Below are 57,671 nucleotides of genomic sequence, written 5' to 3'. Positions count from 1 at the left end.
GTAGCCGTACAACCGGCATCGGTGGTGACTTCCAGCAGGACCTCATACAATCCCGCTTGCTGATAGACATGCCGATAAGGAGCGTCATCTCCAATAACTCCGTCCCCCATTATCCATTTGTAATCATATTCCTGCACCACTTCCTCCGGTAACAGGACCAAGGTATCCTGAATGGCAAGGTCGTTGTCATTTAAGATAAACGAAGCATTGGGAGCGGGATGAGCAAAGAGAGCTTGCTCTGTTTGTTCAGAAAGGCAGTTGCGAAGATTGGTCTCCGCCGAAAAAACGGTAGTAGATGTCAGTTCAGTAACGCCTATAAAACTGCCGACTTCCACGATATTGCCCGTTACATTGTACCAGTAAATATCCGCGGCGGGTGCGCCATCGGCACTGGCGAATAGGAAAACCGATTGCCCTTCACATAAAGTATCAGCAGGAGCCGCCGAAATTACCGGAGCTGGTATTTCCTGTTCCAGATTTTCCACTACCGCCTGCGCTTCACGGCTAAAACCATTGCCTTCTGTGACGGTAAGGGAATAAGTGCCTGCTTCCAGATGGTAGATGCTGTCAACGGTAGCACCTGTGCTCCAGTCAAGGGAATAAGGCGGGTCTCCTCCCGAAATATTAACTTTTGCCCATCCCAGCGTATCCGCCAGGCAAAGGACAGGGCCGGCGCTTATCGCAAGCTGCAGATTAATGGAAGCAATATGGAAAGGATTGCCGAAGCTGCCAATCAGACCGTCTGCTTCAAAGGCCACCTTGGTTTTTGCTGGTAAGACCTTATCCAAACTGGCATCATATACCTGAAATGTCAAAGAATCCGCTGGGGGATGCGGGCTTTCTCCGGAGTAAATAAACATGGAAAGCAGATAGCGGTCAATTCCGGGTACATAAACGGGCTGGGCGACACCGCGTATCCTATTGCTTTGCTCCCAGAATACCGCAACAATATCGTTGGTATCCGTTGACTCTATGCCCTCTATTTCCAGGACGCCCGTCAGAAGCATATCCTGTGGGTAAGCAGCGGGAGTTACCTGCCATGTGCCAGGATCCTGGCGATCGGCTGTATCCTGCGCCGAGAGTGGCAGCAATCCGGCAAAAAAGAGGCCAATAAAAAGCCCGGTAAGTTGTGTAGCCATTTTCATGAGATGGAGCGTTTGGGTTTAGTGGTGCTGATTTTGCTTCAAAACAGGCAGGGTAACGGTATGCCCTGCGCCAGTAATCATCCGAACCAGGTAATAGCCATTCGGGACTTGCAGCGGTAACCTCCACTGCTGTTGCCCCTGTCCCTGCCAGTGCCCCTCCCAAAGCAGCTGCCCCTGATAGTTGCGAATGTCCAAATGATAGGTGTCTGCCTTCGGAGCTTGCAAGGTGATCGTCAACACCTCATCAAATGGGTTAGGCATCACGATGATTTTGGGCATAGGGCCGCTAGGGACCAACTCTTGTGCTGTGGGGGCCTGAACCTCCACCCACTGAGCAGACCGATGCGTACAGTCGAGGGCATCCTGCACCCGGAGCTCGCTTATATAATTGCCCGGCACCGGGTAAGTATGCTGGACCACTGGCCCGGTGGCAGTAGTACCATCTCCAAAGTCCCATTCGTAATGCCAGTCTGCAGCCAGTGTGTCTGCGCTGAACACCACCGGATGACCGGTCAGCGCTACAGAATCAGTAATACGGCTAAAGGTAGCGGAAGGCTGAACCACTTCAATATAAAAGGCAACACTATCTGAAGGACAACCATGCAACATCGCTACCGCAGTACCGGACCAGTGACTATTAAGGCTGTCTTGAGCCCAGGTTACACCGGTTGAAAATCCTTCGGTAGTACTGTTCCAGTGCACCGTAGCGTCCGCCATAGCGTGGTAAGCCTCCACACTTGCCGGTGCCCCCAGGCAAATCGCTGTCCCCTGGGGGTATCCGATTTCCGGAACCGGTACACCTTCCGGCCTGAGTCCTATAGTGACGCTATCGGTTAGCGAAAGCCCCAGGCCATCCGTAAGGGTGATGTGGTAAATACCGGGTGAAACTCCGGTCAACGCTGCTCCCTCCTGCCCGTTGCTCCAGGTAAAAGTCAATGGAGGCTCCAGTCCACTCCACCAGGTGATTTCAGCTCCGGCAGTGGTATCGGCTGCGCAGTAGCCTTCCCGGGTTTCAAACCAGACGCCCGCCGGGGAATTGTAAAGCGACAATGGCTGCCCAAAGCTGCCAGCGATTCCATCCGGAATAAATTCGAAGGTATCGGTGCAGCGATAGACCCGGTCCGCGCTGGCGTCGTAGAGCAAGAGTTCGATTTCTTCATCACCGGCACTGCCGTAGATTAGCATCGCTACCATGAACTGGTCAAGTGCAGTAATTTCTCCCAACTGGGCGGTTCCTCGGCAGACTCCGTTTATAAAGGCCGCCACACGGTCCTGTGGATCAATGGATACTATACTGTCAAAGTGAACAGTAGCCGTCAGCACCATGCTGGAAGGATACTGGCTGGGGTCCACCTTCCAGGTGGAGGGGTCGGCCGGATTGGCTTTGGGTAAGGGTTGAGCTTGGCGCAGCCCTGTTCCACCCTGCAAGCCATCGGTTGCTCCCGGATAATCCAGAAAGGCCATATCATTCGCCTTAAGCTGGTAAGCATAATTGGGCCGTAGGTACTGCATATTGTTTGATGCCAGCCACATTCCCGCGCTGGCATCGTACATGGCAAACTGATTGTTCAATCCAGGGGCTTGAGGCACCGTCTTGATTTCTTCACCGGCATCACTTGGCGTGATCTGAAGGGCTTCATTAATCCCCATCTCCTGCTGCAGCGGAAAGCCGATCAGATTCCAGCCATTATCCAGCTCAATGATAGAATAGGCCGCGTCTCTGCCCGTAACGCGCAGGGTATCATCGGGGCCATTCAGGTAAAGGAGGTAGCCGTCCTCCGGCTGTATGGTATCCAAGCCGTTCAGGCTGAACCAGCCCAGCCCCTCGACGTAGCCGGCCGATTGGTCGCGGGTTTTGAGAATATCGCCATCCTGGGGAGCTTGCAACTCCCGAAGCACAGCGTTGACACTATTGTCCGGCTCTTCGGAATTGAAGGACAGCCAGGTGTAGCCACCGCCGCCATCGCCCGCCCCATTCACCGGGATGTAGCGCGCCCGGTTTTTTGCAGGGTCAATTAGCAATAACTCTGGCTCGGCAAAGGTGCCGATAGTGCTCCCTTCTCCAAATACGGGTTTGGCTTCGTAAATACCGGGGTAAGCATTATACTCTATGCCCGGATCCGCGTCCCATACCCGGAACTGCAGTGGCCGGCCGGCATCTTCTGCATTGCCGTAAACCGCAATCACCGCCGCGTATTCGCCCGGGAGTATCTCTCGTAATTGCCCGATGCCCCGGATTTCGTTATCCATCCAAACGGAAATAAGGTCGAGTGAATCCGTCGATACCTCTTCCGGTCCGCTGAAGCTGTAGTTGGCAATCACCGTTTGCGTGCTGCTATACTGGCTGGGGTCAAGGTTCCAATAGGGCGGCTCCCGGAACACATTAACTTTCAACTTAACATCCTGCGACCCCTGTATGGAAAGCCCGGATTGGGAAGCCACAGTAAGGGTTGCCACGGTATCGCCTACGGGTAGCATTCCCGCATCCACCTCGAATACCAATGGCGTGGCTACCCCGGATGGGGCAGTACCACTTGGTGTAGCTGTGCTCAGCCACGGATAATCGGCTAGCCCCTGTACCTGGAAGTCCACGCTTGCATTCACGGTGGTGAAAAGATTGAAGGCAGCGGCACCCCGCTGGCTTTGGTAAAGGGAGAGCTCCTGCTCCGCCGGCAGCACGAAAACATCCCGGCCAATAACTTCGAAGGACCATTCAAAATCCCCTTCGTAGGTATTGCCAAAGGGGTCGCGCACATTCCTGATCTGAACCTGTAGCTCCTGCCCGTCCAAATCTTGTATGGGAAGGGCAGGGTCAATCAACAAGGTATTGTCGTTATTGAAGCAAATGAGTTCAGCTTCCAGCGTGTCGCCGGTTGTCAGGCTGCGCAAAATCATTTGCAGGGAGTCCAGCTCACCACATCCGATATCCTGATTGAAGCGGATGCTGATTTCATCACCGATCTGCAGGCGCTCATCAGCGGGTTCGGTGACTCCAAATAGCCGGTCCACCTGCCGGGCAATGCGCCCGCGGATGATATTGGAGAAAATCCGGCCATCGGTGCCGCAATTGCTGATGGCTCTGACTTCGTAGATACCGTCAAAGTAGGTGTTGTTTTCGGTAATATCCCAAATGAAATAATAGGCGGCAGGCTCCCCGGGCCCAAAGTTAGCCGCATTATACGCCAGCAGGGTATCTGCCGGGATGGGGTTGATGCCGCCTGCCAAATCCTCCGGGGCTATCCTTTGCCAGCTGGCTCCGGTACCGATCGGCCGGTATTGCAATTCTATGCTTCGCAAGGCTGTATTTTCTACTTCATAATCCTGAATTTTGATTTCCAGCTGTTCCCGGCTGTTCTCATCCAAAGGGTTACGGGCGTTGATGACCCAATCGTTGCCGGGTGAGGTGATGGTGACATCGCTGCAGGGGTGATCGAAGTACGTACTGATGTAGACGGTGTCGCGCAGGGCATCAAGGACGGGGTCTCCATCAATGCAACTGGGGCGGAGGATGATGCCAATACTATCAAATTGATACCGGTCAATGGAGCGTTCCATAACAATGGGAACGATTATGGGATTGTCAGCAGCGAGGGTGTTAAACACCACTCCATCTTCGGAGCTGGTTCCGACTTCATCCCCATTGAGATTAATGATGGCACCATTAGGATTCGAAAGGCCATCTACGTACAGGCTCACATCCCGGGCCTCTCCAAATGGATTGAGGTTGGTCATTTGCAAATAAAATACCGCCCCATCGTCCGGCGCCAGATTGCGTTGCTCAAGGAAATCAAACGTACTCTGAGTTTCCGGATCGTAGAGTGCCAGGTCCACCTGATCGCGCTGAATAGCCCCCTCTTCGGGTGGGCAGGAGGAGCGGCCACCCAGGAGCTGGAAGTAGGGAGAGTGGCCAGGCGTGCGGGCTTTGATGGCAGTTACGCTGAACTGGTCGCCAGGGTCGTCATCAGAAAGCACGTAACCGGTGATGGTTTGTATGGTGGTATCCGTATAGTAAGAGTGCCCCCATCTGAAACGCCCCCCGTTGGCCAAACCGATACGGTTCTCGGTGGTGAGATTTGTTGTACCTACGATAACACCAAACCCGGTACTTAAGGTCAGCTCCCTCGAACCTAAAAAACCACCGGAAATCTGGAAGTACGCTTCCTGTTCGTGCATCTCCTCCGAGCTCGAAAAACGCCTTACCACACTTTGTTTTTCAATTTCAATACCTCCCGAGAAGGTAGTGTTCTCCACTTCTTCAAAAAGGCCTATGCCGGCCTGTACATCAGATATTCTATCCTCGATTTCGTCTACCTCCAGATATAAGGAGTCCAGCCAATAGCCCATTATACTGGAGGCCCTGGTGTAGGCATCCTTGAGGCTATTGTCGAAAATGACCGTTTCATTCGGCACGAAGTCAGCTCCCTGGCCGTTTCCAATCATTGAGCAAAATGACTCCTGCTCTTCTTTGGCATTATTAACCCTTTCCTGAATGTCTGCTTTGTCCAGCCCATCAAAATCATCATCCGCCAGGCAACTGATATCAAACCCAAATATATCTTTTCCGCACTCATTTATTCTGCCCTCCCTTTTCAACTCATCATACATCAGGTCCCCATCAAGTGTCATGGCACACAGTTGATTGTAAGGAACTGACTTGCGCCCGTGGTAGTCCAAAACGTTCTCCCAATTGTTGCGCTCAGTCTCTAAGCGGACAATGGTGCTCTCTGTGCTCAGCTCAACCCCGTCTACTGCGAGTTGCAAAAGACCTGCTTCCACCTCTTGTATCTGCCGTTCCCGCTCTTCAATTAATGCCTCGATCTGCTCAACGGTATACAGCCAATCCGTTCTTATTCCATTAGGAGCAATACTGAGTATTTCTCTCTTCTCCACCGCACAATCCTCCTCTGCCAAAAGAATCTGTTGCCCGATTCCATACTGAGTGGACATACCGACTCCAACGAGTACATCTGCGTCTCTTCCGACAAATCTGGGGTCGGCAGAGGTGGAAATTCTTTCCCGTGTCGTAAACTCCATGGAATATACCGTCTGATCACTATCTGTTACGGTCCCTCCCACCTCTCCGTTGGCAAAGAACCCAAGCCCTAACGCAGTAAATCCCTGATTGGTAAATGCACTTCCTAAGTAAGAGTTGTTATCATAATCTACGTAGGACACAGACACGGTTTCTCCTTCTTCTATGTAGGAGTAACTATGATCACCGGGCGGATCTCTAAGTACCAATACCGGTAATTTGAACTGATCATCGTTCAGCTCAACAATAATATCATTTCCCGGAAGCTGATCGGTTCCGGTAACCAGCACACTCAGGCGCCGTTCTGCCAACAAGTCTCCGGTCGGCGAAAAGTAACTAATACGTACTCCTTTCAGGTGAGGAGCAACTAAATTTGGGAACCCTCCTGTAAAAGCATACGGAAGAAACTGCCCGTTTTCGTCTAGTTCAATCGTTTGTGTTTGTACTTCAGCTGCTGAATTGTTGATCACTAAATAGCCTTCCGTCACCGGGCACTCCTGGCCACGGTGGGTTTGGCTTACCGCAAATTGAACGGTATACTCTTCGCCCTGCATTATGACTCGCGGCCGGTCCGGGTCTCCGCAGGCGAGTGTCCCGAACGGCGTCAGGAGCTGTATCCCCGCCGGCTTGTGATAAACCAATTCTATACGGGCAAGGCTGTCCAAATTAAGCGCCCCTCCAGATGCGTCGTACTGCTGGTGTAAGGCCAGGATATCGGCTGTGGCAGGCCGGGGCCGCAGGTAGTCCCGGACCAGCAAATTGCCGGCGACTTTGGGTTCAACCTCTCGGACACTGATTTGGAGCCCATTAACCGGCGGCAAGGATAAGGTTAATTGGCCATTTGCATTCGTGAGCGCGGTACGGAAAAAACCACCCTGCGGCCGGTTGACTTCTATCTCGTACCGTCCGAAATCGGTGGGAGGCCCACCGCAGACTGTGGTAACTGCGATGTCGAAGTCATAAGTAATCCTGTCCTCAAAATTGAGTTCCGTTACCGTTGGTAAAGCGCTGAGGTTTGCAAATTCTGCCTGTGTGGTTGCCTCAAAATCGTGGCGGATCAGGAGCGTATCTGACCCATCCAAAAACTGACTAGTTTCCGAGATTAGGATTTCAATTCGTTGTAAGCCTTCCAGGTCCGGCTGTACATTGAAACTATACCGGCCATTTTTATCCGTCATGACTTCTTCGAGCTCAAGTTCCGGTGAAACCTGAGTATTGGGTGTAAAATGGTACTTCCGCATTACCGTTGCACCAGGGATAGCGATGTCTGTACCCGCGTACAGTGCCCTTCCTTCGACGACGTAGGCAGTATTGTCGAAAAACGTGATATTATTGAAAGACCAGATTTGAGGTGTAAATTCCACCTCTTTGTTATTATTTATGAATTCATGGTCTTGGTACGAAACGCTGACGGTGTAAGCCGCTGTTTCTTCTCCATAAAAAACCCCTTCAATGCTATACTTGCCATCCGGCCCGGATACCGCTTCGTAGCGATATTCCTCTCCGCCAATTATGCCAACTGCAGTAATCTCAGCCCCCGCCACAGGTGCTCCGCCAATGGCAGTCTGCACCCGACCGGCAATGCGCCCTTCGCTCTGCCGGTGGCCCCGGTCCGCTTTGGATTGGGCTGCTTCTCCGCTGTCTCCGATGGCTTCCACCCGGTATACGTACTCCTGTCCGGGCACGCCTTCGGTATCGTTATAAAAGGTGTTGGTGGGGTTCAATGTAGCCAGTGGTTCATCGTCGCGGTATACCCGGTACCCCTGCAGGGTATCGGTTGAAGCCGCCGACCAGTTGATGAGGGTCCGCGATTTGAAGGTGCCGTCTGAAGCCGTTACCTCCGTGAGCAGATTTTCATTCGCCCCGGTAAGCAAACAGGAGCCATGGTCATTGTTGATCTCGCCGGACCGGAAGATTTGGCCATGCGCCTCCCGGATGGATAATACCGTATACAGAAAAGGCCCTCCGAAATCTCCGTTTATAACGTCCGAAAAAGTACGCTGCCCGGCGGGTAGGGTCGCCACAATATCTGAGCCCCGCAAAATTCGCTGTTTGTCAACGTTCGCCTCAAAGGGGAGCTGCCAGGTGAGCTCCACGCGGTTTTCGAATTCATCGTCACTGGCCTCCAGCGCCGTACCCATGGGGGGATCAGGGTAATAATCCAGGGAACGTACTGTACCTTCGGAAAAAAAGTCCACGCCCTGCCGGGTGGCAAGCGCCCGCAGCTTCACTTCAAATTCTCGCCCCGGCCAGCCATTCGGGAGTTCAACGGTCACGGTATCATGGCCAATTTCCTCATAATTGACACTTAGCGTTTCCTCATAAAGCGTCCCACCTGCGTCCAGGCTCCTGATTTGCAACTCCACAGCATCAATCGCTTCGTAGGCATAGGGCAGCTTCAGCCGGGCCAGCCCCAGGCTTTCATCCGCTTCAAGCTGGGCCTGATCCACCTCGTGCAGTACAGGAAACACCACCTCCACTTCTTCGGGCAATGATGGGTACAGCTGCCCGTTGCGTTCCAGCAAGGCTACCAGTTCGTAGCTCGTGGAAGCCCCGGGAAATCCGCCCTGATCCAGCACCTCGAGGCTGTCCGGTGCGAATTGACCGATGAGCTCACCGCTGCGAAACAGCTGAAAACCGGAAACATGCCTGCCTTCGTAAGACCAGCTGAGCAGCACGCCATTCCGATCCGGATCAGGCACGGCTTCCAGATGGGGCGCAACGACTCCCGGAAACCTGACCTGCACACTGCGCAAAGGAGAGCGGCCCAGCTCGCTGCCATTGACCCTGCGCACCGCTTCCAGCTCGTAGCTGTATAGCTGCCCGGGGATACCGGTACTGTCTACCCACTCCATAGCTGCATGGCCACTGAGCTCTCCTATAACCACGCCATTGCGGATCAATCGGAAAAGGTCGGCTTCTGCCGTGGGGTGGCTCCACTGTAATGAGATCGTATTGAACCCCGTCAGATTAGGTGTAGCAGTGAGGTAGTCTACTGCTGCCAGGCGTGGAAAAACCTTGGGCAGGACTACACTCGCTCCGAGGAGCTTCCGGCCTTCGACAATAGCGTATGGCGTAATGGAATAATCGTAGTCAATCCCTCCAACCCCGGTAGAATCAGCGAGATACAGGGTACTGCCCCGTTTGGGCATCCGGGCCAGCAGCGTGGTATTGCGGTATACCTCAAAACCATCCAAACGCCCGGGGGTAGCCTGCCAGCTTAACAGGACGGCTTCCCCGCGAGGGCCATCTTCCGCTACCGCATTAATCACTCTGGCAATCCGGTTAGGTTGCGGGAAGTCCGGATAGGCGGCCGCTTGAAACTGATCCCGGAAGGTGAGGAATACATCCCCGCTCTCCAATTCGTTTTTATCAAAAGGCAAGGCATCAGCCACCAGGTGGAGGCTGCGCCCTTCTGTTCTGATTCGTACTTCATTATCATTGCCCATCATAGTGGGGGCAATCGCCGGTAAAACAAATGCCCCTGCATCGTTGGTCCAGCCCCGGGCCAGCACCCGCCCGTCACTGATCAGCTCTACCCGCGTACTGTCCAGGGCGAGGCTGGGAAGCGTTTCGGGCAGGATTCTTCCTTTGACCCGGTATCCATGCAACCGCTTGCCCTGATCACCAACCTTTACTGAAGTAGAAATTGCCCCGGATGACTGGTAAATGGCCTGAATAGCGTAAGAGGTCGATTGTCCAGGTATGGCTTCCTGGTCATAGAAGGCTCTCGCAACAGTGGGCAGGGTATCCACCACCTCACCATCCTTATAAATGACAAAATCAGACAGTTTGAAAACCGGGTAGTCCCAGGTCAGTACAACGTGGGAAGCGAGGTGCTCGGAGGCCTGGAAATTGGAAGGGGCTTCGAGATCATCATTATCCACCGGCAGAGCGCCACTGAATACTAACTCATCTAAAGGCCCGCTAACTATGCCTTCCGCCTGTTCTTTAAAGGGCCGCACTCTAACGACGACTCCTGTAAAGTTATTCGCTTCGCCATTGAAATGGTAAACCGACGCTGGCTCACCAATCCGAATGGTATCATGATACTCCAAATTAACACGAAAAATGAAGCCATCTGCATTGGTAAAATCGCTGCTGGAAAAGTCAGGATTGAGGGTGAGGATTGCCTTTCGAGTTGAGGGTGAATAATTAAAATCATAGGCATCTGAGGTAAATACATCGCTTGTCCCTCCAATGGGGCCAGAGGTTACCGCTTCTCCAAGGATTGTTGTATCCGGCCGTTGCAAAAAGGCTGCAATGCGATAGGATACAGATTTGAAAGGCAGCACGGTCAGGTCAGTAAACCGGGTAGTATCTCCCTTCAGAATGGTGCCAATCTCGTAATCGTTTCTAAAAACTTTATACCCTGTAAAAAACTGATCCTCCAGGGGGGGATCGGTTTGGTCATTCCAATCGATATAGGCATATCCGGGTTTATCTTCAACTCCAAGGCTTTGTGGGACTGGTAAGGGAGGGAAATCCATCTCCACGTCCTCCGGTTCCGATTCAGAAAGCCGGCTGCCGGTTTTGCGGTAAGCAGTCACTTCGTACTGATGGGTTTCGCCCGGGAAGCCGTAAAAATCCAGGAAGCTGGTCGCGGTAGATGGCAGCTCCTCAACCAGCTCCATGTCCCGGTATACCCGGAAACCGGTGATGTTGGCGGAAGGGTTGGACCAGTCCAGCCGGACAACGCCCCGCTCTATACCGCCCTGCAGCCCGGCCACCGGCGTCACTTCCGGGAAGGTGTTATTCCCCAGATTGTAGCGTACGACTAAAGCAGAATCGTTGCGGTAAAGGTAGGCCCGAACTTCATACAGGTAATTGTACCGGCCCTGCCCCGTGCGGTCCTTCAATGGGTAGACCGTATCATCTGACAGTGCGTCGAGCTTGCGGCCGAAGTCGACCAGTTGCCCCTCCCGGTACAATTGGAAGTAGACCGTGTCCCGGCTGGAAGCGCATTCGCCTGCCTGGGCAAGTTCATCGAGGCCGGCTTGCAGCCCCGGGTTGATCAGGCGCAGGCTGTCGTCAGCCAGTTCGGGCAATTCTGTGCTAAAGCCGAAATTGACTTTTTCATACCGGTATTTTGCCCGACTCATTCCGACCGGCTCTTCGCCAATCATCTGCCCGTCAGCCACCGCGCGCACGGTGAAGGTGGCGGAATCCCGGAAGTACAGGGCATCAAGCTGGTATAAACCCTGATCGTCAGTGGTGTCTGAATAGGTATAAGCCTGCCCCCGGATAGTAGCCGTGGCTGTAATTTCCACGCCTTTCAGGCCCACTCCGAGCGGCGTTCGTACCGCACCAGCGATATAACCGAAGGGCGGCAGGGTATCTCTGGCTTCTACTTCCACCAATAGCTCGTCTTCCTGATAGGCTTGCAGGCGATAGGTATTGAACTGGCCGAAAACGGGAAAGAAATCGGTGTATTCATTGGCGGGATTATCGGATAAATCCTGTTCGATTACAGCTTGATCATTGCGAAAAAGCGCAATGCGGGTGGCGTAGTCCCGAATATCTGCCCACGACAAAGCGATGAGGGTGTCCTGCGGTTGGCTTAGTGCATTGAACGCTATGGGCACTGTTTCACCATCGTCAACCGCCTCCGGATTGTTGTAGGTTTTATCGAAGCGCTCGCTATAGGCCGTGATGCGGTAAGTATAGATTTCTCCATTTTGTATGCTGTTGCTGTCCTGTGGCACAAAGCTGTCCGTAAATGTGAATACGGTTTCCTGAGCAGCAAAATCTCGGAGTGTCCCTGCCACCACTTCCCGGCCTGCCTCGTCTGTACGGTGAATGATGAACTCATTCGGCAGGTCAGAATGGCTCTCCCAGCTCAGTTTTATTTCGTGCAGGCTTTCCTCATCGGTGGCTTGCAGGGCTTCAATGGCCTGATAGGGTAAAGTCTGCCCTGTGGCTTCCAGGTTGCTGCAGGCCGTAATTTCATGGCCTGGCCCTACTAAATAGGTATTTAATTTGTACACGACGGTATGCCCCGGCCCTACGAAATGCCGCATACTATTCCGGACAACATTCACCACATCCTGTTGAATCAATTCTGCGTAAATCACTTCCGCTCCCTGATCAACGACGGATTCGTCGCCCATCGCTATAACTTCCACATAGACCCCTTCCGGAGCAGGCTGGCCGGGCTGACCGGGGTCAAGGAAACAAGTATTCGGCAGTACCCACCTTACTTCAACATAGGCATCGCTTTCGTTTTGGGCTGCGCTCAGCCCTACAGCCGCCTTGGGCGCGTTAGAGATTTCAGCGGGCACCGGAAGACCCCGGAAGGCGCTGCCGTTATTCCCTGCTAAGGTGCCGGCAGGTTGGTGCCCGCCAATACCAGAGCGAAAAGAACCGACAGCGGGGTTCGTACCTCCGCTGCCGCCAGAGGAAAGCGTACGCTGTGCAGCAGCAAAGGGATGGAACAGAAACAGGGCAACTGCGGCTGCCATGAGGTATTTAATCGTGTGCATATTCGGGGTAGAGTTAGGAGATTCAGAATTCGTTTTCAACGAGGTCGTTTCCCTGGCCTTGCTTTGCAAAAAGGGACGCCCCCCTGCCCTGAACTCTGCAGGATGCTATTTAATATCTGGCCTTGATTATGTAATTCAGCACCTGGAAGGGGGGCATATTGGGGTGGGGCTCGTTGCCGCCGGTCGGATCCGTGGTAAAATTATGCTGGTGAGCACTATTCTGACTATGTATTATTGATCCGGGGTTGTTGTTCTCGTGATCATCGGTCACAAACGAGCCAGTCCCGTCCTCTACCTGTGCTACATTATTTCCTCTGTGTTCGTGTTCACCATCATTATCCGTCTCCCCGGTATGCATATGCTCAGGCATTTCCTCCACGGTAAGGGTATGTTCCACTGTTCCACCGGTGCTGCCGAGCGTACTGAAGGTATCCTGCTGAGCGTGGTAGCCGAAAGGTGCCCTTCCCCGCAAATCGGGCAGATTGAAGGTATTGCCTGAACCACCATAACTGTTACCGATGACGGCGTATAAATCAGGGTACTCGCTTTGCTGCAATGCGCTCCCGTCGCATAGCAGCCAGCCATCGGGGGCAGAAGAGCCGGCAAAGGGGGTAACCATGCCAATAGGCAGCAGCCGGCTTAAGTAGTCAGCCTCAAGGGTGTTGGCTTCCTCCGCTACCATAGCCTGTGCCGAGGTGGATGAAAAGTAGGAAAAAGGGACCGATTTAAGCGGGGTGGTAGCCGATAGCGTATAATTGCCGCTTGAACCCGCCGGGTCAATTTCTTCTTTCAGGCAAAAATCGGCGGCAGACCAGTCTATGGCGCTGAAGTCACCGGCAGTTTGAGCGCCTTCCCCTATGACCACAGTAGCTACGCCGTTTTCATCGGTAGTCGTGGTATGGATTTCCTGATACTCTATATTACTCTCGTTGCACGCTGCAAGGATGTTGAACCGGAGCCCGACCGGGCTATTTGCTAGCAGAGCGCCCTCCGCGTCCCGAATGACCGCCTGATAGGTGAAGCCATCTGGTGCCTGGGCATGCAAGGTGTTTTGGTAGCCCGCCAGAAAGAACAAAATGATAGGTACGTACAGGAGGGAACCTCCCAAACCAAGGTTTAGATTGTGCATATTGTTTATTACTTTTTACTTAAATTACCTAAATGGTGAGTGCATGCCCAATAGGTTTGCCTGCAGGAGCAGCTTAATCGATTATCGGTAAGGGGTATAAAAGAGACAGGTTTATTGCTTTCTTAAAGCCACTAATACGCAACTTTATATCGAATATATATTAAATAGCTTAATTCTCCAAAAGAAACTGAAGTGTTTTTTCTTACCGTCAAAAATAGTGTGCCGGCTTCTACTATTTTTTCACCAAGCCGGCTACCACCGATTTAGGCGACCGGTCCACCCGGAACAGCCCCCAATGCTTTTCCGGCTCATTGGGGTCTGGTGAGCCTTTCCAGGGCTCGTCGAAGGCTTCGAAGACGAAGGTGAGGATTTCTTCGGTATCCGTCCAGTCCATAAGGTCGTCGTAGTAGGTCTTTTGCAGGCCTTCATTGACGTGGCCGGGGTCGATGCCCTGACCGTTGGAACGGGTCGTCCAGCCGGCTTCGGTGATAACGACCGGCGTATCCGGGTAAAGGTCTGCAACACCGTAGTAGTTTTCTTTGGTATATTCCAGGGATTCGTGGATGTGCTTATACTCCCATACCGGATAAGTATGGATAGAGATGAAGTCGACCTCCTGAACCAGCGGGCGCAGCTTGTGCATCCAGGGTACATAGTTTTCACAAAAAGTGACGGGCTGCTGGGTAGCAGCCTTGAGGCGGCGAACAAAAGCAATAACCCGCCCCACCGGAACGTAATGGTCGGTCCAGTCCACACAAGCTTCATTCCCGGCTGAGGTGCAGCAGATGATGTCGGGGTAGGCATTGGCCCATTCGATGAGCTTGTTAATCTGCGCGTCGTTTTTGGCTTTGTTAGCCTCCAGCTGTTCCTCCGCATACACCCCGCCGCCCCAGGGGCAGCCGTAGTTGTTCATTTCGGCTTCGATGTAGGCGCCCTGCATGACTTTGAAGTCCAGCTTTTCCTGTTGGATGACCTGCAATACGGTCTCTCCATGCGGGTCGCAATCGTAAAGCCGCAGGTACTTCCAGTGCCCTTGCAATATCAGTAAGTCTTCCCGGACCTGCTCATAGGTTGGGTATTCACCACCAGGGTGTTGCCCTTCCCGAAAACCAGAGTAGCAAATCGCCCGGCCGTACGGAAAAGGCAAATGGTTGTTGTGCTCCATTAATTTTTAAAATTTCAGCTGTTCATGCTTGTCCCAAAGGCCCCAGTAGGCCCCAACATCCCCTTCTGCGCCTACCTTCCAGGATTCATCGAAAGAGGAGAAGTAGAAGACCTCGATATTGTCCTGCCGGGCCCACTGCTGAATATTGAGGAAGTAGCGCAGCGCATTGTGGTGAGCAGGCTCTGCATCATTGAGTGCGGTGCCCTGACTAGGCCAGCCGGTTTCTGTAATGATCACCTTTTTGCCCTGCCCGGCGTGCAAAGCTTGGTAGTACATTTGCTTAGCATGCATCAGGCTATAGTCAATGTGGCAACCCTCCCAGTAAGGGTAGCAGTTGGCCAGAATGACATCACAGGCAGCGGTAATCTGTGGCCGGGCGCTGAACTCATAATAAGCATCCACATAGCCTACCGGGATATCCCCGGGCAGGGCTTCCCGTACCCGCGCGATGTACTCCAGCAGTTCTCCTTCGGTCAGGTCGCCCCGGTACATCACCTCATTGCCTACAGCAGCAATATCCACGTAGCCGGCTTTTGCCTGACGGATCAGCCCCTCTATTTCCTGCTCATTCAGGTCTTTGTCATCGCCCAGCCAGGCACCGACCAGGGTTTTGATGCCCATCTCGCGGGCTACCTCAGCCACCAGTTCATTGCCCTCCACGCAGGAGAAGCTCCGCACCCATTTGATGTAGGGCGCAATGATCCCCATACGCCTTCTGATCTGCGCTTTGGTCAGAATAGCGCCCGGTTTTTGACCTTCATCGTAGGCACTGTAGCATAAGCCATGCAGGCCACTGCCCAGCACATTTTGAAAAAGCTGCCGGAAATCATCCGCGTCTTTGCCGGAATAATCGAAGCCTTTCAGACCATCCAGTCGTTCTACCCGTAGTGACATATTGTTAGTTGGTTTTTACGTTTTGTGAAGCAAACTTGGGCTGTTCGTGCTTGTCCCAAAGCCCCCAGCGGGTACCCACCTCGCCTTCGTGGACCACTTTCCAGGACTCATCGAAGGAGGAGAAGTAAAACATTTCAATACCGTTGGCTTTTGCCCAGTCCTGGGCATTGATGAAGTACTTCATAGCGTTTTCAGCAGAAGGCTGTGCCGCTTCCACGCTCTGCCCCGCACTCGGCCATCCGGTTTCGGCAACAATCACTTTTTTGCCTCTGCCGGCTTCTGCCGCCAATGTGTACATCTGCTGCAGGAACAACAACGCGTGGCTACTGTCTGCTCCTTCCCAGAATGGGTAGCAGTTGATCGGGAGAATATCACAGGCATTAACCAGTTCAGGGCGCTCCAGGAACTGATAGTAGGCATCCACATAGCCCACCGGTATGCCTTCTGGAAGCTGCGCCTTCACCCGCTCAATGTAACCAATGATTTCCTGCTCCGAAAGCTCATTGCGCAGCAGCACTTCATTACCAACAGCTGCTATATCCACCAGGCCTTCTTTGGCCAGCCTTACCAGGGCGTTGATCTCGGCTTCATTCCGTGCTTTGTCTGCGCTGATCCAGGCCCCCACCATTGTCTTCAGGCCTTTCTCATGGGCAATTCGGGGGATCAGTTCATTGCCTTCTGTACAAGAGAATGAGCGGATCCATTCGGTATGCGGCATAATGATTTCCATACGGCGCCGAATCTGTTCTTTTGACAGGATGTCACCGGCAGCCTGACCTTCCACATAAGGGCTGAAGCATAGCCCGTGCAGGTGGCTATTGAGCTTTTCCGTAAAGAGGGCGCGGATTTCACCAGTGGATTTTCCGGCAAAGTCTAATCCGACTACCCCATTGAGAAGCAAGCCCTCTTTAAGGGCCAGCAACTTGCCGGGCATATAAGCGGAGGAGCTTCCTTTCGCCATTTTTTTACGGTCAATCGCCGCACGGACTTCCAGTGCTTTTTCCTCCGTTACATCGTAATCGCGCATGACCCACATCGCAATCAGGGTTCCTGCAATAGGCAGTCCGGAGAAAAATATCCGCAGCCCGGTAATGGCCTCAGGCTGATCTGTACCCGGAATGCCTTCCTGAAATCCTACGATGGACAAAATCACCCCACTCAAACCACCGGCAATGGCAAAACCAAACTTCACCATCCACCAGTAAATGGCACCGAAAATACCTTCCCGCCGCTTGCCAGTATTCAACTCGTCCAGGTCAATCACATCCGAAGTCATGGACATCATCAGGGTGAACAGGCTACCGATACCAAAGGAAAAGAAGGGCAGCGCAAAAATAAACAGGTAAGGCTTGCCCGGCACCAAAAGGAACCACAGCATCACATACCCGATAATTGAAATACCCTGCGACAAAATAAAAGCTTGCTTCTTACCTATTTTGCGCGATAGCCAGGCCACAATCGGAATAACAATAAAGGTGGTGGAAATCGCGCCCAGGCTACCGAAAAGTGTGGGCCAGAACCCCGCATTCGCAGCATCCGCATCCCCGTTGAACAAGTGGTATACGATGATGAAGAAAGTAAAGGTAGCTACGGTATTGAACGCATTGAAAATGAAGAAGGTGGAAATACAAAGCTTCCGGAACGGCTTGATCTTCAGCGCTTCCTTAAAACCGAGAATGATCTCATTGAAACTCCCGCCAATATTTTTGAGTGTCATCGGAGAATAATCCTTCTCCAGAGTGGATTCACTTTTAATGAAGATGGCCGGCATCATGGCAACGAACATCAAAATGATGCCCACCCAAAGGGCAAGGGTTCGGGTAGCTGTTTCTGCGTCCGGGAACCACCCATCCGGGCCATTATCATACATGATGACCCAAAACCAGGGCGCAATTACCCAGGCCCACTGCCCAATCCACTGCGCAGTAGCCATAATGTTGGTGCGCTCATGGAAATCGTCACTCATCTCATACCCCATAGCTACGTAGGGCACACTGAAAATGGTCAGTCCCAGGTAGAAAACAAAAGACCAGATCATGAAGTAGGTGAAGTTGTAGTTGAGGGACACCAATTCCCCGGTTGCCGGGTCTGTTTTGTAGAGCTGCCACATGGCTACAAACGCGACCCCCATGATAATCGCACCGGCCATCACATACTGCCTGCGCCGCCCCCATTTGGATTTCGTGTTGTCCGAAATGAAGCCCATAATCGGGTCCGTGAAGGAATCAAAAATCCTGGGAAAGAAATAAATTACCCCCCACATCCAACCCGGAAAGCCCAGGTTTTGTACCAGGACCACCATGAAAATCCCCAGTACGGCCGGGAACATTTGATTGGCGAGCATGCCAAGCCCGAAGGCGACCTTCTGCCCAAAGGGCACTGTATGTTTAGCTGTAGTACTCATCGCTGGTTTTATTTATGGTTTGATGACTATGGTCTGAATCGCTTGCTTGCTGATGGATAGTTGGGCGGACTGCCCGCTCAGTTCTATGGCCAGAATTTTCTCTTGTTCGGTGGGATTGAAAACGACGACAGCGACAGATCCATCCGGGTTCCTGGCGGCTGTCACCATCATTTCATCATCCGGGTTTTCAAATCCGATGCGGGTAGCGCCGGGGCGAATAAATTTGCTAAAATGCGCCATGGTATGGTAAATGGGCGTAAAGTAGACCTCGTCTTGTTCGGGGTCAACGATAACCGGGGCCACACACCAGTTCTTGAACCAGTTGGGGCCGCCCTGCCGGTTGAGCACCATATTCCAGTCCACCCAGCCATCTACCCAGTTGTTCAGGCAGCCAATGATATCGCGGGCATAACGGTAGACCGGCACGTACTTCGGGTGCAGGTGCTTTTGGTCTTCCGGTGCCCAGTCCCAGCCCCAGTCGGTGGCTTCCTGAGACCAGTACCAGTCGTCGTTTTTCCATTTGGGCACTTCCGCATCCACGCAAGCTTCGGTCTGAATGAGGTGCTTCCCGGGTGCTTTTTTGTGAGCATACTGCAATTCCTCCGGAAAAACCTCATAGGTACTGGCGTACCAGTGAATTGCTGTACCGTCAAAATATTTGGAAGTGGCTTCATTTTGGTACATGTCATCCACCCATTCTTTGAGGTGTTCCCGGTTCTGATCGTAGCCAAGGATTTTTGCACTATGCCCGTCCGCCTCTAAGCGGGGGCCGAGGTGGTTTTGCACAAAGGCCGTCATCTCCTCCGGGCTGAAGTGCATGCTCTCCCAGTTACTATCATTGCCCAGTGGCTCGTTCTCCACCGTAAATGCCCAGATATCAATGCCCTCTGCCTGATAAGCGTCCAGGTATTTGGAGAAAAACAGCGCCCATGTATCATAGTATTGGGGCTGCAGCTTGCCCCCCATCCAGTCGTTGTTGTCTTTCATCCAGGGCGGGGCTGTCCAGGGCGAGGAGATGATTTTGAAGCCCTCTTCCGAGACAGCCATTGCATCCTTGATCATGGGGATGATGTCTTCGCGGTCTTCTTTTATGGTAAAATGCTGCAGGGCGGTATCGCCTTCCACCGGGGCATAGGAATAATGCCCCAGGGAGAAGTCGCAGGAGTTCATGTGCGTACGGGTGAGGGAGTACTTTGCGCCTTCCGTTCCGAAGTAAGCATTAATAATTTTGCTGCGGTTCCCAGCGCTGAGCTGATTGAGCAGGTAAGCGGATGCTTCGGTAAAAGAGCCGCCAAAGCCCGTGATTGTCTGATAGGTTTCCTCAGGCAGCAGCTTTACCACGATGGGATTTTCAGCCTGGGCGAAATCCGACAAGGGCGTAAGCTGATGGCCACCGGCAGAGGTTTCGTAGACTTCCACCGGTAGTGGTTCCCTGGATTGACAGGCGGCAAGCATCATCAAGACCATCAGACAGGAGGATATGTGAATAGATTTTGTCATAGGTTTTAGCTCAAAAGCTGTTTTATGGTTCTAATGGTCAGGCGCTTCTTCCATCAAAGGAGGTACCTCCACGGATTCCAGAAGTGCCGCTTCGTCCCCATCCATAGTTTTGGCTACAGGCTGGCCGCCGCGCCCTAAACCTTTAAACACCCCGGCATCCACCAGGTCCCAAAGGGCATACTTGGCTTTGCCATCGATCGTGAAGAGCCCAAAGTGGTTCTCGGAGCCGCCCGGGTTTCCAGCGTCTTTCCAGTTTTCATCAAACGCCTCAAAGTAAAAGCAGCTGATGCCATCTTCGTCGGTCCACTCCCGCATGCGCTTGTGGTAGATGGCAGACTTATACTCATCGGTCGCTTTCGAGCCGCCTGGTCCGTAGAAGCTGTTGGAAGCGGTCGCCCAGCCCGTCTCCCCAATATGGATGGGCTTTTCAATGCCCAGCCCGCTGATGTAGGCTGCAGTTTGTGCGTATTGCTGCTGCGCGTATTCCAAAGCACGCTCCATTGCGGCTTCAATCTGTTCGGCTTTGGGCAGCTCAGCTTCGGCTTCCGTTACCCCCCAAAAGTCCGGATTGTAGTGGGTGTCGTGCATAGGGTAAGTGTGCAGGGATACAAAGTCTACTGCCCGCAGCAACTGCTCCAGGTCCTCTACATGATACTCTGCACCGCCACCGCCCCAGGACGCAAAATTGTCTGAACTGGTAATCCAGAGGCTTTCGGGCAGTTCGCCATTAGCTTTCAGCCCCTTCAGGTGGTTGACCCATTTGAGGATCACCCCCGGCTGTACAAAATAGCTGGCGGCCCATTTCACCATAGCTTCGTTGCCCACCGCAATAACTTTGACGATATCAGGGTAGGCTTTCGCCATTTCCACTGCACGCCCGATTTCGGCAGCGTTGGCTTCTGCATCTTCGGCACTGTGGTCCGGATTAGCGGTAAAAGCACCTTTGCAGTTGATCCAGGCGCCCAGCATAACGTACATCTCGAAGCCAGGATCTTCGCTTTTCAGCTCGCGGATGGCGACCAGCAGATTGGAGGCTTGCGCCAGATGGGTGTTATAGGTCCTTAGTAACTTGATGCCCATAGCCTGTAGCAAAAGCATGTCCTCCTTCAGCTGAGCGACGGTAGGCTGTCCCTCCCGGCTGTTGGCACGGTAGCCTCCGTAGGAAATAGCCCGGTAAGCCGGGTCGCCAAGGATGTCAGCAGCGGTCACTTCATTTGGTTTTTCAGTTGGCGTTACCGTTGCCTTTTCTGCAGATGGGCTGCAGCCAATGGCCAGGAAAATAACCACAGCTACACCCAGCAGTATGGACAGCATCAAAGTACTCAAGGGATGGTTTTTTGATTTCCGCATAGCTATTTCAAATCTTTAGGGTTCAGCGACACGACAATCCGGGCAACCTTACCGCTTCGTTCGAACACTTCCTTACTCAAATCAGGGCTTAAAGCGGTTTCCTCTGAGGCATGAACAGTACCATCACTGCCGACCACCATAATCCCGGCTGCATCTCTCAATTGATAGAGCACCGGCACCTGACAGATGGTGAAAGCCAGCGTACCTTCGCCCAGCTCTGCCTGTTGCTCCTCTCCTGCCACATCGCGGAAGGTAAAAGTGCGTGGCCGCTGCAGGAACTCTTCCTTACGGAGCAGACAGGGGTCGAAATGCAATTGCCCCTTTTCAAAAAAGACACCCAGTTCACCAAAGCGGCTCAGGATATCTTCCTTCACCTGCCCGGTCATACCCGGCTGCTGTGCACCTTTACCCGCCGGTGTATGCGAGTACGGGTCCGTAGGAAAAGCCCCGTAGAGGTCCGGCGATTTGTGTACGCCTATGCCCTCATTAATTTCGTAGTAATGCTCCAGCAAACGGCCAACCACTTCCTGGCTTGCCCCCTCACGGATGGCCTTCAGGCAGCATTCCTGTACGGCCAGCTGCAGCTTGGAAACCATATGCCAGTAGATGGAGCCCAACCCTTCGTACCCGAAGAAGGTGCCCGACCGACCGGTGAAGGCTTTGTGGTTAAAGACTTTTTCGAAGGTCTGAAGCACAGACTTGCGCTCGGCTTCTGCCAATGCAGCGTACTGAGTATCCGCCAGGGCATCCAGCGCCACTTTTAGATCGTTGGCGTTTTTGAAATTGCCATTGAAGTGGTAAGCGCCTTTTACATCCTGATAGAGGATTTGGGCATTGCCATCCGCGACCAGCTTTTGGAGAAGTTTGGACTCGCCCACCATTTTGGCGGGAATGTTGTTTTTGGCCATAAAACGCCCAAGGTCCTTATTGGGGTACAAAATATAGCTGTACTGATCCGGTCGGAAGAGGGCACTGTTTTTCAGTGCATCCAACACCCGAAGCGCCTCCGCTGAGGACAAGGAACCGGCACTGAGCACCGCCACCTGCCCTTCGAGCATTTCATCAAGGTATTCGATGGACACGCCACCATCTTCTTCCACGGCCATGAGGTTGTAAGCATGATAAAGCCCATCCTTTCGCTCATTTGCCTTTACAGAGTGGTCCAGGTAACGTATGCTGAGGCGAACAAACGTTTTGAGGTCTTCCAGCTTCAGCTCGTGCTTTTGCCCGGAGAAACCGTGATCGTATATCTTAGCCCGGTAACGGCTCGCAGCCTGACCAAGCCCCTGTAGCACGGTCATCCGGTCTTTATCGCTGAAGGTGCCGGATAACAGTTTTTCATTCGAGTCCAGCGCTTTGGCAATCCCTTCGAAGCAGTCCAGCAACTCAGCCGATACACTGACTGACTGGGCTTCTGACTGGGCGAACAGGTCATCAAAAAACTGTAGGAAACGACGCATGTAGTAAAGCGTCACCATTGACACCCCGTTACCTACTAATGCATTATTGGCATCATTCCACTCCGGGCGCTGGGTGTTCATCCAAATGCCTCCTTCGGGAATGAAGTTGGACATTTTGGCAAGCAGGGCCGCTAACATTTTTTCAATGAAGTTCACCTGATAGATTTGCCCGCTCTGATCCGCCAGCAGTGCCCCATCGGCCCCAATCTGATCTCTTTTCTGCCGGATTGACTCATCTGCTTCATGATCAAACTCTATGGTATCCTTGGAGTCTTCCAAGATTTTCTCGAAGGGCTTGATTTTGTAGGGCACATTCGCGTAAACGAAGAGGTCTTCGCTAAAGTAGTGCTGCAGGTCGCCCGGCGACTGCTTTTCCCAGAATTCCAGCAGCTTCAGCAGGTAGATGATCTGATGGTCGCCCCAGTAACCGATGTAGGACCAGGCATCATCGGGCTCGATGGTTTCCCAGTCGAAGCCATCCTTGGTCACCCGGTAGGGATTGTAACCATCGAAGGTGGTGGCATTGAGGAATTTGTGCACCATGCTCTCCACGAAGCGCGGGTAAGAATGCGCCAGGGCTTCCCAGTTTTGGAAGATGTCCCGCCAGTTGCCCTCATAGTCCAGTATCTTCGAGCCATCTACCTCACTGCGGGTATTGATGGAGAATTTGTTCCAGGGGCGGCTGGGGTCACCGTGACGGCGGCTGAACTTCAGGGGCATGTACTCCAGGCAAAGGCGGAGTAGATGGGTATTGCCTGTAGCTTGAGCGGCCTTGCGCAGCTCGCTGAGTGGAAAGGTATCCGGCAGTTCAGAAAGCATCGGCTGAGCCGCCTTGAAGACAGTCCTGTTGGCTTTCGCCAGGTAGAGGCTCAGGTCTGCTTTCTCAATCTGGTAGTGATGATCGAAGATACCGCCACGCATGATGTTGAACAGCACGTTGGAGAAGTGGCGGGCATCCCGGAATTCATCCGCCGTCATTTGCAGCCCATCGGCCTGAGCATCCAATGCGATAAGCCGGTCCGTACCTTTGCGGATGTCCTCCTCAATCTCAGTGGCCAGGTTCGGGCTGGTCTGAATTTCATGCATAATACGGGCAATGTCCGCATGATTTTTGTTGACATCGGCCATGATCAACCACTCCTGGGTGCCTTTGGCGGGCAGCTCCATCTCCTTACTAACGAAATAGGCGCCTTTCTCCGCCCGCATATCGACTTCCTCCTGAAGCGGCTTTCCCTTCCGGAAGGCATCAAGTTGGCGGGAAGTCAGCAGGTAGGTAGGCGACTCCAGCCCACAAGACCAGGCGATATTAGCTTTGAGGGCCTCGCTGGGCTCCGCCCGGTCCACGATGATGGCGCTGAGGGCATAGATACCCAGCCCGGCATCTTTTTCCAACTCGCTCTTTTTGTAGGCATCTACGAGGTTGCTGGAGCGCATTTGCAGCTCACTGTTGACCCCGTAGGGCAGGATATTCTGAATGCCATCCAGCAGGTGGACCGAAACCGCTGCTTCGTTGTGGTTGATCAGGGCGGAGCGGCGTACAAAGCCAAAGCGGTCACTGGAGCTCCATTCATACTGGAATGTGAGGCCCAGATCGTGATTCACCTCCTCAAAGCGTACTTTATTGCCGTATACATTTTTGTAGAGGTTGCGGCTCAGCTTGTACTGCCCTTCCTGCCGAACAGAGAACGGCTCCCAAAGCACCGAATTGCCATTTTGGTCCACCCGGAACAGCGCTTTACTGCCCGTTACTTCGACCGATTCCGTGATTTTGTCATCGGTGTAGTAAGGGAACAGCGCGTATTCTGAGTTTTTCCGGCCTGCCGTCAGCCCTCCGTTGCTGGCAATAAAAAGCCAGTGATTGGAGTCGCTGACGATGCTCATGAAGAAGGGCCGCATGGCATCGCTGTTAGAAATTTTGAAGTAAGGTTCGCCATTGATGTTCACCCGTTGGATATCAACGGAAGCAGCGGTTTGGTGGTCACCCATAAAAGTTGACACTTTATTTTTAGCAAATGTTAATTGATGTCTTTAGTTAGGCCCGTTGTAGACCCGGACATAGTCCACAAGCAGGGTTTGCGGAAAAACGGTATCAGGGCCTACTGCTCCGACAAAGTTGCCGCCCACTGCAAGGTTCAGGATGATGTAAAACGGCTGGTCAAAGACCCATTCGCCATCTACATCCTCGGGGGTGATCTGATTGTACAGCACATCATCCACATAGTAATTGATGTACTCCGGACCCCACTCAATACCAAAAATATGGAAGCCTGTATCAAACCGGTCCTGAGGCAGGACGTACTCTTTGCTTACCGCATCTCCGGCGGAGTAGCCTGGGCCATGTACGCTGCCAATTAGGGTTGAGGGGTCCTGTCCGCGGTATTCCATGATATCGATTTCGCCACACTGCGGCCAGCCGACTTCATCGATATTGCTGCCCAGCATCCAGAATGCCGGCCACAGCCCCTGCCCCCAGGGCAACTGCATGCGGGCTTCGATGCGGCCGTAGCGTTGTTCCACTTTACCTTTAGTCGTAATACGAGCGGAGGTAAAAGCAGCGCCCTCAAAGCTTTCCCGGAGCGCAGTAATGTGCAGCATCCCCCCTTCGACTTTGATGTTTTCCGGGCGGTCGGTGTAGTACTGCAACTCATTGTTGCCCCAGCCTACAGGCAGGCCGTTGTTTACGCCATTTCCAAGCTCATAATTCCAGGAGGATTCGTCAACCGGGCCGTCTGTATCAAAATTGTCCTCGAAGGCCAGGTCGGTGAAGGTGACCACCGTTTGAGTTTCGCTGTTTTCACAAGCCGTGAACCAAAGCCCCAGGGCCAATGCAAAAAGGATGCTGATAGCAGGCCTGCGGGTTTTATAAATTGGTGTCTGCATTTTCATTTCTTTTTAATTGGTTAGCATTTGCAATGACTACTGCTGATAGTAATAGACATTGTCGACATAAAGAGTTCCACCGCCAGCGGGTAGTCCGGAGAAGATGAGCTGCGCCAGATTTGTTGTACTGGTCAGACCCTCAAAGTCCGAAAGTGGGATATCATAGGACACCCATTGCCCCTGAGCGAGATTGTCGAAGATTAACTCAAACTCGCTGTCGTCTCCTCCATCAAAGCCACCATCGGCACCAAAGTCCACCAGTTTGATCCGGAAGGTGGTCATGTTCGGTGTCCATACATCTACATGGAAATGCGTCATGGAAGAAGCATCAATTAGATTTCCACCGGTGGTTTCAATGCCGACAAAGTCGAGGGCCGTGTACAACTTCACATCGTTGCCCGCCACCTGAACATCTTCCAGTGTCGCGGACGACCAGTCTGTCCTCCAGGTATCCACCCCTACGTTGGTGTAGGCATTGCTAAACATGGAAATCACATTTGCGGCATCCTGGGTTGGCGTTGGTGCAGCCGTAGTCGGCTCATCTCCTCCGCCACCTGAGGATTTGTAGAAGTAGATATTATCCAGATAGATATCGCCGTTGCCATCAAACTTCATTTGAATAATATCTGCCAGGTCCACAGGTGAGAAATCACCCAGCGGAATGTCCACGCTGGCCCATCCGGATGTAGGCACGGGCAATGCACTCGCCGTTTCAGTAGGCCCGGTGCTGATCAGGAAAGCGTTCAGAGCAGAAGAATTTTCCGTCCAGTAATCAATGTGCAGGAATTCCATTTCGCTTACATCGGTGCTGCTCTCTAATTCCAGCCCCTGGAAATTCAGCCCGGTGTAGAGTAGGGTGTTGTTGCCCTCAATGCTCACCTGGGAAACCTGAGTGCCCTGCCCCCAGTCCGGGTTCAGGTTGGAATTGATATTCGTATAGGCATCGCTAAAGATGGAAATCACATCCGCAGCACCCGCTGTTGGTGCCGGAGCAGCCATGGTTGGACCAGTAGGGCCACCTGATCCTCCGTCATTATAAAAGTAGACATTATCCACGTAGATACTGGATATAGTGGCGTCAGAAACGAAGATGACCTGCGCTAAATTAGACCGGCCAGTCAGCCCTCCCAAATCCGAAAACGGCACATCAAGGCTATACCATTCCCCCTCGGTCAGACTGGAACCAGGAATTGAAATTTCGCCGGAAGAATCATCACCGGTACCGAATGTATTGTCCGGGCCAACGTCAGCAACCTGTATGTTCAGATAGTCACCTGGCTCCACCGGCTCTCTGGGCTGAATGTCGATGTGGAGATGGGTCATGGAGGAGGCATCGATCGTTGGGGCATCGTCCAGAAACTGTATGCCCACGAAATTCAGCTCTCGGTAGAAAATAATATTATCACCGGCAATATTGATATCATCTTGCCCCTGAGTGGTCTGGAAGGGAGCCCAGTAACCGTTATAATAGTCTACCGGTTCATTGGTATACGCATCCGAAAAGATGGAAATGACATCAGCGGGGTCCTGAGTAGGCGTAGGAGCGCCGTTAAACTCGCCTGTGACGGTCACGGTGGCAGAACCCGCTGCTTCCACTCCATTTAAAGTGGCGGTGATGACTGCTTCGCCCGGGCTTATGCCCAGGATATTGCCTGCAGCATCAACCGTGGCTACGCCGGGGTCAGAAGACGTGAATTCAAAGTAACTGGGTGCGACCGCAATGGTTTGGTCTCTGCCATTGCCCAAATTGACGGTTTGCTGCAGGCCGGCAACACTAGTGGATACCCCTACAAAAGTCTGAACCGCAGCTTCTGTGCCTTCAAAAATAGCGGGCCGGAGCTGGGCTACTTTCCCGGTCTTTTCGAATTTCAACTCATCTATCCAGAAGGAATAGCCTACGCCGTCTTCCGGGCCTTCCGAGTACCAAAACAAGCCATCGACCTCCGTCAGCTTGGAAGGATCGGGAATGGCGATGGTGTACTGACGCCAGTTGGTGGTCAGCTCCAGGTTAAGGAGGGTGACCTCATACTTATTTTCTGCAAAGTCTTGTCCAAAACCAATTTCATTGATGTTAGCGGCCTGACTGGCTTTCGCCCAGAACGTGAGGGCATCGAAACCGGAAAGGTCACGCCCGCCGTAGTCCGGGAATATAGCGCCGGCATAAGCTCCGTCCGGGTCCCCGACATTAGGCACGTCAAATCGCATGGCGGATTCGCCTTCGTATACGGTCTGCTCGTCTACGGAAAACGCTTCAAAGTAAGAGTCACCGAAGGGCAGGTATTCCAGGCCCGGGCTAAACCCGTCAATGTATACATCCCCGTTAGCTGGGAAAGTAGCAGGTTTTGCCTCTTCGGAGAGGTCTCTTGTGCAATTGCTAAGGACCAGCACCAGCCCAAATAAAAGTAGGATATTAAGTTTCATGACTATATTCTTCATGGCTTTATTTTTTCAAAATGGCAGTTATTTGCCAATGTTGACGTGGAGGTAAGTTCTGAATTCCCATTCGGTCCCGTTCTCAAAACCTACCGGGCTGATGGTCGGCTCTTCCGCAAACTCAGAAGCCGTCAGGTTGGGCAGGTAGCGGGGAGAGAACTCGTTGAGGCTACGCCACGTCCAGCGTACGCCCAGCTGAGTGCCCGGCAGTATGTACCAGTCTGGTTTGCCCAGCGTAGTGGATATGTCCACCATCAATTGCAGCGGATAGGTAAGGTTGAAGTCCCGGTGGTAATCGAAGGGACCCCAGTCATTGACTTTGAACTGGGAAACGAACTTGTACTTCTTGTAGATGGCCCGCAGGTCCATAGCGTAGCGTTCAAGCAGCCGGTCGCTGTCCCCGTTAGCCTGAGCTGTTCCGAACAGGATGTTGGCGATGAGCCCCAGGTCCGGATTGACTTTCGAGACCATCCGGATATTGGATTCCCAAAGGTCCTGTGCAGGTGCCGCGCCGGGAAACGCGAAGGAAGTACGATTACCCAGGAAGCCAATAGCTGCATCCATAGAAGTGGGCAGGTGGCGGTAAACGAAGCCAGCGCTCATCGCGAACTTGGCATCTTCCGAACGGTCACTGTCCCAATCGTACATCCAGGTACCTGGCGTAGGGTCGAACGTGATCAGCAGCTCTCCTGCAATGGTTTCCCGGTTACCGTCTCTGACTGCAAAGGGGTCGTCCAGGATATTCCTGAGCCGCCCTGGCCCGCTGACATCACCGGGGATAGGATCAACCAAAGGCTTCTGCCACATAAAATTAGGTGCAATCTGGAAGTTACCGATCAGGTAGGTAAAGCCCGTCAGGAAATTGTTCATATTGCCGCTGCCGCTGTCCTTGAGCCTCCAGCCGGTGAAGGTGCGGGTGGCATCAAAACCTCCATTGGCGACAAGCCCCATTACAGAGCCCTGCGCATACCAGTTGAATGCCCCTTTTGAAAACTTAACCTTGGCTTTGCCGCCCCAGTTATCAGAAGGGTTAATCTGATCCTCGAATACCTCATATCGTCCCGGTTCGCCCTGAACGATCTGAAAGCTTCGCCCGTTCAGTGGAGAACCGCCCCAGATACCACCTAGTTCGATATCCAGAGGGCCTAATTCCCGTTCTACATGAAGGGTTGCTCTTCGGGTTTTAGGCAGGGGCACGGCAATAGAAGTCACGAATTCGGGGGCATCGTCAATATCTTCGTGGAAGACCCCTGTGACTTTAAAATGCTTGATTTCACGGCCGTATTTCACCAGAACTGCCGGGTTGGCGCCCCACCACAACTGAGGGCCGAAAGCCACATTCAGCCCACTGAATTCATTTTTGCCGTCAATTTCCATACCCAGAATTTCACCATTGTAAATATCCAGGTTAGGGCCATAATTGGCTTCCGGGTAAAGCCCAAAGAAGTCGCCCTCATACTGCCAGTGATAATGGCCGGTCCGGTAAAAGGCTCTGGCATCAAAGTCCTTTCCGGTCCAGTCTACTTCAGCGTTGTACAATCTTAAATTGCCGTCACTTCTGTTCCCGGTACGGTCGCGTACGATATTTTCATAGAAAATTTCATCAATTGGGTTATCCGCGACATTGCCAACCAGGTTAAAATTGGCAGTAGCCCTAAGATTTGAAGTGGGATTAGCCTCCACACCAAAGAAGAAGGACTGCATATGGTCGAAGCCCAATTCATCCGGATAAGTCGTGAGGTTCGGGTCGTTTTGAATCGCTGCATCTGGCGCATCGGGAGTTGTGAGCAGCGTACCACCAGTATTGAAGGTCTCAAGTTCAGCCCTGAAACTGCTCAAGCTGAGTTTTTGGTTGTTGCCTAAGGCCGCCTTATCGCCCCGCGCTCTGAGCACGGCATCCATGAGCTGGATGTTGTCAAAATAAGCATAAATTGAAGCTACCGTGGTGCCTTCAGTGTAAGGATTTAGCTGATGCGCTTCCTTCAGGGCATAGTAAGCGGCTCTTGGGTAAAGCGTGTACAAACCGCGCTCGTTGGTAGGGCCTTTGGCGCAAATACCAAACCACTCTTCGTTCATGTTATTCTGGCCTTCCCGATAGTCGATGTAATATCCGCCGTTTGACCAGGAAGCGTTGTTGTCGTGCAGGTCTGCATTTTCCCGGTCATCAAATCCAAATTTCCACCAGCCATCACTAAACTGGAAGGTAAAACCACCGATAGAATTGCCTACGCCTCCGACACCCGCAGCATTCGCATATATCTCTTTCCAGTTTTCTACCATAAAATGGGCCTGCATCTTTTGGTCTTCGGCCATTTCTATGGCGTTGAAAGCATCTGCTCCGAACTCGGTGAACAGGATAGGCTTGTTCAGCTTGTCCTGCACCACCTGGAACATATCACCGAAGGACTCACCCCGGTAGGTGTTTGTTCCGTAGATGTCCACGTCTTTACACTCCTCGGCAATGATGTCGATAAAGAGCACATCACCATTACAAATGGCTACCGGGTGGGAGGAGTCGATGGCTTTCATGGCTTTGGCCGCTTCGTTCATCAACTTGTACATGGGACGTCCGCGGGATTCGCCTATAAAATCAATTCTTGCCTGATCATCGGGAAAGTCTTCCGTTTCGGCTCCCTGCCAGAAGAGGCCGTAGTTGTTTTCATTACCCAGCAGGTACAGCAGAAGCCCTGGCGTATTTTTATATTCTTCCACCAGTTGAGTGACTTCATTCATCAGGAATTCCTGCGTTCTCGGGCTATCGTAGAGCGTAACCGGCGTCCAGACACCATCCAACGTAAGCCCATACCGGCCAAAAGAGTGGTTGAGCATGGTGTAAATGCCATAATTTTCATAAATATACTGAATCCACCGGGCGGGCACGCCGGTGTACTGCCGGATCACGTTGACGTTCATATTCTTCAGGAGCGACATCTCTGCGTCCAGCCCCGCCTTAATAATGTCATCCGGTTTTTCCCAGAACCCAGCATTCACGGTATTGGTCCCGATAGGGATGTAGTCCCAGTTCATACCATTCACCATGAAGTCGGAACCATTAACGACCAGTTTCATGCCCTGATCGCTTTGCACGACTCTAACGTCGTCTGCCTGCCCGAGCAATTGGAGCGCCAGGAGCGGCATTAATAATAAGGTCAAGCATCTTTTTAACATAAACAAGGATTTAATCAGTTAGGGCAAATGGAGCTTCAGGCAGTATGCACAGTATAAAGACAACCTGAGCGCCACGCTAAAAACCAGTGCTATGTTAACCCAAAAAAATAGTATTTTAACCTCCAGCTTAAAAAACTTAACTCATCATTTCTTTCACTTTTTATAATTTTATCGCTACAAACTTACACAATAACAAAATTAAATTCCTGAATAACAAATCTTTATGCCTAATCAAAACCTGCACAACCTCCACCACATTACTCACCAGGCATTCATCTGTTACTTTTTCCTGTGTTCAGTTGTTGTTTTGGTGGCTCAACCGCTTCAGGGCATCTATCCTATTCAGAATTTCTACCCTTCAGACTACAAAGCCGGGATTCAGAATATCGACTTTGCACAAAACCGGGACATGCGGCTCTTTGTAGCCAACAACCTCTGTGTCCTCTCATTTAATGGCAGGGAATGGGGGCGTTACAATTTCAAAAACGGAAAGAAAAACCGTTCGCTAGCCTTCGACGAAGACCATGATCGCCTTTATGTGGGGGCGCAGGGAGACTTTGGGTATTTCGAAGGCGACTGGCAGTACCGGTCGCTCGCGGCGGCTGTTCCGGAGCCCCACGCTGAATTTGATGAAGTCTGGGATGTTTTTCTGATCGGTGGCAAAACATATTTCTGCACCTTTCAGGGGATTTACGTTTATGATGGCAGGGAAATCCGGGTGCTGGACCACGAAGATGGGCTGGAGCGGTGCTTTGAGGTTAACAACAAGCTCTTCGCCCAAACCCAAAAGGGCGTGCTGTTCGAAGTGGGCAGTAACGGGCTGAACCCGGTCTATGGGTTTGAAGCGCTCGGTGGGGTACTCACGGGCATGATTGCACACGAGCAGGGTTATCTGTTGTTTTACAATTCCGGGCAGATGGAGTACCGGACCCCAATGAAAATGGAACAGCCCTACCCTACCCTAGAGAAAGCCCTGGAAGGCACCTATGTGAATCACGTGCTGCAGCTTTCCGACCGCCGGATGGCCATTGCCACCCAAACAGCAGGTCTGTTTTTATTCAATCCACAGACTCAGGTACTGGAGCACATCACGGTTGATGCCGGCCTGGCGACCAACGCCTGCCTGCGCAGTTATCAGGACTACGAAGGGAATTTATGGGTGGGGCTTCAAAACGGCATTGCCCTGATCCATATCAATTCGCCTATGCGGCTGATCGGCAAGAATATCGGTCTGCAGGGCAGCGGGTACGAAGGCTATGAGACCAATGAAGGCGCTTATTTCACCTCTTCCAGTGGAATTTACTTTCTTCCCAAAGGGGCAAAAAAGAGCCGGTTCCTGAGCGGCACTGAAGGGCCGTCCTATGGCATTTCCGAAGTTGGGGGACGGCTGTACGCAGGCCACCACCGGGGGCTGTTCTTGCTGGAAAACGGGCAAGCCCGGCAGGTCGCCGCTACGGATGGCATTTGGGGCGTAAAGCCACTGCGATCGCAACCGGGCTATGCCATAGGGGGTGGCTACTTCGGGCTTTATCTTTTCAAAATCGGCCCTCAGCAAGTGCTATCGCTGGCCCATCCGCTGAAGGGGTTCAATTTATCGAGCCGCTTTTTTGAGGAAGACCGGGAGGGCCGCATTTGGGTCAGCCAATACTACAAGGGGCTCTACCGCTTATCCTTATCGCCGGATTTGACATCGGTGGCCGCCACGCCCATCTCCGCAGATTCGCTGGAGCTGAGCGGCGAGCAAATTGCCCTGTCGGAAGTGGAAGACGAGCTTTTCCTGGCCACCTCTATAGGACTGTACCACCTCGACCCTGAAAACGCCCGTATTTCGGCAACCGAGCTTTTTTCAGAAGGGCCAGAGCAACAGCCCGTTTATTTGGTTGCCCAAGACCAAAAGAACAACATCCACCTGCTCTGCGACAACAGTGTGGGCTTTTATGAGAAAGTCAGCCAGGACAATTATCAATACCAGCCTTCTTCGCTTTACCAGTTGCGTTACCACCTGAACAACGACCTGCTGCATGCCTCCGTGCATATCCGGCAGGGCATCTTGTTTTCTGCCAATGATGGGTTTGTGCACTACATGCCCGCCGCCGAAGACCAGCCCACCGTACAACAGCCGATAGTCGCCCGGCAAGTGTACAGCACCTCCAAAGATCAGGAATTGTATGCACTGAACCCCTTCGCGCCAGCGCCTGGTGCCCCTGCTGAAATTCAAGTGGGGCCCGGCACAAAAATCATAAAATTCAGCATCGAAGCTTTCCAGTTTTCCAACCTGAACGACACCAAATACCGGTATATTCTTGAAGGCTTCGATGAGCGCTTCAGCCCCTGGACGGGCACCACGAGCAAAGAGTACACCAACCTGAAGCCCGGCACTTACACTTTCCGTGCACAGGCCCGTAGCAATCTGGGGGCGACCATCACAAGCCAGCCCGTTCAAGTCACCGTCACGCCCCCGTTTTATCTGAGTAAAGTAGCTCAGCTCCTGTATTTGCTGCTGGGCATCGCCGCCCTGGTTACGCTTTTCAACCTGCAGCGCAAGCGCTATCAGCGCAAAGCCCACCGGCTGGAACAACAACAACAGCTGGAATTGCGGAAAGAGCAGCAAAAACTCACACAAATTGAGGCAGAAAAACAGCACGCCGTAGACCAGCTGCAACGGGAAAAGGTTCGGACCGAATTGCAGCACGTCAGCAACCTGCTCGCTGCCTCCACCATGAACCTGGTGGTCAAAAATGAATTTATTGACTCCATCAAACAAGAACTACAGTCGCTGAAGGAAAACGGCCGCTGGGCCGAGGCCAAGCAAGCCCTGGAGCGCATAGTAAAGGAAATTGACACCAACCTTAAGCTGCAGGAAGACTGGGAGCAATTCGAGTTTCACTTTGATAAAGTACACGGTGATTTCCTCTCCCGCCTGCAACAGGCCTACCCCGACCTCTCGCCCAACGAGCAAAAGCTTTGCACCCTGCTGCGGCTCAACCTCAACACCAAAGAGATTGCCAACCTGCTGAGCATCTCACAGCGGGGCGTGGAGGTGGCCCGCTACCGCCTGCGCAAAAAACTGGACCTGGAGAAGGGGCAGAATTTGTCGAAGTTTATTTTGGAATATTAGGCCCTTTGGTGGATATATCAAAAACGTAAAGGCATCAATCATCTGATTGTAGGTATCAAAAGAGACTGTAAACAAGTCGGCATTAAGGTCGTCGTCCCGTTCGCCCAGCTGCGTAAGGATGGGCATCAAACGCTAAAAAGCCCTGCATTCCAGGAATACAGGGCTTCGTCAGCGTTTCAATGGGTACTATAGTTAGTACCCTGTGGTACCCGGAGCGGGGCTTGAACCCGCACGGCCGCAATGGCCACAGGATTTTCTTACCAGCTACAGCTTTCGCTGCCCCTGACGATCAATGTCAGGATTTGTGACCTGGACTTTCTCTTCACCGTATACCGACGATTGTCCGTACTTAGGCGCTTCCCGTCAAGTCTCTACACCTTCCCCGGCTAGGCCGGGACTTGGCTCGGGATTACCATTCCGATAAAGGAGAAGGCTTCCCCGAATTTGAGAAGTTCTACATCCGGCGTTTCCGCCGGCGCACTCAAATTGCTTTAAGTCCTGCGTGTCTACCAATTCCACCATCCGGGCAAATTGGGTACATCCAATAAAAAGGTATGGCTAAAGTAAAGCTCCACTCCGTTGAGTGGTATGCTTACTAGCGCTCACAAGATAGCCAAAATAGGGGCTACCGGCAAACAAAAAAAGCCTTCTGCGTACAGAAGGCTTTTGAGCGGATGACGAGATTCGAATGCAGACGAGGCTTTGCCTGTCTGCATCCCCGACAAGCTGTGATTCGTCGGGACCCGCGATCTCAAACTTAATCCCGGTTGCACAGGGATGATCTACCTCTGTTTTACCGGGAAGCCACATCTGCTTAGTTCCTTTCAAATGAGTGAAGCAACTGCTTTGCTCCAATTTGGAGCGGATGATCCTACTTCGCCAAGGCTACGTCGGACAAGCGAGACCCTGACGAAAAGGTTTTGTCAGGGCAAGTTCGAATGCAGACGAGGCTTTGCCTGTCTGCATCCCCGACGAAGCAAAGCTTGTCGGGGCCCCGCCGGACTTCAACCTTAGTCCCGATAGTTATCGGGACGCTCCATCCGCTTACTTATTTTCAAATGAGTGAAGCAACACTTTGCTCCACTTTTAGTGGAGCGGATGACGAGATTCGAACCCGCGACCTCAACCTTGGCAAGGTTGCGCTCTACCAGCTGAGCTACATCCGCTTATTTGCTTTGCTAAAGCTAATCTTATTTTTCAGTACAAAAGAGCAACTTTTTTGCTCCATCAATTTGGAGCGGATGACGAGATTCGAATGCAGACCAGGCTTTGCCTGTCTGCATCCCGACAAGCTGTGCTTCGTCGGGACCCGCCGAACCTCAACCTTGGCAAGGTTGCGCTCTACCAGCTGAGCTACATCCGCTTATTTGCCCTAAAATATTAGAGCTTACTAATTTTATTTCAATTGTCGTGAAGCAACATTTTGCTTCACTTCGTGGAGCGGATGATCCTACTTCGCCAAGGCTACGTCGGACAAGCGAGACCCTGACGAAAAGGTTTTGTCAGGGCAAGTTCGAATGCAGACGAGGCTTTGCCTGTCTGCATCCCCGACGAAGCAAAGCTTGTCGGGGCCCCGCCGGACTTCAACCTTAGTCCCGATAGTTATCGGGACGCTCCATCCGCTTACTTATTTTCAAATGAGTGAAGCAACACTTTGCTCCACTTTTAGTGGAGCGGATGACGAGATTCGAACCCGCGACCTCAACCTTGGCAAGGTTGCGCTCTACCAGCTGAGCTACATCCGCTTATTAATATTTCAAATACCCTTTTTTCTAAGAGCGATGCAAATATACTCTAATCCCGAAGACAAAAGCAAACCTTTAGACCGTCTTTTTTTCTACTTTTTCGCAAATCATTGATCCACAGATTAAAGAAATTTCATTGCCGTACACTTTTAGCTCGGCAAAAAGTTCATTGAAAGTTTGGAAAGAGAGACAGAAAAAATAAGGGTTTTCTGAGATTTTAAAAATCTTTGCAGAAAACCCTTTCAAAATGCCGTTCTGCAAAGATCTAAAAAATGGTTGATAAAGCATCAATCTGAGGTTCCACAAGGCAACGCCTTGCGTCGATTAACCGTCTTATCTGGTTTATTAGGTGCCTTAATCAAAGGTGGCCGGGCATCTTTATCAGAGTTGGGCCGCCATATGGAAGACCCCACTGACCTGGAAAGTCGGGTCAAGAAGGCCAAGCGTTGGTTGCAAAATAAGTGGACCGATGTCACGGTACACTTTATACCCTACCTTCTTCCGATTCTCCACTCTCTGAGCAAGGCTGGAGAGTTAGTTCTGGCCATCGATGGCTCCTGTGTGGGCAAAGACTGCATGGCGCTGATGGTCAGTGTAATCTGGCGCAGGCGAGCCATTCCCATTTGTTGGGTAGTTCGTAAAGCTCCCAAAGGCCATTTCCCGGAACACATGCACGTGGCCATTATCGGTCAAGTGGCGATGCTTATGGACAGTATCCTGGAACAGGATTGCCGGATTTTCCTGCTGGGAGATGCCGAATTCGACGGCTGCGAGTTGCAACAGTCTTGTTTGGCTCACGGTTGGGAGTACGTGCTAAAAACGGCGAAGGATACTTTGGTAGCCGATCATCCGGACATGGAGAATGCTTCGGCTTTTGGCCATTTGGCCGCAAGTATCGGTCAAAAAAGCTTGTTCCTGCCCCAAATGTATGTGACTAAGCAAGGGTTTGGGCCAGTCAATGTCTTGTTCTGGCATGACCGGACCCGATATGACCGACCTTTGTATCTGTTGACCAGCTTGGAATATGGCCCGCAAGCCGAAACATATTACCGAAAGAGGTATCACATTGAAACCTTTTTCGGCGATATCAAATCTCGCGGATTCCACATTCATAAAACCAGGATTGAAGAGCCTCAAACCTTGTTCAATCTCTTGATCGTGGCTAGCCTGGCTTTCATCATCTGTATCTTGTTCGAGTTTGATGCCCGAACCTCAGCCCAGTTGGGTAAATTCTGCCGTAAAGACCGAATCGATAGCTTGTCCGTGTTTCAGATTGGACTGAGGGCTGTCCGATTTTATGTCAGGCATGCTATGAATCTTTCTTTCCAATTTTCAAAGAACTTCCCGTGAAATAAAAGTGTACGGCAATGAAAAAGAAATAACCTTATTGGTTAAATCAATAGAAAACAGTAAAGGATAAAACAATACACAATTATTACAGCAAGAAGAATGGAAAATGACGACGCTTGCCTTACTTTTGCTACACACGCACCTGGATCCCCAACCATTCTTTTCCTTAAAGACCAAAACATGAAATTCCGCTACTGCTACTCGCAGCTGCGGATCACGCTTTTTATTGATCAGGAACCAAGATGACCATGACTCGAACACTACTCTTGCTTGTTTTTGGTGCACTACTGTTTGGTGCCTTCCCACTCAAAGCACAACTGGACTGTTGCTCTCCCGCCCCACTCGCCGGACCGGGACCCATTAACGTGCCTACAGTTGCCGGGCCTGGAAATGATAACGATAACCTGGCCAATGGTACCTGCCTGGTCGGTGGGGAACACGACACTTATTACTTTATTTTCGAAGCGACCAGCGCCGGAACTTTCGAAATGCTGCTTACGCCTAACAATCTGGGTGCGGATTATGATTTTGCCTTGCTGGCAAATGCCTGCCCGGGGAACGCGGGGTCCCAGCAAATCTCCTGTAATTACGTAGGGCCCATCAATACCCCACCTTTTGTGCCCACTGGCATCGCGACCAACCCGCAGGCTTCCTGGGGGGTCACTGGTGCCGCCGAATGGGAAAATACGGTCAACCTGACAGCCGGTACGACTTACCTGCTTATTCTGGACAACATCACCGGTAATGATGTAGGCTTTTCGCTCGAAATCGGGGGTACCGCAACTATCGCACCGGGTGATCCGGGAGGAGGGCCTGATCCTACTATTTTTCCAGCGGGGCCTTTTTGCCCGGAAGACCCTCCTTTTCAACTGACGGCCAACCCACCGGGCGGTACCTGGGGCGGTGATGCCACCAGTACCGGCTTGTTTGTACCCGCGAACAATGGCCCCGGTATTCATGAGGTGACGTACTCTACCCCCGGAGCAATCTGCCCTAATGAGGCGACACTCGATATTCAGGTCCTAACCGGCCCAACGATCGTCATCAACTCCGGGCAGCCTCTTTGCCCGGAAGGGCCTCCGGTTACCCTTACCGCCACGCCTCCGGGTGGTACCTGGGGCGGTGTTGCCACACCCTCCGGACAGGTTAACCCCCAAGCTTTAGGTGTGGGCTCCTTTCAGGTGACTTACGCTGCTACCGGTCCGAATGGATGTTCAGGGACGCAAACTGGCTTTGTAACGATTCTGCCGCCGCCAACGGTGACCTTCTCTACTCCCGGGCCTTTTTGTATGAGCGAGGGTGTCGTCACCCTACAGGCTCAGCCTTTTGGAGGTACCTGGGGCGGTGTGGCACTACCCAACGGGCAAGTCATCACCGGGGTCCTCGGGCCGGGCCTTCACACCGCTACCTATACCTATACAGACAATAACGGATGTACAACTACCGAAGATCTGGTTTTTGAGATTGTCCCCGATCCTGTAGTTGCTATTGTTGAGCCGGATCCATTTTGCCAGGATGATCTGCCGGTAGTGCTTGAAGCCTTTCCTCCGGGCGGCACCTGGGGCGGGGAAGTAGCGCCTAACGGCCTATTTAACCCTCAGCAGGCTGGGCCAGGCTTTCACCTGGTCACGTACACCTTTACGGATGCGAATTTCTGCACGGCTACGGACGACTTCCTGATTGAAGTTGCAATACCGCCTTTCACCTATATTGATGCGCCACAGGGACCATTTTGCAGCAGTAGCCCACCCGTGCCCCTCACCGGTATTCCCGGCGGTGGCGTATGGGGGGGTGAAGCTACGCCAGGCGGCACCTTCGACCCATCCGGGCGGACCAACGGCACCTACACCGTAACCTATACCTACACAGATGCCAATGGGTGTGTTGCGGTGGCTACTCTTGACCTCGAAATCAGCTCTGACCTTCAGGTGAGTATTCAAGACCCCGGCCCTTACTGCGAAGGGGCTATGCCGGATACGCTCATAGGCGCTCCTGCGGGCGGCACCTGGTCGGGCGATGTGGATGCACAGGGCATTTTTGACCCCTCTGCACTGACACCAGGCACCTATCAGGCGATTTACGATTACACCGATCCGGAAGGTTGTGAAGGTACCGATACCCTGCAACTGGACATCCTGCCTCTGCCGGTAGTCCTGATTGATTCTGTGGGCACGCTTTGCGAAGATGCAGCGCCCATCAATCTTTCTGCCACACCAATGGGCGGTACCTGGTCGGGCGATGCCTCCACGATCGGGGTATTCGATCCCAATGCCAACGGGCCGGGTACCTACCAGGCTATTTATACTTTTGAGAATGCTGCCGGTTGTTCTGATGCGGATACGATTTCTATCACCGTGAGCCCCTTGCCTGCGCCTGTTATCGCTACTGCCGGGCCATTTTGTGCCAATGACACCCTTCAGCCCCTTTCTGCCAGCCCAGCCGGAGGGGTTTGGTCGGGCGCTGCTGATACTCAGGGCAACGTAGACCCCACTGCACTGGGTGGCGGGCTGCATGACGTGACCTATACCTTCACCACAACCGAGGGCTGTACCGCCGCTGATACGCTGACTATTGAAATCTTCGATTTGCCTTCAGGCATAATCAGTGGCAATGGCAGCATCTGCCAGGGCAGCGGGGATACGGTGGCTTTAACACTCGACTTTGCCGGGCAGCAGCCTTTCACATACACTGTGGCTATTGACGGAGATGCACAGCCTGCCCTGACCACCAACGACTCGACTGCGGTCTTCAATGCCACGCTGCCTGGTAGTTACACTTTACTGAATGTAACAGATGGGAATGGCTGTACAGTGACTGGTACCGGCAATGCCGAAGTGGTACTGAACACAGCTCCAACCGTTTCCGGTATCATGACTACCTGCGACTCCACCAACACCAATTACACCCTGAGCTTCAGCATTAGCGGTGGGGACAGCACCACCTATCAGTTGCAATTCAGCGATGGCACGATTGTGAATAATACCCCACCGGATTATACCACGCCGCCCCTTGCCAATGGTAGCGCCTACAGTATCACCGTCACCGATGCCAATGACTGCAACCCCACGGTCGTTTCCGGAACTTTCTCCTGCGATTGTGCTACGGTCGCTGGTTCCATGGCCACCAATCTGGTCACCGCTTGTGAGGATGAGGCCGCTACATTGATTTTCAATCAGGATGCTCAGCTAGACCCCAATGACACCCTGCTGTTCGTATTGCATGACAACAACGGCACTTCACTGGGTTCCATCTTTGCAGAAAACGACAGCCCGGTATTCAACTTTCAGGCGGGCATGAATTTTGGCCAGACCTATTATGTATCCGCAGTAGCTACAGATGTCACCCCGGGCGGCGCTCCCGACTACAGTAGCCCCTGCCTTTCGGTTTCCATTGGTGCGCCTGTAGTATTTTACGCGCTGCCAGCTGGCACCCTAACCGGAGATACCGCTATTTGTGAAGGGGCTACAGCCCTGCTTACCTTTGACTTCGCCGGTACTGCCCCCTTCGATTTCACCTATGAAGCCAATGGGGTGCTCAATACGGTTGAGAATGTCAACTCGCCTTATTCACTGCCGGTGATGCCGGATGGAGCCGCGACTTATGTGCTGACCAGCCTTAGTGACAGCTCTCCGGCCGGTTGCAGCAACATATTATCAGACAGCGCCACTGTAATCCTCAATTTCCCAACGAGTGCCAACCAGACATTGGAAATTTGCCAGGGGGACAGCCTGCTGCTAGGCGGTGCTTTCCAAACCATGCCAGGCACCTATGTGGACACCCTGATCGGTTCCAATAGCTGCGACAGCCTGTTGTTTTCCACCCTTGTGGTCAACATTCCGGATACGACCCTGCTCAGTGACACCAACTGCGATCCGGCGCAAACCGGGACTTTTACGGAAGTGCTGACCAATACCGATGGCTGCGATAGTGTCATCATAACCACCGTCTCTCTGCTGCTCAGTGATACGGTCATGGTGCAGCTCGAATCCTGTGACCCGGCAGAGGTGGGCACAACGGAGGAGCTCTTTAGCAATCAGGACGGGTGCGACAGCCTCGTTATCACCACCACTACCCTGCTGCCCAGTGATACCACTTTCGTGGAAATCAGTTCCTGTGACCCGGCGGATGTTGGCACTACGGAAGACCTCCTGATGAATCAGTTTGGGTGCGATAGCCTCGTCGTAACGACAACGCTTTTCCTGGAAAGCGATACCACGCTGCTCGATGCGACCACCTGTGACCCGATAGAGGTAGGCACAACGGAGGAACTCTTTAGCAATCAGGACGGATGCGACAGCCTCGTCATCACCACCACTACTCTTTTGCCGAGCGACACCGTCTTTCTGGATGCCACCAGCTGCAACCCGGCGGACGTGGGTACGGCCGAAGTCCTGCTGACCAATCAGTTCGGGTGTGACAGCCTGGTGGTTACAACAACGACATTACTACCCAGCGACACGACCTTCCTCGATGCGGCCAGTTGTGATCCGGCTGAGGTGGGCACAGCAGAAGTGCTGCTGACCAATCAGTTTGGGTGCGACAGCCTGATCGTGACCACCACCACCCTCCTGCCTAGCGATACGGTGCAAGTGGCAGCGGAGACCTGCGACCCGGCAGAGGCAGGTACCACGCAGGAATTATTTGTAAATCAGTTCGGGTGCGATAGTCTGGTGATCACCGTTACCAGCCTGCTGCCCAGTGACACTACTATGGTGGAAGCAGGCAGTTGCGATCCGGCTGATGTAGGGACAGAGGAAGTTTTACTGACGAATCAATTTGGCTGTGACAGCCTCATTTTGACCATCACGAGCCTGCTACCCAGTGATACCACTTTCCTGACACAGTCCAGTTGCGACCCTGCCGATGTAGGCACAGAGGAGACCTTATTGTCTAATCAGTTTGGGTGCGATAGCCTGATCATCACCACCACTACCCTGCTAATGAGCGACACCACCATGGTCAGCGCCAATAGCTGCGACCCGGCTGATGTGGGGACTACGCAGGAACTGTTCACCAATCAGAATGGGTGCGATAGCTTAGTCATTACCACCACTACCCTGCTGCCTTCGGATACCACACTGATCAATACCGCTTCCTGCCAGCCGGAGGATGTGGGGACCGTGACCGAAATCCTAACCAATCAGTTTGGGTGCGATAGCGTGGTGATTACAACCACCACCCTGGCCCCGCTGGAAATTGCTGCTAATGTAACGTCTAGCTACGGCCCGTTTGAGGTCAGCTGCGCCGGTGGTGACGATGGCATAGCTGCAGTGGATATTCTCAGCAACGAATTTGAGCCGCCCTTTAGCTACAGCTGGTCTACCGGGGCAAACACGCCAGAGGTGGACAATTTGCCGGCAGGCACCCACTACGTGACGGTCTCCAGCGCCAATGGCTGCATAGCGGTGGATTCTGTAATCCTCACTGCCCCGGAGGACCTGCTGATCAACCTCAACGTCAGCCCTATTTCCTGCTTTGGGGAAACCGATGGCGCCGTGCAGATAGTGGCGGAAGGAGGCACACCGCCTTACGTTTACGCCCTTGACGGTGGCGCTTTCCAAAACAACAGCACCTTTACCGGGCTGGATGATGGCAACTACTCTGTTGCGGTACAGGATGTGAATGGTTGTGTAACTACCGCTGCTATCCTCATCAATCAGCCACTTGAGCTGGAAGTCAGTTTGGGCGAAGACATCGACATTCAGACCGGTGCATCAGCTATCCTGGCCATTGAGACCAACATAGCGCCTGAAGATATCGATACCATCATCTGGGAGCCCCGCTTCCCAACCGAATGCCCCGATTGCCTGGAGCAGGTGGTTACGCCTTTGGTCACTACGGCCTATTCAGTCATGGTGCAGGACATAAATGGCTGCATGGCGGGAGACCAAGTCAACGTCATTGTGGACCAGCGCCAAAGCGTTTACCTCCCCAATGTCTTCTCTCCTAATGAGGATGGCGTCAATGACATCTTCTATGTTCAGGGAGATGACCGGGTAGAGCAGGTCGATGAATTCCAGGTTTACAACCGATGGGGAGAACCCGTCTTTGAAGCTTACAACTTCCCCATCAATGACGATCAGTTTGGCTGGGATGGCACCTTCCGCGGCAGCCTGATGAATAGCGGCGTCTTCGTGTACTACGTAACGGTGACCTTCAAGAACGGTACCACCGCCCAGTTCAAAGGCGACGTGGTTCTGATGCGGTAAATTTGACTGTCTGCTAACGACGACGCCCGGTAAGCAACAAGGCTCACCGGGCGTTTTTTATTTACAGGCGCAGAGTCGGTCCTAGCAAATCAGCTCCTTCTCTTCCAGGATCGTCAGCACCGCTTCATCCATCAGGATTTGAGCCAGGCTGTCGACTTTCGCCAGTTCGTACTTGTAGAAAAACTTAAGGGTATGCACCTTACTTTCGTAGAAAGCCGTGGTGTACGTATCATCACCAGTGACGAGAGCCTGTTTGGCAGCAGTCGCCATTTTGAGCCATTGCCAGCCTACCACTACCGTGCTCATCATCTGCATGAAGAGGGTCGCGTCGGACAGGTAGCGCTCATACTGTCCTTTCATGGCGTAAGGCATCAGCTTGCCCAGTACTTTTTGCACCAGCTGTAATTTTTGGCCCAGCATGCCAGCGTAAGGCTTGAGCTCATCGTAGGTCAGTGCCGCTTCCATATCTTTTTGCACTTCGGCAGCCAGGTATTCCAGGGCTTTGCCTTTCTGCATCGTCACCTTTCGCCCCAGGAGGTCCTGCGACTGAATGCCAGTGGTGCCTTCGTAGATAGACATAATCCGGATATCTCTCAGGTATTGCTGCAACACGAAATCGGTGCAGAAACCGTAACCGCCCAGCACCTGCAGCCCATTGTCCACGGCTTCCCGGCACTTCTCAGATGGATAGGTTTTGGCAATCGGCGTGAGCAGTTCCAGCAGGAGGTAGTATTTTTCATGGTCTTCCCCTTCGGATACCATTTCCAGGTCATGGTACAGTGCCGTCTGATTAACCACGCTCAATGCCCCTTCGTATATAGCCTTTTGCAGAAGCAGCATCCGGCGTACATCCGGATGGTTGATGATGAGCGTCTGCTCTTCGGAGACATCCTTCGTGCCATCGTTTTTCAGGCGGCGGCCCTGCGGGCGCTCCTGTGCGTACTGCAGGGAAGCGTGATAGGCAGCCGAAGCGATAGATACCGCACCTCGCCCTACCGCGATCCGCGCCTCATTCATCATTTGGAACATGTACTTCAGCCCCTTATGCGGCTCACCTACGAGCCAGCCGGTAGACCCTTCATTTTCTCCAAATACCAGGTGGGTGGTACAGTAACCCTTTTGGCCCATTTTTTGGTAATCGCCTGCCGTGATGACGTCATTGGGTACCAGGTTGCCTGCTTCCGGGCGCTTTTTCGGCACCACAAACAGGGAGATACCCTTTGTCCCTGCCGGTGCGCCTTCGATGCGGGCCAGCACGAGGTGCACGAAGTTGTCGTTGTGCTCATGATCCCCTCCGGAGATGAAAATTTTCTGCCCTTTGATCCGGTAAGTGCCATCCTCCTGAGGGTAGGCGGTGGTGGTGATATCCGAAAGTGAGCTGCCTGCCTGTGGCTCGGTTAGGCACATGGTACCTCCCCACTGACCGCCCAGCATTTTGCCCACAAAGGTTTCGTTCAGCCATTCGTTGCCAAAGGCAATAATGAGGTGAGCAGCACCGGCGGTCAGCCCCAGGTAGCCCGGTATGTTATTATTAGCCGCCTCCATAATGTAGTAGGCTGCGTGGAATGCCATGCCCGGCAGTTGAAGCCCGCCGGCTTGCATATCGTAGGACGCGCCAATTACGCCCAGTTCGCCTCCTTTTTTCATCGCCTCCCCTACAGCAGGGTGCACAACGATTTTGCCATCCTTAAAGTGCGCCGGGGCTTCATCCATTTCCCGGAAGGAAGGGTATAAATCCTGATCGGAGAAATCCTTGATGGAGTCCAGAAAGATATCCACTGCATCCTTATCGTATTCCGCATAACGGGCATACTGAAAAAGCTGCGGCATATCGTGCACCTGATAAAGCTGAAAGCGCAGGGTGTCCATATTGACGTACTCGGCCATGGGTCTAACTCTTTTTTATAGGTAATGATTTTACCCGCATAATATCGGCATATTTGACCGGACACGCAATAAAATTTAGCGAAAATTCGCTAAAGTCTTTAAATCCGCTCCAACGCCCCTACCAAATACCGCCAAAACTTCTGCACCGAAGCAATATGCACCTGTTCATCGGGCGAGTGGGCGTGGTGGATAGTGGGCCCAAAGGAAATCATATCCAGCTCCGGCATGTGCTGACTGAGAATACCGCATTCCAGGCCGGCGTGACAGGCAGAGACCTTGGGGGCATCGTCGAAGAGGTCTTTGTACAGGCCTTCCATCGTGCGCATGATTTTGGAATCAGCATCAGGGGCCCAACCGGGGTAGTCGCCATCGTTGACCACTGTCGCACCAGCGGCTTCAAAGGCAGCGCGAACGGCAGCAGCCACATCATGCTTACCCGACTCAATGGAACTGCGCTGCAGGCTCTGCGTCACAAAGCTTCCGTCCTTCACGATGACTCTGGCCAGGCTGCTGGAAGTTTCCACCAGATTGGGAATATCGGGGCTCATGCGCCATACGCCATTCGGGACGGCGTAAAGAGCAGCGAGGACTTTTTCCTGGTCTTCCAGCCGCATGACCTTTTCGGGGAGGGTGGTTTCAGCCTGCTCAATCGTCATTCCGGGCTCAATAGCGGCAAACTCACTTAACATTTCCCGGCGGCGGGCTTCAAAGGCTTCCAGGAAGGCAGTCAGATGCCCGTTGGGAACCACCACTATGGCTACAGACTCCCGGGGAATGGCGTTGCGGAGGCTGCCGCCATCAATGGAGGCGATGCGGAGCCCATAGGGTTCACCGGTTTTGTACAGCAGGCGGTTCATTAGCTTATTGGCATTCGCCCGCCCTTTGTGGATATCCATACCGGAGTGGCCGCCTTTTAGCCCGCGGACAGTTAGTTGCAGGGCTGTACTGTTGACGGGTGGGGCTTCTTCCATGTAGTCCATTTGGGTATTGCTGTCAATGCCGCCTGCACAGCCAATAGTTAGTTCGTCGTCTTCTTCGGAATCCAGGTTGAGCAGGATGCTGCCCTCCAGCATGCTCGCATCGAGCCCCTTGGCACCAGTCATGCCTGTTTCTTCATCTATGGTAAAAAGGGCTTCAATGGGCGGGTGCTTAAGGTCATCGGCTTCCAGCACAGCCATGATGGCAGCCACGCCAATACCATTGTCTGCGCCCAGCGTGGTGCCTTCTGCGGTCACCCATTCCCCCTGTATGGTACTGCGGATGCCCTCAGTATTGAAGTCGAAGTCGGTGCCGGCATTTTTTTGATGCACCATATCGAGATGAGATTGCAGAATAACTGTGGGTCGGTTTTCCATGCCGGGCGTCGCGGGCTTTTTGATGACGACGTTACCCAGTTCATCGACCAGGGTGGGCAGTTTCAGGCTTTCGCCGAAGGCGCGCATGAAGGCAATGACCCGGTCTTCCTTTTTGGAAGGGCGGGGCACAGCGTTCAGGGCTTCGAAATTTTTCCAGATGGGCTTGGGCTCAAGGCTTAGGGTGGGAATTTGACTCATGGTATTTTTTGCTATTGTTGTCTTGTTCTTATGATTTAACAGCTTGGGGGGCTTGCAAGGTTCACGGAGGGGGTTCACGCAAAGGCCGCAAAGGGGGTCGCAAAGGCCGTGGAGGGGGTCACGCAAAGACCGCAAAGGTATTCGCAAAGGTCGCAGAGGCTTGCAACTAAGCATAGCTGCTAAGGATTCAGCTGCAACCGTTACCGGTTTCCCTCATTAGGATACCTCAAAAAGACGGTAAAAACGAAAAGACGGTCATCCAAAACGCCCAACCGTTGTTTTCAAAAATAACCTTACCGGCTTTACCGGTTATTCTCCGGGAATCTAGCAGAAAAAATCAAATTTCACTAATTATGGATGCGAGAACTTGTCCAAACTGCCAATACCGATACAGCCCCAAAGCGTACCTCAGCGGCATGCTATTCCGTAGCCTGGGGGACACCTGGCCCTGCCCGGAGTGTGGGACGGACCTCCGCTTTGACCGCAAACGGCGGTTGCTGGTAGCCCTTGGATTTACGGTATGGATGGGCGTGCTATTCCTGCTAAAGGAAGCTCTTGGGCTAAACGGTGCTCAAATTTTGTGGCTGCTGCCGCTTATCCCGTTTGGGGCGCTGTTTTACCTGTTGGACCGCTTCAGACGGGCGGCGTCCTAATGCTGCAACAACCAGCAGTGGTGAATCTTAGGATTGCGGAAATCCTTGGGGATGGTGGCGCCGGTGATGTCTTTGATGCGGCTGGCGTGCAACTTTTCCGGTTCCAGTTTAAACTTCCGGAAGTTGGTGGAGAAATACAGCAGCCCTTCCGGTGACAGGCGCTTCAGGCAGCCGTTGATGAGCTCGGGGTGGTCGCGCTGCGTGTCAAGGATGTCATACATAGCTTTGGAATTGGAAAAGGTAGGCGGGTCGAGTACGATGAGGTCATACATTTGCGCCACCGGCTGTTGCAGCCAGGCTTTGACGTCCGCGCGGACGTACTCATGTTGAGGCCCTGTGAGGTTGTTCTGCTCCAGATTTCGTTTGGCCCATTCCAGATAGGTATTCGACAAGTCGATGGTGGTGGTTGCGGTTGCGCCGCCCGCTGCCGCATAAACGGTAAAGGAGCCGGTGTAGGCAAAAAGGTTGAGTACGCGTTTACCTTCGGCCTGAGCACGGACGGCTTCCCGGGTGGGGCGGTGGTCCAAAAACAGCCCGGTATCCAGGTAATCGGCCAGATTGACGATGAACAGTAGCCCGTTTTCCTGTACGATGATTTCTGATTGCTGTTTGCTCAGCTTTTCGTATTGCTCCCGGCCTTTCTGAGGCTTGCGCTCTTTGTAGTAAATGTTGGCATTGGGCACCTCCAGGGCTTCGCTCAGTGCCCGGCGGGTGCCGGCCCGCCACAACCGGTAGGAATCCTCATCCATGCCGTGGTCTTTTTTGTACTCCGCAACGTGAAGATAGGCCTCGTACCGGTCTACCGCCAGAGGGAAGCTCGGCAGGTCAGCATCGTACACCCGGTAGCAGGTGATGTTTTTCTTACGCGCCCACTTGCGCAGGTGCTTGTCCATTTTGCGCAGGCGGTTGGCGAAGCTGTCGAAGTCAAAAGAACTCATACAAACGATTTGTGCCCAAGGTACTAATCAGCACCCTGGGCACAAAACACTTTTTCAAGGATGGTTCTTTACACCCGGTTAATCAGCAGTAATTGCTTAGTGGTGAGTTTGCCATCTTGCTGAATGGTCAGGAATAAATTCCCGGGCGTAGCGCCACTCAGGTCGATTTCCTCATCAAAATAGCCATCAAACTGATTGAGCTGCTGCTGATACACCACTCTGCCGGAGACATCTGTGATTTGCACGCTTACCGGTGCCTCCTCAGCGGCAAACTGTACCCGGATCAGTCCGTAGCTCGGATTCGGGAATGCCCGGTAATTGCCCAGCTCAAGGGTGCTTTCCGGTACGTCCATCGTCTCCTCAACAATAGCCGGCACTTCTTCTTCCACGCGCTCGCAGAGGTAGAATTTTGCGCCTAAATCCTTAATCATACCGCCCCGGTTGATAGTCAGCATAAACTCATCGCCGGGTTCATGCTTATTGCGTTCTTTGAGCAATTCAGCATTGCCGTTGACCTTCACCCCATCCATAGCCAGGATGACATCACCGGGCTGAACACCGTATTCCTCAGCCGGTGTACCACCGATAATATTGGTCACCTGCACGCCCTCGCCATTCGCGCCGGTACCGCCAACGTAGACACCGATAAACACATCACAGGGCTCCCGGTCTTCATTGAGCACCGTGCGCATGTATTCTTTCTCGCCCAGCACTACGGAAAGGGTCTGTGGCTGTCCATCGCGCAGCACCTGAACCTCCACCTGCTGCCCGGGCTCCAGCTTTTGCAAAACGCCACTCAGCCCATAGGTGCCATTGGTGGCATAACCGGCAATCGACTGAATCACATCGCCTTTCTGAATGCCGCCGACCTGCGCACCAGTCCCATCGACTACACCGCGTACAGCAACCCCTGCATTATCATCGGTACTGCCCGGATAAATACCTAAAAAGGCTTTGACCGCTTTGACTTTTTTGGTGCGGCTGTTGGGGTGTGGCCCACGGATGCGTTCCTCAATCACTTTCGTGAAATCGCCGGCATCCCCATTCATAAAAATGCGGACTTCCTCAATTTCTTCGTTTTCATCATCTGAATTGGCACGGCGGAAAAACAGGACTGGCTCATCGTCCGCCTCACCGGAAGGCTCCTCTCCCATGACCACCTGAATATCAACGGATACGGCTCCTTCATCTTCGGTCAGGGTTTCCAGGTAAGCTTCCGGATCTTCATCACCGGAGAGCCGCTTCTTAACCGTGGTTACGGTGCCGTCCTCGTGGGTTACGGTCTTGATTACAGTAATGGAACGATCGCCCTCCTGCGCCTGCAAAGGCGTGCTCAGGACCAGGCAAAAGGCACAGGCGGCCATAAAAAGATAGGTAAACTGCTTTTTCATAAACGTCGGGTGTTTTGATTTTTTAAATTAAATCATCGCCCGGAAGACGATTGATTTACCCAAAAAGTTACATACACCCGTATAGACAACCGATTATTTGGAGCGTTGCATCAGTTGTTCACCCCACCACCTGCACCGTACTAAACCCATTCCCCTGCTTCGTCACCTGCACCTGCGTAGCGATGCGCTCCTTCAGGGCTTTGACGTGAGAAATGATGCCAATGGTCTTCCCGCTTGCCTGCAGATTTTCCAGGGTGGCAATAGCCAGGTCGAGGGTATTTTCATCAAGTGTGCCAAAGCCCTCGTCAATGAAGAGGGATTGAATCTGCGTATCCCGCCCGGCCAGTTCGCTGAGGCCGAGGGCCAGAGCAAGGCTCACCAGGAAACTCTCGCCGCCGGAAAGGGTATTCATGGAGCGCCGGTTGTCGGCCTGATAGGTGTCTACGATGTCGAGTTCCAACGTATCGCCTTCCCGTTTTTGGATGAGGTAGCGCCCGTGGAGCTGCTGCAAGTGGATATTGGCCAGTTGTGTCAGCTTTTGCAGGGTGAGCCCCTGCGCGAACATCCGGAACTTCTTCCCGTCCGCCTGCCCGATGATGTCATTGAGGGCGGCCCAGCGTTGGTAGCCTTTGCGTTGTTGCGCCAGTTGTTCTGCCAGACCGGCGGCCTTAGCCTGTTGTGCCTGATAGCGGCGCTGTTGTTCTGTGAGTGCGCCCGTTCGCTGTTGCAAAGCAGATAAAGCTTCTGCGGCTTCTTCCAATGCCGTTTCCAGCTCGTCGGCAGGGCGGTCCGTGAGGGCGCGGGCTTTTTCCTGCTCCAGTTCGGCTTGTGTCTCTTTCAGGCTCTGTTGAAGCTGCTGTTGTTGCTGCCGCAGGGTTTCGGCCTCCGTTTCGAGGGACTGGGCTTCCGATTCGGTTAGTAAGGCAGACTGCGCAGTAGCGGCATCTTCGAAACCTGCGGAACGGGCGGCTTTGACCAGCTCGTCTTCAAATCCTTTAACTTTGGCAGACTGGCTGATTTGCTGTTCCTGCTTTTCCTTAAGGCTGGACTGGGTGGTAAGTACGGCCTGCTCTGCCTTGACGGCGGCGTCCTGTGCTTCGTCCCGCTGCGCTTCGGCCTGCTCCTGCTGTTCCTGTAGTGCCTGCCCCACCTTGACCGGGTCTTTGTCGCCAAATAAGGCTTCGCGTTCCTGTTGCAGTTGGGCAAGGGCTGATTGAGATTCCTTTACCGCAGCTTCCTGTTCCTGTACCACTGCCTGCCGTTCTTCCAGCTGCTGATTGAGCTGCTCCAATTGGGCTTCCAGCACGGCGGTTTCTTTTGCCAGGGCATCGGCTTCTCCTTTTTGGGCAGCCCAGGCTTCCCTGCGCTCTTCCAGGGTTTGAAACATGGCTTTAGCCGTCTTCAGCTCGAAGGCAAAACCGTGGGGCTCCAGCAGTTGATTGATGCGGGCGGTGCCTTCCTCAAATTGCCGGGCTTTTTCGGCCTGCTCCTGTTGCAATCGACCCACTTCGGCTTCCAGCAATCGCTGATCAGCGGCGGCATCATGGTAGCGGCGTTCGGCTTTTTCCAGGTCTGCCTTTATCGCATCCAGGGACTTCAGGACCTGGCTCAGGGTTTTTCGATCGGCCTGCCGCTGTTCCAGTTCGGCTTGTAAAGCGTTTAGCTCGCCACTCAGGGACGAAGCTTTCACCCATTGGCTTTCTTTGGGTTGAAGGGCAGCGATCTGCTCTTCATGGGCCACGAGTTGCTCGTACTGCTCCTGCAATTTGCCGGCAAGGTCTTTTTTCTCATCGCCCTGCAACTGCTCGATGCGCATTTCGATCTGCTGCTGCTCGGTAAGGAGCTGCCGTTGCTGCTGCTGGGCTTTTTCCAGTTGCGCTTCCGCACGCTTCAGGTCCTCCCGGGCTTCATCCACAAAGGGCTTCACTTCTTTTTCCCGGAAGGGGTGGTGAGTCGACAGGCAAAGCGGGCAGGGCTCGCCTTCTTCCAAATGGGCACGGTCTTTCTCATAGTTGGCAATAGCCTGCTGCTGCTCAAAAATCCGGCTGCGGTACTGCCGGGTTTTCTGCAATTGATCGATCTGATCGAGTGTACCCAGGACTTCGGCGTTCAGGATGCGGTCACGGGCCTGTAACTCCTCCAGTTCGGTTTCCAGACGACTGTAGGTCGCCAGCAGTTTTTCGTAATCCCGGCTGAGGGTTTGAAGTTTTTCCAGGCGGGTTTGCCGTTGGGTCAGACCGGTGATTTCCTCGTGCAGGCGGTCCAGCAGGGAGCTGGTATCGGTAGTGAAAGACTTGGGCGCCAGTTGATTAAACTGGCTCAGGGCATGATCTCTCTTTTGATTTAAATCATTGGCCTGCTGCTGCAGCGTGGACAGAGCGGCGGCACCTGTCTTCTGCTTATTTTCCTGCTGTTCCAGCTTTTTGCTGATGGACTGTTGTTCCTTGAAGCTGCCAGCCAGCTGTTTCCGTTGCTCGCGGATGCCGGGCAGGTCTTCGGCCAGTTTTGACCAGGAGGCGTGGGTTTCCAGCCATTGGCCAACCGATTCCGCCTTTTCTCTGGCCGTTTGCAAAGCGGTGGCTGTTTTTTGCTGTTGCTGCGTTGTTTTCTGCAGGTCCTCCCGGGCATGGGCAAGGGCTTGCTGCTGTTTTTCCAAAGTGGGGCGCTGACCGGCAATAGTCAGGTCCAGAGCTTTGACCTTTTCCAGCAGCGGTGCCTGCTTTTGCTGTGCTGCTTTGGCCGATTGGAGGGCATCTGCTGCTTCGGCACTGTTCTTTTTGGCCGCTTCGAGCTGTTGCTGCAAGGCTGGGAGGGCCTGTTCGTCCTTTGCGATCCCTTCGTTGAGGGACTGCAGCTGCCCGGTGGCGTCCTGCAGGCGCTGAATGGGCAATTGCAGGGGCAGAGCTTTGCGGTGGAGGGCAAGTCGCCCGGCTTTGGGCTGGAAAGCGGTGGATTGTTCTTCCAGGTCGTTGGCTTCTTGCTGCAGGCGTTGTTCTTTTTGCTGCAGTTTTTCCAGCTGAAGCAGCCAGTTGAGTTGTTCCCGGAGTTGCTGCTCTTCTGCCCGGCGGGATTTGACGGTATTTTGGAGTTCTTTTAATTGCTGATCAAGCGCAGCGGCTTCTTCTTCGGAAAGCAGGTCTAGCATTTCGAGCTCCTGTTCCAGGGCTTCCAGCCTCTGCTTTTCCAGTTTGTGGCGCTCAAAGGCGGCTTTACTAAGGTCAGAATAGATAGCGGTGCCGGTGATGCGCTCCAGCAGTTCGCTGCGGTCGCGCTCGTCTGCCTTGAGGAAGGCAGCAAAATCGCCCTGTGACAGCAGCACGGACCGGCAGAAGCGGTCGTAGTCCAGTCCTGTGATCTCAACGATTTTTTCATTGACCTCCCGTTTTTTCTCTCCGATGATTTCGAAGGCCTGCTTTTCGGCATTCCAGTGGGACAGTTCCCGGCGGGAGGGCTGCAGGGCACCCTCTGCTTTTTCATGCGCCCGCCAGATGCTCCACTTGCTGCGGTAGCGTTCCTGCCCGACTTCAAACTCCACCTCGGCCAGGCTTGTGCCGGCACCGTAGGACATGATTTCGCCTTCATCTGCCTTCCGGGGCACTTGCCCGTACAACGCCAGGGTGAGGGCATCAAGAATGGTGCTTTTGCCCGCGCCCGTATCTCCGGTGATGGCGAATAGCCTACTTTTAGATAAAGGAGCTTCGTTAAAGTCAAGCACCAGCATCGTGCGCAGTGAGTTAATATTCAGCAAGCGAATAGAGATGATTCTCATTGATTCTGATCCTATATTTAAGGCTATACTTTTTGTTCGGTCATCCAGGACTGCAACTCCCGGAAAGTAGCGAGCAGTTCGTCCATTTGGTCGGGCGGGCTGCCGTATTGTTCGCATTTCATTTTGAAGACTTCTTCGGCTTCCAGGGAATCGAGGTCGGGGGCGTTCTGCTGAGCCAGCTCCTGCCGTTGCGGGTAACGGGCCTGTATCTTCAGGATGGATGCGCCGCCGCCGTTGGCTTCCAGGGCGTCCTGCAAAAGGGTGCTCAGCTCCGGCACCATGCGGTCCAGTTCCACACTGACCTCAATCCAGGGCTCCAGCCCTTCCCGGTCTTTTTGGACGAAGCGGGACAGGCTTTCCAGCACTTCTTCCAGATTCCCGCTAATGCCCTTCAACCGCCGGAATACCGGCACCGGCAGGCTGCGTATCGTATCCAGCATTTTGCCAGACCATTCCAATACATAAATGGTTTTCTCGTCCTTCGTTTCACTAAAGCTCAGCGGGATAAGCGAGCCCGAGTACCGCACGTGGTCCAATCCACCCACCACTTGTGCCCGGTGGATGTGCCCCAGGGCGACGTAGTCAAACAGCTCCGGAAACTGCCGCGCCTCGATGTTTTCTGTATTGCCGATGTAGATGTTGTCCTGCCTGCCGGAAGCACCTGCCCCGGTGGCGTAGAGGTGCCCGGTCGCGATCACCGGCACGCCCGAGGTATCGAAGTGTTCCGAAATATAAGCCGCCCGGTCATCGTAGTGTTTTTTGATACCGGCGCGGATTTGCTCCACCCGGTCGTAGCCCGTTTCCCCGGCCACACTGTAGCGCAGATCGCGGTCGCGCAGAAAAGGGACCGCTGCGATGATCGCCTCTACCCTGCCGGCTTCGTCCTTCCAGACCACGATTTCCTCTGCTGCATATTCGCCTGCCGCGCCCACCACATGCACATTCAGTGCCTGCAACAGCTCCCGGGGCGCATTGAGCATGGCCGGAGAATCGTGGTTGCCCCCGGTGATCACTACGTGCCGACAGTTGGTATTCAGCAGTTTGCGCAAAAACTGATAGTATAGGCTGCGGGCGTAATTGGGCGGATTGCCAATATCAAAAATATCACCGGCAACAATAAGCCCATCGGCCTGCTCTTGTTCAATAGCCTGCAATAGCCAGTCCAGAGCCAGGCGGTGCTCTTCTTCCCGGTCGTTGTACAAGAGTTTCTGGCCAAGGTGCCAGTCGGAGGTGTGGATGATTTTCATTACCTAAGGGATAATTTCCCCTATGATAATCAAATTTCTTAGTCGCAAGATAATGTTAGTTGAAAATATACTGTTAAAAGCCAAAAAGGCTCTTAAGCATAGAATGATATCCTAGAAAAAATTTGTTCTTTTCATCAAGTAAATCTAAAACAAATTTTTCTCCTTCTTGAATCTCCGACTCTATCAGGCTCTCATAAGCAGCTTTTCTTGCCGAAACAAGCCCATCATCATTCAAATTGATCAAATCAATCATATAAGATGCCTTTCCTTTTATATCAGGCTCTATATTTCTTGCCGGTTTAATACGTCCTTCAACATCATACTCAAAGTAGCTTTCGATATTTTCATCCTCACAAGGATTTATATATTTTTCAGCGATAAATTCTGGCTTTTTATTTTTTTTATCCTTGTAATGACCGCAAAACTGATTCTTACCCTTTGAATCCTGGTCGGTTGAACAATCGTATCCATTGCAAGATACTGAAAGATTATCGTACTCAAATATCAGCTCTTTGAATTGAGACTTATTCATCAAGTGTTCAAGGTGACTATCTGAGTTGAGCCTGGTTTTATGAATCTCCTGCATACAGTAAATGCATAAACCCTTTTGCTCCCGCCAAAGATGCTCATGCAATGCTCTTTTTGCATTTGACCCAACTTTAATCCGTTCACCTGTCACCTTATCTTTTCGAGAAATTTTTGTGAGCTTATCCCAAGGTCTTTTTACTTTCAAGCTTTTTGCCTCTGATTTTAAGAATTCACTCCACTCATCACATTTATTTTCGTTTGAAACAAACCTCATTACTAATTTAGTTTTCTTTCCAGAACCTTAATTTGGTGATTAACTCTGATCATTGTAGGGTCTTTATCTCCTAAAATACGGATTAATTCATCCCTTCTCTTCGCTACATCATCACTATCATAATCATGAATATTTAGAAGTGAAACTAGGTCGTTAACTTTTTTATCTATTTCCCCATACCTCAACCTTGACACCCCCATAATCTCTTTTAGAATTCTGTTGGGTTCAACTCCTTTTGTATGTTTATTAAGTGTTTCCATATTTTCTATACTGATGCTCAAATTATTTGGCTCATCTACACTTTCTTCCAAGTTCAAAATAAATAAACTATTAGGATCAACGGAGGAAATTATATGAGGAGAATGCGTAGCGATAATAAACTGGGCATCGTACTTTTCAGAAACTCTTGCGTAAACATCAAATATCTGTTGTTGCCACTTTGGATGGAGCGATCGCTCGGGCTCATCAACCAAGACCACAGAATTGTAAGGTGTCACAACCTCTAAAAAAAAAGCTCTTGTAATTAATTCTTTCTCTCCCGTTGAAAGGTCAGATATTGGTATTTTGTCCGAATGTCTGTTTTTGAAATATACGAGAAAACTTTCTTTCCCTGCCTCCCACGAAGCATCAATGCTGCCAAATCTAACCCTAAGGTCAAAATCCTCAAATAGACTATCTAAAATATTTTGAACTTCATTATATGCATCTTTTGGGCTAACATTTTTATTAAAAATTAACTTTTTCACAAAAGAGAAAATAAGATTATTAACATTCTTGAAATCAAATTGCTCTGTGTTTAAAAATACAACTGAACTTTTCAATTTGGATATTGCCTCGACAAAAATTTCTTCTTTATCTTTAAAAATAATTTCTGTAGTTCCATTAGCCGTTAGGTATACTAGATTATCATCTGAATCTACATTTTTTTGTTTTTTTTCAAAAGCCGTTATATTTTTAAATAGACGGTAATTCAGACGGAGTGAAGCCACTGACTCTATTAACTTCCTGTTATCTTTTTCTGATCCAAATTCCGTTAAGATATCTACGTATCCTTTCCTATCTATCTTAGGGTCAACAACCATTTTATGGATAAACTCTAATAGAGATGTTTTACCACTGCCATTGACACCCGCTAACACGATTATTTTCTTGGTAGTTCCGTCTTCATTAGAAAAGTCTGCTTCAAAACCTTTAAACACTTTGTACTTATCAATTTTCAATTTTAACACTTCCATAGATATATGCTTTTCTTTATAAGTTATTAGACAAATGTATATTTTTCATACCATATTTTACAATATCAATTTTAGCGCTACTCAACGACCGATCAAATGCATTTCCACCCAATCCAGCACCGGGTCAGCGGTATTCAGATAACTGTCCTTGTCCGGTTCTACCCAGTGATCCGGAAGAAGCAGGTCTTTTGGAGCTTCCGGCGCCGGCCGTTTTTTGTGCCAGACCGAAATTGATATTTCTTCCTTGCTGTTAGGCAGGTTCACTCTGGATACAGCGGTTGCCCCTTCCGGCCGTTCACTAACCACCGTCCCAACCAACTGCCCAATGCCATTATCTTTTACCAGCGTAGCCAAACCGGCAGCGGCGCTACCAGTTTGAGGCCCAACCAGAAAAATAACCTGCCCGTCATACTCGGGTACGGGCGGCCGAAAGTATACCGGAGACCTGGGGTCCATGACAGGAGCAAAGAAATCAGCTTGTTCTAATCCGGCAGCGATTTCCAGACTGTCTACATTCACGAGTGTGCCATCGGCGGGCAATGATTGATTGAGTTTTTGGCAAGCACGGTCCAACGCTTTCCACTCTTCCTGGAATTGGGACCTTGATAAGGGAGAAAGGTAAATGTAGTCCTGTATGGGGCGCACAGCTGCCTGCGGGGCCAAAGCGTAGAGTAAAGGACGGGCCATTTCCAGATCACCTCCACCGTTACTGCGCAGGTCGATAACAAGGGT

General features: G+C 52.4%; 26 protein-coding genes and 3 tRNA genes (2 of these 29 cut by a window edge). 5 read left to right on the top strand and 24 right to left on the bottom strand.

From position 1 onward, the window contains the following. From IX84_RS20665 to IX84_RS20610, 12 genes are all read right to left on the bottom strand, one after another. On the bottom strand, positions 1 to 1,145 hold the beginning of the coding sequence (locus IX84_RS20665) for a PKD domain-containing protein (RefSeq protein ID WP_044225213.1). 8,563 nt of this gene lie to the left of the window's left edge; the window shows 1,145 of its 9,708 coding nt (coding positions 1–1,145); the start codon lies at positions 1,143 to 1,145; its stop codon lies beyond the left edge, outside the window. Positions 1,146 to 1,163: 18 nt separating this feature from the next. Continuing rightward, positions 1,164 to 12,659 (bottom strand): PKD domain-containing protein, encoded by an 11,496-nt coding sequence (locus IX84_RS20660; RefSeq protein ID WP_044225211.1) that lies wholly within the window; start codon positions 12,657 to 12,659, stop codon positions 1,164 to 1,166. 109 nt (positions 12,660 to 12,768) lie between these two features. Continuing rightward, positions 12,769 to 13,788 carry a phage tail protein gene (locus IX84_RS31270; protein WP_052516246.1) on the bottom strand — a complete coding sequence of 340 codons (1,020 nt, stop codon included), beginning with the start codon at positions 13,786 to 13,788 and terminating at the stop codon, positions 12,769 to 12,771. Positions 13,789 to 14,020: 232 nt separating this feature from the next. Beyond that, entirely contained in the window at positions 14,021 to 14,953 is a 933-nt protein-coding gene (locus tag IX84_RS20650; protein ID WP_044225209.1) for a glycoside hydrolase family 17 protein, read from the bottom strand. 6 nt (positions 14,954 to 14,959) lie between these two features. Then, on the bottom strand, positions 14,960 to 15,847 hold the full coding sequence (locus tag IX84_RS20645; RefSeq protein WP_044225207.1) for a glycoside hydrolase family 17 protein: 888 nt from the start codon (positions 15,845 to 15,847) through the stop codon (positions 14,960 to 14,962). 4 nt (positions 15,848 to 15,851) lie between these two features. Beyond that, the gene (locus IX84_RS34170) at positions 15,852 to 18,251 is read right to left on the bottom strand and encodes an MFS transporter (RefSeq protein WP_044225203.1); all 2,400 of its coding nucleotides are present in this window, start codon (positions 18,249 to 18,251) and stop codon (positions 15,852 to 15,854) included. A 12-nt stretch (positions 18,252 to 18,263) separates the two neighbouring features. Further along, entirely contained in the window at positions 18,264 to 19,709 is a 1,446-nt protein-coding gene (locus IX84_RS20635; RefSeq protein WP_152605178.1) for a glycoside hydrolase family 30 protein, read from the bottom strand. A gap of 72 nt (positions 19,710 to 19,781) precedes the next feature. Next, positions 19,782 to 21,068, bottom strand: coding sequence for a glycosyl hydrolase family 17 protein (locus IX84_RS20630; protein ID WP_394333439.1), 1,287 nt, complete (start codon positions 21,066 to 21,068; stop codon positions 19,782 to 19,784). Between the two features lie 35 nt (positions 21,069 to 21,103). Further along, positions 21,104 to 24,547 carry a hypothetical protein gene (locus IX84_RS20625; RefSeq protein WP_044225198.1) on the bottom strand — a complete coding sequence of 1,148 codons (3,444 nt, stop codon included), beginning with the start codon at positions 24,545 to 24,547 and terminating at the stop codon, positions 21,104 to 21,106. Positions 24,548 to 24,589: 42 nt separating this feature from the next. Then, on the bottom strand, positions 24,590 to 25,441 hold the full coding sequence (locus tag IX84_RS20620) for a glycoside hydrolase family 16 protein (RefSeq protein WP_044225195.1): 852 nt from the start codon (positions 25,439 to 25,441) through the stop codon (positions 24,590 to 24,592). A 36-nt stretch (positions 25,442 to 25,477) separates the two neighbouring features. Continuing rightward, a complete protein-coding gene (locus tag IX84_RS31265) occupies positions 25,478 to 27,877 on the bottom strand; it encodes an Ig-like domain-containing protein (RefSeq protein WP_052516245.1) in 2,400 nt (799 codons plus the stop codon). A 24-nt stretch (positions 27,878 to 27,901) separates the two neighbouring features. Continuing rightward, on the bottom strand, positions 27,902 to 31,042 hold the full coding sequence (locus tag IX84_RS20610) for a glycoside hydrolase family 2 TIM barrel-domain containing protein (protein WP_044225192.1): 3,141 nt from the start codon (positions 31,040 to 31,042) through the stop codon (positions 27,902 to 27,904). 223 nt (positions 31,043 to 31,265) lie between these two features. On the opposite strand from IX84_RS20610, the gene IX84_RS20605 reads away from it, so the two are divergent. After that, entirely contained in the window at positions 31,266 to 34,160 is a 2,895-nt protein-coding gene (locus IX84_RS20605) for a triple tyrosine motif-containing protein (protein ID WP_044225189.1), read from the top strand. A gap of 240 nt (positions 34,161 to 34,400) precedes the next feature. Further along, the gene (locus IX84_RS33555) at positions 34,401 to 34,550 is read left to right on the top strand and encodes a hypothetical protein (RefSeq protein WP_160213857.1); all 150 of its coding nucleotides are present in this window, start codon (positions 34,401 to 34,403) and stop codon (positions 34,548 to 34,550) included. A 700-nt stretch (positions 34,551 to 35,250) separates the two neighbouring features. Here IX84_RS33555 and IX84_RS20600 read toward each other — a convergent pair. From IX84_RS20600 to IX84_RS20595, 3 genes are all read right to left on the bottom strand, one after another. After that, positions 35,251 to 35,326, bottom strand: a tRNA-Gly gene (locus tag IX84_RS20600). 67 nt (positions 35,327 to 35,393) lie between these two features. Further along, positions 35,394 to 35,523: transfer RNA gene (locus tag IX84_RS33050), tRNA-Gly, on the bottom strand. Positions 35,524 to 35,829: 306 nt separating this feature from the next. Next, positions 35,830 to 35,905: transfer RNA gene (locus IX84_RS20595), tRNA-Gly, on the bottom strand. 276 nt (positions 35,906 to 36,181) lie between these two features. Here IX84_RS20595 and IX84_RS20585 point away from each other — a divergent pair. After that, positions 36,182 to 37,255: a transposase gene (locus IX84_RS20585; RefSeq protein WP_044225183.1), complete on the top strand. Its 1,074-nt coding sequence runs from the start codon at positions 36,182 to 36,184 to the stop codon at positions 37,253 to 37,255. A 248-nt stretch (positions 37,256 to 37,503) separates the two neighbouring features. After that, positions 37,504 to 43,464, top strand: coding sequence for a T9SS type B sorting domain-containing protein (locus IX84_RS20580; protein ID WP_160213856.1), 5,961 nt, complete (start codon positions 37,504 to 37,506; stop codon positions 43,462 to 43,464). A gap of 81 nt (positions 43,465 to 43,545) precedes the next feature. Here the strand turns inward: IX84_RS20580 and IX84_RS20575 are convergent, their stop codons facing one another. Together IX84_RS20575 and IX84_RS20570 are read right to left on the bottom strand one after the other, a co-directional pair. Continuing rightward, positions 43,546 to 45,351 (bottom strand): acyl-CoA dehydrogenase, encoded by a 1,806-nt coding sequence (locus tag IX84_RS20575; protein WP_044225179.1) that lies wholly within the window; start codon positions 45,349 to 45,351, stop codon positions 43,546 to 43,548. Between the two features lie 98 nt (positions 45,352 to 45,449). Continuing rightward, positions 45,450 to 46,895, bottom strand: a complete 1,446-nt coding sequence (locus IX84_RS20570) for an aminoacyl-histidine dipeptidase (RefSeq protein ID WP_394333438.1) — start codon at positions 46,893 to 46,895, stop codon at positions 45,450 to 45,452. A gap of 362 nt (positions 46,896 to 47,257) precedes the next feature. Here IX84_RS20570 and IX84_RS20565 point away from each other — a divergent pair, with 362 nt between their 5' ends. Next, entirely contained in the window at positions 47,258 to 47,557 is a 300-nt protein-coding gene (locus IX84_RS20565) for a hypothetical protein (protein ID WP_152605165.1), read from the top strand. On the opposite strand, the gene IX84_RS20560 is transcribed toward IX84_RS20565, so the two are convergent. The 7 genes from IX84_RS20560 to IX84_RS20530 all read right to left on the bottom strand — a co-directional run. Then, positions 47,554 to 48,495 (bottom strand): class I SAM-dependent methyltransferase, encoded by a 942-nt coding sequence (locus IX84_RS20560; protein WP_044225170.1) that lies wholly within the window; start codon positions 48,493 to 48,495, stop codon positions 47,554 to 47,556. The genes IX84_RS20565 and IX84_RS20560 overlap by 4 nt on opposite strands. Positions 48,496 to 48,563: 68 nt before the next feature. Further along, the gene (locus IX84_RS20555) at positions 48,564 to 49,886 is read right to left on the bottom strand and encodes a PDZ domain-containing protein (protein WP_044225168.1); all 1,323 of its coding nucleotides are present in this window, start codon (positions 49,884 to 49,886) and stop codon (positions 48,564 to 48,566) included. A gap of 118 nt (positions 49,887 to 50,004) precedes the next feature. Beyond that, positions 50,005 to 53,655 (bottom strand): AAA family ATPase, encoded by a 3,651-nt coding sequence (locus IX84_RS20550; protein ID WP_044225165.1) that lies wholly within the window; start codon positions 53,653 to 53,655, stop codon positions 50,005 to 50,007. Positions 53,656 to 53,678: 23 nt separating this feature from the next. After that, the gene (locus IX84_RS20545) at positions 53,679 to 54,902 is read right to left on the bottom strand and encodes an exonuclease SbcCD subunit D C-terminal domain-containing protein (RefSeq protein ID WP_044225163.1); all 1,224 of its coding nucleotides are present in this window, start codon (positions 54,900 to 54,902) and stop codon (positions 53,679 to 53,681) included. A gap of 73 nt (positions 54,903 to 54,975) precedes the next feature. Beyond that, on the bottom strand, positions 54,976 to 55,704 hold the full coding sequence (locus IX84_RS20540; RefSeq protein WP_044225159.1) for a retron system putative HNH endonuclease: 729 nt from the start codon (positions 55,702 to 55,704) through the stop codon (positions 54,976 to 54,978). A gap of 2 nt (positions 55,705 to 55,706) precedes the next feature. After that, complete coding sequence (locus IX84_RS20535) at positions 55,707 to 56,939, bottom strand: AAA family ATPase (protein ID WP_044225156.1); 1,233 nt, start codon at positions 56,937 to 56,939, stop codon at positions 55,707 to 55,709. An 81-nt stretch (positions 56,940 to 57,020) separates the two neighbouring features. After that, a protein-coding gene (locus IX84_RS20530; RefSeq protein WP_044225154.1) for a S41 family peptidase crosses the window boundary here: on the bottom strand, positions 57,021 to 57,671 show its 3' end. It continues 1,008 nt past the right edge of the window; only the last 651 of its 1,659 coding nucleotides appear in the window; the start codon falls outside the window, past its right edge; its stop codon occupies positions 57,021 to 57,023.

It is taken from the genome of Phaeodactylibacter xiamenensis, from assembly GCF_000759025.1.
In the GTDB taxonomy this organism is placed as follows: Bacteria; Bacteroidota; Bacteroidia; order Chitinophagales; family Saprospiraceae; genus Phaeodactylibacter; species Phaeodactylibacter xiamenensis.
This window is presented reverse-complemented; position numbering and strand designations above follow the sequence as displayed.

Bases quoted from the DNA above. Each gene is read 5' to 3' on its own strand.
- IX84_RS20660 (WP_044225211.1), bottom strand. From the start codon at position 12,659: ATGCACACGATTAAATACCTCATGGCAGCCGCAGTTGCCCTGTTTCTG.
- IX84_RS31270 (WP_052516246.1), bottom strand. From the start codon at position 13,788: ATGCACAATCTAAACCTTGGTTTGGGAGGTTCCCTCCTGTACGTACCT.
- IX84_RS20650 (WP_044225209.1), bottom strand. From the start codon at position 14,953: ATGGAGCACAACAACCATTTGCCTTTTCCGTACGGCCGGGCGATTTGC.
- IX84_RS20645 (WP_044225207.1), bottom strand. From the start codon at position 15,847: ATGTCACTACGGGTAGAACGACTGGATGGTCTGAAAGGCTTCGATTAT.
- IX84_RS34170 (WP_044225203.1), bottom strand. From the start codon at position 18,251: ATGAGTACTACAGCTAAACATACAGTGCCCTTTGGGCAGAAGGTCGCC.
- IX84_RS20635 (WP_152605178.1), bottom strand. From the start codon at position 19,709: ATGATGCTTGCCGCCTGTCAATCCAGGGAACCACTACCGGTGGAAGTC.
- IX84_RS20625 (WP_044225198.1), bottom strand. From the start codon at position 24,547: ATGGGTGACCACCAAACCGCTGCTTCCGTTGATATCCAACGGGTGAAC.
- IX84_RS20620 (WP_044225195.1), bottom strand. From the start codon at position 25,441: ATGCAGACACCAATTTATAAAACCCGCAGGCCTGCTATCAGCATCCTT.
- IX84_RS31265 (WP_052516245.1), bottom strand. From the start codon at position 27,877: ATGAAGAATATAGTCATGAAACTTAATATCCTACTTTTATTTGGGCTG.
- IX84_RS20610 (WP_044225192.1), bottom strand. From the start codon at position 31,042: ATGTTAAAAAGATGCTTGACCTTATTATTAATGCCGCTCCTGGCGCTC.
- IX84_RS20605 (WP_044225189.1), top strand. From the start codon at position 31,266: ATGCCTAATCAAAACCTGCACAACCTCCACCACATTACTCACCAGGCA.
- IX84_RS33555 (WP_160213857.1), top strand. From the start codon at position 34,401: ATGGCCACAGGATTTTCTTACCAGCTACAGCTTTCGCTGCCCCTGACG.
- IX84_RS20580 (WP_160213856.1), top strand. From the start codon at position 37,504: ATGACTCGAACACTACTCTTGCTTGTTTTTGGTGCACTACTGTTTGGT.
- IX84_RS20575 (WP_044225179.1), bottom strand. From the start codon at position 45,351: ATGGCCGAGTACGTCAATATGGACACCCTGCGCTTTCAGCTTTATCAG.
- IX84_RS20565 (WP_152605165.1), top strand. From the start codon at position 47,258: ATGGATGCGAGAACTTGTCCAAACTGCCAATACCGATACAGCCCCAAA.
- IX84_RS20560 (WP_044225170.1), bottom strand. From the start codon at position 48,495: ATGAGTTCTTTTGACTTCGACAGCTTCGCCAACCGCCTGCGCAAAATG.
- IX84_RS20555 (WP_044225168.1), bottom strand. From the start codon at position 49,886: ATGAAAAAGCAGTTTACCTATCTTTTTATGGCCGCCTGTGCCTTTTGC.
- IX84_RS20550 (WP_044225165.1), bottom strand. From the start codon at position 53,655: ATGAGAATCATCTCTATTCGCTTGCTGAATATTAACTCACTGCGCACG.
- IX84_RS20545 (WP_044225163.1), bottom strand. From the start codon at position 54,902: ATGAAAATCATCCACACCTCCGACTGGCACCTTGGCCAGAAACTCTTG.
- IX84_RS20540 (WP_044225159.1), bottom strand. From the start codon at position 55,704: ATGAGGTTTGTTTCAAACGAAAATAAATGTGATGAGTGGAGTGAATTC.
- IX84_RS20535 (WP_044225156.1), bottom strand. From the start codon at position 56,939: ATGGAAGTGTTAAAATTGAAAATTGATAAGTACAAAGTGTTTAAAGGT.